The following is a 56,067-nucleotide window of genomic DNA, read 5'->3' as shown; positions in this document are numbered from 1 at the left end:
GACATGACGATGCGACCACGGGTGTCGTTCTCGTCGGTGTACTGCTTGACCGCACACTGGCGGCAGGCACCGACGCTACCGAGCGCCGGGTGCCAGCAGAAATAGGGGATGTCGAGGCCGAGCGACAGACACGCCTGTAACAGGTTGTCTGCGCCGTTGACTTCGAGCTCTTTGCCGTCTACGTGGATAGTGGCCATGGTTCAAAGTTCTTCGTTGGCCCGCGTCTGCGGGCGTGGCTAATGGAAATCTGTGTGCCTGCAGCCCGCGACAGGTGTCCCCGGGCGAGCTGAGCAGGCAAGCGGGCGGCACGGACCGCCCGCGTTGTTATTCGTTATGCGCCGACGACGATCGGCTTCGCCAGGTCCGGGCGCAGGCCGGCAGCGGCAGCAGCCGGTGCCTGGCTGGCGATGCCAGCCTCGAACTCAGGGCGGAAGTACTTGATCGCGCTACCCAGCGGCTCAACGGCGCCCGGTGCGTGTGCACAGAAGGTCTTGCCTGGGCCGAGGAAACCGACCAGACCCAGCAGGGTCTCGATGTCGCCCTGCTGGCCCTGGCCTTGTTCGAGGGCGCGCAGGAGCTTGACGCTCCACGGCAGGCCGTCGCGGCACGGGGTGCAGAAGCCACAGGATTCACGGGCAAAGAACTCTTCCATGTTGCGCAGCAGCGAGACCATGTTGACGCTGTCGTCCACGGCCATGGCCAGGCCGGTACCCATACGGGTGCCGACCTTGGCGATGCCACCGGCGTACATTTGCGCATCCAGGTGCTCGGGCAGCAGGAAACCGGTACCGGCGCCGCCTGGCTGCCAGCACTTGAGCTTGAAGCCATCGCGCATGCCGCCGGCGTAGTCTTCGAACAGCTCGCGGGCGCTGACGCCGAACGGCAGTTCCCACAGGCCCGGGTTCTTGACCTTGCCGGAGAAGCCCATCAGCTTGGTGCCGTGGTCTTCACTGCCTTCGCGGGCCAGCGACTTGTACCAGTCGATGCCGTTGCCGACGATGGCCGGCACGTTGCACAGGGTCTCGACGTTGTTCACGCAGGTCGGCTTGCCCCACACGCCAACGGCGGCAGGGAAGGGCGGCTTGGAGCGCGGGTTGGCGCGGCGGCCTTCGAGGGAGTTGATCAGTGCGGTTTCTTCACCGCAGATGTAGCGCCCGGCACCGGTGTGGACGAACAGCTCGAAGTCGAAGCCGCTGCCGAGGATGTTCTTGCCCAAAAGGCCTGCAGCCTTGGCTTCCTCGACCGCACGGTTGAGGTTGCGCGCTGCGGTGGTGTATTCGCCACGCAGGAAGATGTAGCCGCGGTAGGCTTTCAGCGCGCGGGCGCTGATCAGCATGCCTTCGATCAGCAGATGGGGCTGTTGCTCCATCAGCATGCGGTCTTTCCAGGTGTTGGGCTCCATTTCGTCCGCGTTGCACAGCAGGTAGCGGATGTTCATGGATTCGTCTTTGGGCATCAGGCCCCATTTGACGCCGGTCGGGAAACCCGCACCGCCACGGCCCTTGAGGCCGGAATCTTTCACGGTCTGGACGATATCGTCCTGGGACATCTGCGCCAGGGCCTTGCGGGCGGCGGCGTAGCCGTCCTTGGCCTGGTACTCGTCGAGCCAGACCGGCTCGCCGTCGTCACGCAGGCGCCAGGTCAGCGGATGGGTTTCAGCCGAGCGCGCAATGCGGTTGGCCGGGCCGAAGGAAGTGATGGTCATACGTAACCCTCCAGCAGCTTGGAGACGCCAGCAGGCTGCACGTCGCCAAAGGTGTCGTCGTCGATCATCAGCGCCGGGGCCTTGTCGCAGTTACCCAGGCAGCACACAGGCAGCAGGGTGAAGCGCCCGTCTGCGGTGGTCTGGCCCAGGCCGATGCCCAGTTCGGTCTGGATCTGGCTGACCACCGACTCGTGGCCGCCGATGTAGCAGACCATGCTGTCGCAGACGCGGATGATGTGCCGGCCAACCGGCTGACGGAAGATCTGACTATAGAAGGTGGCCACGCCTTCGACGTCGCTGGCAGGAATGCCGAGCACTTCGCCGATGGCGTAGATGGCGCCGTCCGGCACCCAGCCGCGTTCCTTCTGGACGATCTTCAGGGCTTCGATGGACGCCGCGCGCGGGTCCTCGTAGTGATGCATCTCGTGCTCGATGGCCGAGCGCTCGGTTTCGCTCAGGGCGAAACGGTCGGTTTGGATAAGCGTGCTGTTCATGCTTAGCGGTCCACGTCAGCCATAACGAAGTCGATACTGCCCAGGTACGCAATGAGGTCCGCGACCATGCTGCCGCGGATCACCGAAGGGATCTGCTGCAGGTGCGGGTAGCTCGGGGTACGGATCCGGGTGCGGTAGCTCATGGTGCCGCCGTCGCTCGTCAGGTAGTAACTGTTGATGCCCTTGGTCGCCTCGATCATCTGGAAGGATTCGTTGGCCGGCATGACCGGGCCCCACGAAACCTGCAGGAAGTGAGTGATCAGGGTTTCGATGTGCTGCAGGGTGCGCTCTTTCGGCGGCGGCGTGGTCAGCGGGTGATCCGCCTTATACGGGCCTTCCGGCATGTTGCGCAGGCACTGGTCGATGATGCGGATACTCTGGCGCATCTCCTCGACACGGACCATGCAGCGATCGTAGGCATCGCCGTTGTGGGCCAGCGGCACTTCGAACTCGAAGTTCTCGTAGCCGGAGTAAGGGCGGGCTTTGCGCAGGTCGAAGTCAAGACCGGTGGAACGCAGGCCAGCACCGGTGACGCCCCATTCCAGGGCCTCTTTGGTGTTGTACTGGGCAACGCCGATGGTCCGGCCCTTGAGGATGCTGTTCTGCAGGGCGGCCTTGGTGTACTCGTCGAGGCGCTTTGGCAGCCAGTCGACGAAGTCCTTCACCAGTATTTCCCAGCCGCGCGGCAGGTCGTGGGCAACACCACCGATGCGGTACCAGGCCGGGTGCAGACGGAAGCCGGTGATGGCTTCGATCACGGTGTAGGCGCGCTGACGGTCGGTGAAGGTGAAGAACACCGGGGTCATGGCGCCGACGTCCTGGATGTAGGTCCCCAGGAACAGCAGGTGGCTGGTGATGCGGAAGAACTCGGCGAGCATGATGCGGATCACGTCGACCTTCTGCGGCACCTGGATGCCGGCCAGCTTCTCCACCGCCAGTACGTACGGCAGGTTGTTCATCACCCCGCCGAGGTAGTCGATACGGTCGGTGTAGGGGATGAAGCTGTGCCAGGACTGACGCTCGGCCATTTTCTCGGCGCCACGGTGGTGGTAGCCGATGTCCGGGACGCAGTCGACAATCTCTTCGCCGTCCAGCTGCAGGACGATACGGAAGGCACCGTGGGCCGAAGGGTGGTTCGGGCCCAGGTTGAGGAACATGTAGTCCTCGTTGGTGCCCTGGCGTTTCATGCCCCAGGCCTCAGGGTTGAAGCGTGCGGCTTCTTCCTCGAGTTGCTGCTTGGCCAGGGTCAGGCTGTACGGATCGAATTCGGTGGCGCGGGCAGGGTAGTCCTTGCGCAGCGGGTGACCTTCCCAGGTCGGCGGCATCATGATCCGGGTCAGGTGCGGGTGGCCGGCAAAGTCGATGCCGAACATGTCCCAGACTTCACGCTCGTACCAGTTGGCGTTGGGCCAGATACCGGTGACGGTGGGCAGGTTCAGGTCGCCTTCGCTGAGGGCCACCTTGATCATCACGTCGCTGTTCCGCTCCACCGAGAGCAGGTGGTAGAACACGCTGAAGTCTGCGCCCGGCAGGCCGCGGCGCTGGGTGCGCAGGCGCTCGTCGACGCCATGCAGGTCGTAGAGCATGCTGTACGGCTTGGCGACATGGCGCAGGAAACCCAGCACGTCCTTGAGTTTTTCGCGGGTAACCCAAAGCACCGGCATGCCGGTGCGGGTTTCCTGGGCGACGAACGCTTCGGGGCCGAATTTGTTGTTCAGTTCGACGACCACATCCTGGTCGTCAGCCTTGTAAGGCGGGATATAAATAGCGGTGTCCGCTGTCATGGTCTCGGTCGCTTTCGGTCAACGTAGAGAATGAAGCCAGGCTGCCTGTCGCACATGCGCAGGCAACAGGTCGCTGGATCAGACTTCGTCGGGGCTGCGCAGGTTGGTGACCTGGATGCGCTGTTCACGGCGTTGCTCTTTCTGCGACGGCATCTCGGCACGGTAAATGCCTTGATCACCGACAACCCAGGAAAGAGGGCGACGCTCCTGGCCAATCGACTCCTGCAACAGCATCAGGCCTTGCAGGAAGGCTTCAGGGCGTGGCGGGCAGCCAGGCACGTAGACATCCACGGGGAGGAACTTGTCGACCCCCTGAACGACCGAGTAAATGTCGTACATGCCACCGGAGTTGGCGCACGAACCCATGGAGATGACCCACTTGGGCTCGAGCATCTGCTCGTACAGGCGCTGGATGATCGGCGCCATCTTGATGAAGCAGGTGCCGGCGATGACCATGAAGTCGGCCTGACGCGGCGATGCCCGGATGACTTCGGCGCCGAAGCGGGCGATGTCGTGGGGCGCCGTGAAGGCCGTGGTCATTTCCACGTAGCAGCAGGAGAGGCCGAAGTTGTACGGCCACAGGGAGTTCTTACGCCCCCAGTTGACCGCGCCACTGAGCACATCTTCAAGTTTGCCCATGAAGATGTTCTTGTGGACCTGGTCCTCTAGCAGCGAATCGGAGACGGTTTCCCGTTCTCCGATTGGATATTGCTCGTTGGGAGCATCCGGGTCGATTCTGGTGAGATTGTATTGCATTGCCAAAGCCTCATTGTTTCAGCTTCGCTTGCCGCTTGCGACGACCTTCGGGAGCCCAGTCAAGTGCTCCGACGCGCCATAGGTAGACAAGACCTGCCAACAGAATTGCTATGAAAACGAGTGCTTCGACGAATCCGGTCCAGCCGCTTTCGCGGACGGACACAGACCATGCAAAGAGAAAGAGGGCTTCGATATCGAAGATCACGAACAGCATCGCGACCAGATAGAATTTGGCTGACAGACGCAAGCGGGCGCCGCCAGTGGGCAGCATGCCGGACTCGAAGGGCTCGTTCTTGCTGCGGCCCCAGGCCTTGCTGCCGAGCAGGGCGGACAGGCCGAGCATGAAGGCACACAGGCCTACGACACCCAAAAGGAAAATGGCAAAGCCCCAGTTGTGGGCGATGAGTCCTGTCGAATCGGGCATGCTGAAAATCCTTATACAGAGACCAGTCTCTGCGGCTTGAAAAGAAGTAGAGCAGTGACGATATGTCGCAGCGGAATCTATCGCGCTGATTTTATGGGTAAACCCGGTGCAAGTAAAATTTCTGCAGCAAATTTATTCGTAAGATTAAGAACAAAAATCTTTCGTAACAGGCTGCAGGCCACGTAGACCGGGCATTGCCCCGGGTTCTGTTAATTATGTTTCTTGCAACGCGTAATGAATCAGCAACTTCGTAATGATAATTAATATCATTTGAGGTTGTGCGATTAGTCCTACTGTTCGAGTCAACTACAAAGTTGTGCAACATAGCCGTCACCTGCAAGTTTCCACCCCCTGTGTTTTAACCTGTTTTTTCTTGCCTCGCCGCGCTCTGGATCAAGGCTTTTGTCGATTGCCTGGTGTAGGCCGAGGCGGCGATGGCCCACTGGCCCAGCCAGTAGGCGAGGATGATCAGGTACTGGGCGGCGCCAAACGGGCTGACGAAGCGGTCGATACCGATCAGGCTGTCGGAAAACACGAAAGCAACCGCGCCCAGTGCCGCGAGGCCGCCGCAGGCCAGGGCGCGCCAGAGCATGGCGCTGATGGCCAGGGCATACACGGTGACCGGAATCAGCAATTCACCCAGGCCGGAACTGATCAGCAGGCCCAGCAGCGCCGCACCGACAATCGCCGAGCCCAGCAGTGCAGCGGGCGCCAGTTGGCGGTCCTCGCCCAGGTAGCCGCGCAGGTAGGCCAGGTGCGCGCAGAGAAAGGCCGCCAGGCCAAACACGAACAGATCGCCAGGCACGGCCAGGAGTATGTCGCCGAGCAGTGAGAAACCTAGGCCAATGATGATCCAGCGCCGGTAGGCGGTGGGCTCGGCGCTACTCAGCCAGCAGATCAGCGCCAGCACCGGGATCGGTTTGACCGCCAGGCCCAGCAGCGCGTTGCCGCTGGCCAGTGCATATAGATAGAAGGCTGCACCCAGCAGGGCCAGGCAGAGCAGGGTGACAGGGCGGGGCATGGCCGATCCTTGGTGTTGTTGTGCACCTAGCATAGCCAATGGCAATTAATAAGGAAGCCCTGTGCATTTGCAGGGGGCCTATCGCTGGCAAGCCAGCTCACACAGGTGCTGCATGCACTGTGCCCGGTGGGAGCTGGCTTGCCAGCGATGGCGGCACCACCACATCCTGATAAAAAAACAAAACCCGGGGCCCCATCACAGGCCCCGGGTTTTGCGTGTTACCCGAATCTCAGCAACCGATCCGTGATCAGTGGAACTGCTCTTCTTCGGTCGAGCCGGTCAGGGCGGTCACCGAAGACTTGCCACCCTGGATAACAGTGGTCATGTCGTCGAAGTAGCCGGTACCGACTTCCTGCTGGTGGGCGACGAAGGTGTAGCCTTTCGACGCGTCAGCGAATTCTTGCTCTTGCAGCTTCACGTAGGCGGTCATGTCGTTGCGGGCGTAGTCGTGCGCCAGGTTGAACATGCCGTGCCACATGTTGTGGATACCCGCCAGGGTGATGAACTGGTGCTTGTAGCCCATGGCCGACAGTTCGCGCTGGAACTTGGCGATGGTTGCGTCGTCCAGGTTCTTCTTCCAGTTGAAGGAAGGCGAGCAGTTGTAGGACAGGATCTGGTCCGGGTATTCCTTCTTGATCGCTTCGGCAAAGCGGCGAGCTTCGTCCAGGTCCGGCTTGGCGGTTTCACACCAGATCAGGTCGGCGTATGGCGCGTAAGCCAGGCCGCGGGCGATGGCTTGATCCAGGCCTGCACGAACCTTGTAGAAGCCTTCCTGGGTGCGCTCGCCAATCACGAATGGCTGGTCGTACGGGTCGCAGTCGCTGGTCAAAAGGTCAGCGGCGTTGGCGTCGGTACGGGCCAGGATAATGGTCGGTACGCCGGCAACGTCAGCCGCCAGACGGGCAGCGGTCAGCTTCTGTACGGCTTCCTGGGTCGGAACCAGTACCTTGCCGCCCATGTGGCCGCATTTTTTCACCGAGGCCAGCTGGTCTTCGAAGTGAACGCCGGCGGCGCCTGCTTCGATCATGTTCTTCATCAGCTCGTAGGCGTTGAGGACGCCGCCGAAACCGGCTTCAGCGTCAGCCACGATCGGTGCGAAGTAGTCGACGTAGCCTTCGTCGCCCGGGTTCTTGCCGGCTTTCCACTGGATCTGGTCGGCGCGACGGAACGAGTTGTTGATGCGCTTGACCACGGTTGGGACCGAGTCCACCGGGTACAGCGACTGGTCTGGGTACATGGACTCGGCCGAGTTGTTGTCGGCAGCCACTTGCCAGCCCGACAGGTAGATGGCCTGGATACCGGCTTTGACCTGTTGTACGGCCTGGCCGCCGGTCAGGGCGCCCATGCAGTTGACGAAATCTTTCTCTGGACGGAAGGACGGGTGTGCGCCCTGGGTGACCAGCTTCCACAGCTTCTCGGCACCCAGATGGGCCAGGGTGTGCTCAGGCTGGATCGAGCCACGCAGACGAACGACATCAGCGGCGGTGTAGGTACGGGTCACGCCTTTCCAGCGCGGGTTCTCGGCCCAGTCTTTTTCGAGGGCTGCAATTTGCTGTTCGCGTGTCAGTGCCATGGAAATAAACCTCGTCGCATCGGTCTTGGGTAAAAATTCTCGCTCTCTACTGCGCAGATCAGAAGCCAGGCAAAGGTCAGTATGGGCGAAATATGCGACGGTCGAACGATGGGGCTCGAAGAGGGGAAGTGAGCAGGTGGGCGAGGTTTTCGCTGCAGGGTGGCTCGTGGTTGCCGAACTGCAATGAACAGTGCTGCCGGGTACCTTTTGATGCGCTTCCGTCCCTCGGGACAACTTCGTTCCAGTCGCAATCTCGTCAAACTGCCTTGTGGGCGGTACAGACACGAGCCGGCTCAGGTGGGTAAGTTAGAGCGCGGCTCGAAAGCCCTTGCCAGGGCCTCTGATCAGCGGGAGCGGGGCCATCATGCCTCGACGTTTCGGGGTCGTCAAATGTTTTGTAGTGGTTTTTTATCACCACTACATCTTTGGTCTAATACGACTCATCAGTCAGTTTCGAGGCCTTTGGTCGAGGCCTTGATTTGTCTGGGTTCAGTCCAAAGCGTCGACTTTTACCCGCAATGTCATGTTTTCACCGCGCTGGGTGCTGTAACTGAGGGCCGAAGCGCTGCGTTCGGACTGACTCTGCTGGTTGACCCCTGCCAAGGTGATCCACTCACCGAGCTTGCCGGTGACTTTTGTGTCGGTACTTTGCACCTTCACTACATCAGGACGTTCCTGGCTCATCCGGTCATTGTTGGTACTGATGTTTAGGTGCACGGTGTCGCCAGTGACGCTGGCGGTGACGTAAAAGCCCTGGGTGACGTTGCGGTATTCGGTGTCACTTTGCACCCGGCCATAGCCATCGGTACTGGTGCTGGTGATCGGGATGCTCTGGCCGACCTGGATCAGCGCCGGGCTGCCTTCGCTGGCTTGCACCTGTTGCAGGCCGCCTTCGCGGTTGGCAGTGCCGTAGCGAATGACCCGGGCATTGCCGCGGTTGTCCTGGAAGTTGCTGTCGTTGTTGTCGACGCTGATCAGCAGTTTACGCGGCGCGGTGTCCAGTTGCTGCAGCAGGGTGCGCAGGTCGTCGATGCGTTCGGGCTCGGCGTTGACGATCAGTTTGTTTTCAAAGGCGCTGACGCTGCCGTCCTTGCCGATGAAGGCTTGCGCGGTGGGGAGGATTTCAGCGCTGGTGCGGTGGCTCAGCGGCAGGACTTCGGTGGCGGCCAGCGTACTCAGGCTGAACGACAGAAGCAGGGAGGCGAGAAGGGGGCGTAGCGGCATGTCCATGATCTCCGCGGGTGGAGTGGACATGATGGCAAATTTGTAGCAGTTATGGGAGCGAGGTTGTCAGGCTGAGGACTGCTTCGCAGCCCATCGCCGGCAAGGCCGGCTCCCACAAGGATCAGGTTGGCATCGAACCTGTGGGAGCCGGCCTTGCCGGCGATGGGCTGCAAGGCAGCCCCAATCGCAATCAGGCCAGTTCGCGCGACTCGCGAACCATGTCCACGTGCGGAATGCCCGCCTCGAGGAACTCCTCGCTGACCACCTTGAAACCAAGGCGCTCGTAGAATGGCGTGGCGTGCACCTGGGCGCTGAGCATCTGCTGCTTGAGGTCACGGTTCTGCGCTTCGACGATGACCGCCTGCATCAGCGCGTCGCCGACCTTCAGCCCGCGCCAGTCCTTGAGCACCGAGACCCGGCCGATATGGCCGTCGGGCAGCAGGCGCGCGGTGCCGATGGCATAGTCACCTTCCATGGCCAGGAAGTGCACGGCAGTGTTGTCGTCGGCATCCCATTCCAGCTCCGGCGGCACGTTCTGTTCGGCGATGAACACGGCTTCACGAATACGGCGGATATCGGCGTTGTCTTTTTGCCAGTCGGCGAGCCGGACGCGGATCTTATTCATTGGCAAACCCCAGGCTTCCTTGTTTGACCAGTTCGCAGATCAAGGTAATGCCTTGATCGTTTTCAAGCCACTGCTCAAGGTTTTCAATATGCAACGCATCGGCGGCGCAGATCAGCTTCAGCAGTTCGCGCAGGTCGCCCGGCAGCAGGCGGCTCTGGCCGCTGGCGAACAGCAGCAGGTTGTCGTCGACTTCCGACCAGGCCAGGCGCGCACTCGGGTTGCGGATCAGGATCGCGCCCTGGGCCAGGCTCTCGATCAGCTCGACTTCATCCAGCGTCTCGCCGCTGACCAGCTCCGGGTAACGCGGTTCGGTCATGAACTGGCCGAACCAGGTCAGCAGCAGGCGCTCGTCACCCATGTGCTCGGTGAGCAGCTTTTTCAGGCGGTCGAGGGCGTCGTGCTGAATCTGGTGCGGGTCGCTGACCGGCTCGGCGTCGGCGTCGGTGTAACGCTCTTCGTCGGGCAGGAACTGGCTGAGGAAGTCGGTGAAATGGGTTAGCACTTCAGCGGCGCCCGGCGCACGGAAGCCCACCGAGTAGGTCAGGCAGTCATCTTCGGCAATGCCGTAGTGGGCCAGGCGCGGCGGCAGGTAAAGCATGTCGCCGGGCTCCAGGGTCCACTCGTCGCTTTGCTCGAATTCGGCCAGGATGCGCAGGTCGGCGTGCTCCAGCAGCGGGCTGTCGCTGTCGCACATCTGGCCGATCTTCCAGTTGCGCTTGCCCTGGCCTTGCAGCAGGAACACGTCGTAGTTGTCGAAGTGCGGGCCAACGCTGCCGCCAGGCGCTGCAAAGCTGATCATTACATCGTCGATACGCCAGCTTGGCAGGAAGCGGAAGTGCTCCAGCAGCTCGCCGACTTCCGGCACGAACTGGTCGACCGCCTGCACCAGCAGGGTCCAGTCGCGCTCGGGCAGGGTACTGAAGGCATCTTCTTCGAACGGGCCGCGGCGCAGTTCCCATGGGCGTTCGCCGTGCTCGATGACCAGGCGCGATTCGACTTCTTCTTCCAGGGCCAGGCCGGCCAGTTCGTCAGCGTCGATCGGGCTTTCGAAGTCCGGGAAGGCCTGGCGTACCAGCAGGGGTTTCTTCTGCCAGTAGTCGCGCATGAATTCGCGGGCAGTGAGGCCGCCCAGAAGCTGCAGAGGAGTATCAGGATTCATGTGTAACCTATTGAAAAAAAGTAATTTTCTTTCGGTAATAAAAACGCCCGGCTGAGCCGGGCGTTTACGCGCAGGGCGCAGATCAGATGCGTTTGGCTTGAGCCGCAGCGTTACCGATGTAGGAGGCTGGAGTCAGCTTCTTCAGCTCGGTGCGTGCTTCTGCCGGCATGTCCAGGCCATCGATGAAGGTCAGCAGCGCTTCAGGGCTGATGCCTTTGCCACGGGTCAGCTCCTTGAGCTTCTCGTAGGGGTTCTCGATGTTGTAGCGGCGCATGACGGTCTGGATCGGCTCGGCGAGGACTTCCCAGCAGGCGTCCAGGTCTTCGGCGATACGGGCTTCGTTGATCTCGAGCTTGCTGATGCCCTTGAGGCTGGCCTCGTAGGCGATCACGCTGTGGGCGAAACCGACGCCCAGGTTGCGCAGCACGGTGGAGTCGGTCAGGTCACGCTGCCAGCGCGAGATCGGCAGCTTGCTGGCCAGGTGCTGGAACAGCGCGTTGGCGATACCCAGGTTGCCTTCGGAGTTTTCGAAGTCGATCGGGTTGACCTTGTGCGGCATGGTCGAGGAGCCGATTTCGCCAGCGATGGTGCGCTGCTTGAAGTAGCCCAGGGAGATGTAGCCCCAGACGTCGCGGTCGAAGTCGATCAGGATGGTGTTGAAGCGAGCGATCGCGTCGAACAGCTCGGCGATGTAGTCGTGCGGCTCGATCTGGGTGGTGTAGGGGTTGAATACCAGGCCCAGCTCGTCTTCGATGAAGGCGCGGGCATTGGCTTCCCAGTCGATCTGCGGGTAGGCCGACAGGTGGGCGTTGTAGTTGCCCACGGCGCCGTTGATCTTGCCCAGCAGCGGTACGGCGGCAACCTGGGCGATCTGGCGCTCCAGGCGGTAGACGACGTTGGCCAGCTCTTTGCCCAGGGTGGTTGGCGAAGCCGGTTGGCCGTGGGTGCGCGACAGCATCGGCACGTCGGCGAAGCGGTGGGCCAGCTCACGGATGGCCTGGGTGATCTGGCGCATCAGCGGCAGCAGCACGCTATCGCGGCCTTCGCGCAGCATCAGGGCGTGGGACAGGTTGTTGATGTCCTCGCTGGTGCAGGCGAAGTGGATGAATTCACTGACCTTGGCCAGCTCCGGCAGCTTGGCGGCCTGCTCCTTGAGCAGGTACTCGATGGCCTTGACGTCGTGGTTGGTGGTGCGCTCGATCTCTTTGACGCGCTCGGCGTGCTCGAGGGCGAACTCATCGGCCAGGCCGTTGAGCAGGGCGTTGGCTTCGGCGGAAAAGGCCGGAACCTCGGCGATCTGCGGGTGGGCGGCCAGGCGCTGGAGCCAGCGAACCTCGACCAGGGCGCGGAAACGGATCAGGCCGTATTCGCTGAAAATAGGGCGCAGGGCCTGGGTTTTGCCGGCGTAGCGGCCGTCAACAGGGGAAACCGCAGTGAGCGAGGAAAGCTGCATGGGGTGTTCTCGGACAGTCAGGCTTTGAAAAGGGCGCATATCATACATGAAAAACGCGCCCGGGTCGGGTGGCTGACAAATGGTCTGCCGGTAAATCTGTAGATTTTTGCTGGCCTCATCGCTGGCAAGCCAGCTCCCACAGGTGCAGTGCATGCCGTCCCTGTGGGAGCTGGCTTGCCGGCGATTGGCGTTCAGCCACGCAACATCGGATACAGCTCTTTGAGCAGTTTGCGCCGGCTGATCACCAGCTGCCAGCGATGTCCGCCCAGCTGTCGCCACAGGCGCGCGGCGCGAATGCCGGCGAGCAGCAGGGCGCGAATCTTCGAGGCATTGCTCGGCTGTTGCAGGTGGCGCATGTCGCCGTGTACCTGGATGCGCTGGCGCAGGGTGCTCAGGGTGTCCTGGTACAGGGCGCCGCTGGAAGCAATGACGTTTTCATGCACCAGGCCGAAATGCTCGGCCTGGGACTGGATTTGCGGCAGGCGGTTGCCGATCACATCGAGCATGTCGCCGCGCTTGGCCAGCTGACGCTCCAGGCCGAGCATCGACAGTGCATAGCGCAGCGGCTCGCGCTGCAGGCTGCCCGGGTCGCGTTCCAGGGCGCTGGCCAGGGCGCGGTAGCCGTCACGCAGGTTGAGGTCGTCGCCGCCGAACACCTCCAGGGTGTCCTTGGGGTCGCGCACCAGCAGGCTGCCGAGCATGCAGCCAAGGTTGGCCTCGCTGGCCTGGCCGGTGCGGGCGATACGGTCAACCAGCACCGCGGCCTGGAACACGCCACCCAAGGCAATCAACTGCTCTTGCATGGCATTCATGCGCGCGCGCTCCACGGCTCGGCGGTTTCGATCACGCCGCCGCCGAGGCAGATTTCGCCGTCATAGAACACCACCGACTGGCCTGGCGTCACCGCCCGCTGTGGCTCGTCGAACACCGCGCGGTAGCCACTTGCGGTCTGTTCCAGGGTGCAGCCCTGATCGCTTTGGCGGTAGCGCACCTTGGCGGTCAGGCGTCGAGGGCTGGACAGGTCGATGGGGTTGACCCAGAAGATCTCCGACGCCAGCAGGGCGCGCGAGAACAGCCACGGGTGTTCGTTACCCTGGCCGACCACCAGCACGTTGCGGGTGAGGTCTTTTTCCAGTACGTACCACGGCTCGTCACCGGCGTCTTTCAGGCCGCCGATGCCCAGGCCCTGGCGCTGGCCGATGGTGTGGTACATCAGGCCGTGGTGACGGCCGATGACTTCGCCGTCGGTGGTCTGGATCTCGCCCGGTTGTGCCGGCAGGTACTGCTTGAGGAAGTCGCTGAAGCGGCGCTCGCCGATAAAGCAGATACCGGTGGAGTCTTTCTTCTTCGCCGTGGCCAGGCCGTGTTTCTCGGCGATGGCGCGTACTTCGGGTTTTTCCAGTTCGCCGACCGGGAATAGCGTGCGGGCGATTTCCTTGCCGCCGACCGCGTGCAGGAAGTAGCTCTGGTCCTTGTTCGGGTCCAGGCCCTTGAGCAGTTCGGTGCGGCCATCAGTGTCGCGGCGGCGCACATAGTGGCCGGTGGCGATCAGGTCGGCGCCGAGCATCAGGGCGTAGTCGAGGAAGGCCTTGAACTTGATTTCGCGGTTGCAGAGGATGTCCGGGTTCGGCGTGCGTCCGGCCTTGTATTCGGCCAGGAAGTGCTCGAAGACGTTGTCCCAGTACTCGGCGGCGAAGTTGGCGGTGTGCAGCTTGATGCCGATGCGGTCGCACACGGCCTGGGCATCGGCCAGGTCTTCGCGGGCGGTACAGTATTCGGTGCCGTCGTCCTCTTCCCAGTTCTTCATGAACAGGCCTTCCACCTGGTAGCCCTGCTCCATCAGCAGGAGGGCGGAGACGGAAGAGTCCACGCCGCCGGACATGCCGACGATAACGCGCGTCTTTTCGGGTTCGTAAAGTGCTGGACTGGTCATAGGTACCGGCTGTGTATCTGGAAAAAGACAACGATTCTATCAGGCTGCGGCCTTCAAGGCATCGTTGCTGTCAGTCGCGGATCAACGCCAGGCTGTGCAGCGGGCCGGCCAGGTAGTCGTCGATGCAGCGCGGTACCAGCTCGCTGCGCCAGCGCTCGGGGTCGGCCAGCAGCTCCTCGCGGCTCAGCCACACGGCACGGACGATGTCGCTGTCCAGGGTGCGCTCGGGATGGTGCTTGAGCGGGCGCGCGGCGAAGCAGATGCGCTGGTAGGTCACGCCATTGCTGGGGGCGGTATAGAGGTAGATGCCGACCAGGCCGGTCAACTCGACCTCCCAGGCGGTTTCTTCGAGGGTTTCGCGCAGTGCGGCGTCGAGCAGGCTTTCGTTGGCCTCGAGGTGGCCGGCGGGCTGGTTGAATACGTGCTTGCCGGCCTTGAACTCCTCGACCATGAGGAAGCGGCCCTGGTCTTCGATGAGGGTGGCGACGGTGATGTGGGGTTGCCAGGTCATGTTCTGGATCCTTGGGTGATTTCTCGGGCCCTATCGCTGGCAAGCCAGCTCCCACAGGATCACCGCTGACCGTGTGGGAGCTGGCTTGCCAGCGATAGGGCACTGCCGTAGTCCGGAAAAGCGAAAGCCCCGGTGCGTGGCCGGGGCTTTCGATGTTACGTCAAGCGAACCTTACAGTGCGGCAATCGCGCTGTTGAAGGTCTGGCTCGGGCGCATCACTTTGCTGGTCAGCTCGGCATCCGGGTAGTAGTAGCCACCGATGTCAGCCGGCTTGCCCTGAACGGCGTTGAGCTCGGCGACGATGGTCGCTTCGTGCTCGGCCAGGGCTTTTGCCAGTGGCGCGAAACGCGCTTGCAGGGCGGCGTCGTCGCTCTGGGCGGCCAGGGCCTGGGCCCAGTACAGGGTCAGGTAGAAGTGGCTGCCACGGTTGTCGATACCGCCGACCTTGCGCGCAGGGGACTTGTTGGTGTCCAGGAACTGGCCGGTGGCCTGGTCCAGGGTCGCCGCCAGTACCTTGGCTTTCGGGTTGGTGTAGGCAGTGCCCAGGTGCTCCAGGGAAGCGGCCAGGGCCAGGAACTCGCCCAGGGAATCCCAGCGCAGGAAGTTCTCTTCAACCAGCTGCTGTACGTGCTTCGGTGCCGAACCGCCGGCGCCGGTTTCGAACAGGCCGCCGTTGTTCATCAGCGGCACGATCGACAGCATCTTGGCGCTGGTGCCCAGCTCCATGATCGGGAACAGGTCGGTCAGGTAGTCGCGCAGTACGTTGCCGGTAACCGAGATGGTGTCCTGGCCGGCGCGGATGCGCTGCAGGGAAACCTTCATGGCTTCGACAGGCGACAGGACACGGATGTCCAGGCCAGCGGTGTCGTGGTCTTTCAGGTACTGCTGGACCTTCTCGATCAGCACGCCGTCGTGGGCACGCTGCGGGTCGAGCCAGAACAGCGCCGGGGTGTTGCTGGCGCGGGCGCGGTTGACGGCCAGTTTGACCCAGTCCTGGATCGGTGCGTCTTTGGTCTGGCACATGCGGAAGATGTCGCCGGCTTCGACTTCCTGGGACAGCAGCAGGTTGCCCTTGCCGTCAACCACACGGATCACGCCGTCGGCCTTGGCCTGGAAGGTCTTGTCGTGGGAACCGTACTCTTCGGCTTTCTGCGCCATCAGGCCAACGTTCGGCACGCTGCCCATGGTGGTCGGATCGAAGGCGCCGTGTTGCTTGCAGTCTTCGATGACGGCCTGGTAGATGGTGGCGTAGCAACGATCCGGAATGACGGCCTTGGTGTCTTGCAGCTGGCCTTCGGTGTTCCACATCTTGCCCGAGTCACGGATCATCGCCGGCATCGAAGCGTCGACGATGACGTCGCTCGGCACGTGCAGGTTGGTGATGCCCTTGTCGGAGTTGACCATGGCCAGGGCCGGGCGGACGTCGTAGACGGCTTTGATGTCCGCTTCGATCTGCGCCTGCTGCTCGGCCGGCAGCGCCTTGATACGGGCGTACAGGTCGCCGATACCGTTGTTCAGGTTGAAACCGATCTGCTCCAGTACTGCGGCGTGCTTGTTCAGCGCGTCCTGGTAGTACTCGGCAACGATCTGGCCGAACATGATCGGGTCGGAGACCTTCATCATGGTGGCTTTCAGGTGCACCGACAGCAGCACGCCCTTGGCTTTGGCATCTTCGATCTCGGCGGCGATGAACTTGCGCAGCGCCTTGGTGCTCAAGACTGCGCAGTCGACGATTTCACCGGCCTTGACCGCGGTTTTTTCTTTCAGAACGGTGGTGTTGCCGTTCTTGTCCAGCAGTTCGATGCGCAGGCTGTCATCGGCGTCGATCAGCGCGGCTTTCTCGCTGCCGTAGAAGTCGCCCTGGCTCATGTGTGCCACGTGGGACTTGGAGTCGGCAGCCCAGGCGCCCATCTTGTGCGGGTGCTTGCGTGCGTAGTTCTTGACCGACAGCGGGGCGCGACGGTCGGAGTTGCCTTCACGCAGGACCGGGTTCACGGCGCTGCCCTTGATGCGGTCGTAGCGAGCCTTGGCTTCTTTCTCGGTATCGGTAGCGGCGGCTTCAGGGTAATCAGGAATGTTGAAGCCCTTGGCTTGCAGTTCCTTGATCGCGGCCTTCAGTTGCGGAACCGAGGCGCTGATGTTCGGCAGCTTGATGATGTTGGCTTCTGGTGTGGTTGCCAGTTGGCCCAGTTCTGCCAGATGGTCGGCCACTTGCTTGTCGGCGCCGAGCTGTTCAGGGAAGGCAGAAAGGATACGGCCGGCCAGAGAGATGTCCCGGGTTTCTACGGCGATGTCGGCGCAAGCGGTGAAGGCTTCGATGACGGGGAGCAGTGAATAGGTGGCGAGGGCGGGGGCTTCGTCGGTGAAGGTGTAGATGATCTTGGATCGGGTGGGCATATTCGGGTTAACTCTCTGTTTTGCTGAGCGTGCGCAGAATCTCGAGGTGCGCAGGGTAGGCGCTTCGCTCAGACACATCCATGAGCAGAAGGTCGAAGATTCTGGGCGGTGATGGTGGATTGCATCAGTCGAGTGTCAAACGGCTGAACTGCGGTAACAGCCCAGTCTTGTCGGGGCCGCAGGTCTCGTTTCAGACGGTTCGCCCCCAGTGACCCTTTGGTCACCGGGCGAGTATACCAAAGCCTTGGTCGTATTGATCAAGATCAACCCGTCGCAGGGGCTTTTTTAGACCAAAGATGTAGGCGTTGCTGCCCTATCGCAGGGCATTTGCGCACGTGGTTCCCGTTGCCGTTCAACTGGGGTACGCTCAGGGGATCCAGATGACGAACCACACCAAAAAAAACGGAGTGCAGCATGGGATACCAGAAAATCAAGGTTCCGGCAGTCGGCGACAAAATCACCGTCAATGGGGACCATTCTCTCAATGTTCCTGATAATCCGATCATCCCGTTCATCGAAGGCGACGGCATTGGCGTAGACGTCAGTCCCGTCATGATCAAAGTGGTTGATGCTGCTGTAGAGAAAGCCTATGGGGGCAAGCGCAAGATTTCCTGGATGGAAGTCTACGCCGGTGAAAAAGCCACCCAGGTATACGACCAGGACACCTGGTTGCCCCAGGAAACCCTCGATGCGGTGAAGGACTACGTCGTCTCCATCAAGGGTCCGCTGACCACCCCGGTCGGTGGTGGTATCCGCTCCCTCAACGTTGCCCTGCGCCAGCAGTTGGACCTGTATGTCTGCCTGCGCCCGGTGGTGTGGTTCCAGGGCGTGCCAAGCCCGGTGAAAAAGCCGGGTGACGTCGACATGGTGATCTTCCGCGAAAACTCCGAAGACATTTATGCCGGCATCGAATGGAAGGCCGGTTCGCCGGAAGCGACCAAGGTCATCAAGTTCCTGAAAGAAGAAATGGGCGTCACCAAGATCCGTTTCGACCAGGACTGCGGCATCGGCATCAAGCCGGTCTCCAAGGAAGGCACCCAGCGCCTGGTGCGCAAGGCCCTGCAGTATGTGGTGGACAACGACCGCAAGTCGCTGACCATCGTGCACAAGGGCAATATCATGAAGTTCACCGAAGGTGCCTTCAAGGACTGGGGCTACGAAGTGGCCAAGAACGAATTCGGCGCCGAGCTGCTCGATGGCGGCCCATGGATGAAGTTCAAGAACCCGAAAACCGGCCGTGAAGTCATCGTCAAGGACGCCATCGCCGACGCCATGCTCCAGCAGATCCTGCTGCGCCCGGCCGAATACGACGTGATCGCCACCCTCAACCTCAACGGTGACTACCTGTCCGACGCCCTGGCGGCGGAAGTCGGCGGCATCGGTATTGCCCCGGGCGCCAACCTGTCCGACACCGTGGCGATGTTCGAGGCCACCCACGGTACCGCGCCGAAGTACGCCGGCAAGGACCAGGTCAACCCGGGTTCGGTAATTCTCTCGGCCGAAATGATGCTGCGTCACCTGGGCTGGACCGAGGCGGCCGACCTGATCATCAAGGGCACCAACGGCGCCATCGCCGCCAAGACCGTGACCTACGACTTCGAGCGCCTGATGGACGGCGCGACCCTGGTCAGCAGCTCCGGTTTCGGCGATGCCTTGATCAAGCACATGTAAGCGGCACAAGAAAACCGGCCAGTCCTTGCGGGCTGGCCGGTTTTCTTTTGTCTGATCGCCGGCTCAGGCTTCAGTCGGTAGCGGACTGGGGGTGGGGGAGGCTGTGGTTGGTGCGGTCGCATTCTCGATTTTGACCGCATGCAAGCCTTTGGGGCCCTGGATGATCTCGAAGCTGACGGATTGTCCGGCTTTCAGGGTTTTATAACCTTCCATCTGGATAGCCGAGTAGTGTGCGAACAGATCCTCTGTTTTCCCGTCTTCATTGATGAAGCCATAGCCCTTGGCGTTGTTGAACCACTTGACTTTACCGCTTGCCATCCTCATATCCCTCTGCAAAGGACTCCATCACTGGAGTATCATCCACTCCATCCGCATATGAACCTGCGAAAATTCTGGTTGACTGCGCGGATCTTTATCGACCACGGTGGGTTCTTATTGGTTGTAACACCGTTTTGCCGATAGTCAAGGTGAGGTGACGGCTGTCCCGCGTCGCCTGTGCGGTCAACCCATAAACCAACCTGTCGAAATGATGAAATTCTTTCCATGCATGCACATAGCCAGATTCGACTAACATTCAATCAGGATCGCCCGCAATCGCATGAGGACGATGGTTCTGGCCTGGCGGTACAGGAGGCCAAACCGGCCCTGCAGGCGCCACCCATGTACAAGGTGGTTTTGTTTAACGATGACTACACACCGATGGATTTCGTCGTCGAAGTGCTCGAGGTGTTTTTTAACCTGAATCGCGAGCTGGCGACCAAGGTCATGCTGGCCGTCCACACAGAAGGACGGGCAGTGTGCGGATTGTTTACCCGTGACATCGCCGAGACCAAGGCCATGCAGGTCAACCAATACGCAAGGGAAAGCCAGCATCCGCTACTCTGTGAAATCGAGAAGGACGGTTAATCGCCGGCCACTTGGGTATGAGGTGAAGCTATGTTAAACCGCGAGCTCGAAGTCACCCTCAATCTGGCCTTCAAGGAGGCACGCTCGAAACGTCATGAGTTCATGACCGTCGAGCACCTGCTGCTGGCACTATTGGATAATGAGGCCGCCGCGACCGTTCTGCGCGCCTGCGGCGCAAACCTCGACAAACTCAAACACGACCTGCAGGAGTTCATCGACTCCACCACGCCGTTGATCCCCGTGCACGACGAGGACCGCGAAACCCAGCCAACCCTGGGCTTCCAGCGTGTACTGCAGCGCGCAGTCTTCCATGTCCAGAGCTCGGGCAAGCGTGAAGTCACCGGTGCCAACGTGCTGGTTGCGATTTTCAGCGAACAGGAAAGCCAGGCCGTGTTCCTGCTTAAACAGCAGAGCGTGGCCCGCATCGACGTGGTCAACTACATCGCCCACGGCATCTCCAAGGTGCCTGGCCATGGTGAACACTCCGAGGGCGAGCAGGACATGCAGGACGAGGAAGGCGGTGAAACGTCATCCTCGGGCAATCCTCTGGATGCCTATGCCAGCAACCTCAACGAACAGGCCCGTCAGGGGCGCATCGATCCGCTGGTCGGTCGCGAGCTCGAAGTCGAGCGCGTGGCGCAGATCCTCGCCCGTCGGCGCAAGAACAACCCGCTGCTGGTCGGTGAGGCCGGTGTCGGTAAAACCGCCATCGCCGAAGGCCTGGCTAAGCGTATCGTCGACGGCCAGGTGCCGGACCTGCTGGCCCACAGCGTGGTCTACTCCCTGGACCTGGGCGCCTTGCTGGCCGGTACCAAGTACCGCGGTGACTTCGAGAAGCGCTTCAAGGCGCTGCTCAACGAGCTGCGCAAACGTCCGCAAGCGATCCTGTTCATCGACGAGATCCACACCATCATCGGTGCCGGTGCGGCTTCCGGTGGGGTAATGGACGCCTCCAACCTGCTCAAGCCGCTGCTGTCTTCGGGTGATATCCGTTGCATCGGTTCGACCACCTTTCAGGAATTTCGCGGCATCTTCGAAAAAGACCGGGCTCTGGCGCGGCGCTTCCAGAAGGTCGATGTCAGCGAGCCATCGGTGGAAGACACCGTGGGCATCCTGCGCGGGCTCAAGGGGCGGTTCGAGAGCCACCACAACATCGAGTACAGCGATGAGGCCCTGCGCGCCGCTGCCGAGCTTGCAGCGCGCTACATCAATGACCGGCACATGCCCGACAAGGCCATCGATGTGATCGACGAGGCGGGTGCCTACCAGCGCCTGCAGCCGGTGGAAAAGCGGGTCAAGCGTATCGACGTGCCGCAAGTCGAGGACATCGTCGCCAAAATCGCGCGGATTCCGCCAAAACACGTGACCAGTTCCGACAAGGAGCTGCTGCGTAACCTGGAGCGCGACCTCAAGCTCACGGTGTTCGGTCAGGATGCGGCGATCGATTCGCTGGCGACCGCCATCAAGCTGTCCCGTGCCGGCCTCAAGGCGCCGGACAAGCCTGTGGGTTCGTTCCTGTTTGCCGGCCCTACCGGGGTGGGTAAAACCGAAGCGGCGCGGCAGCTGGCCAAGGCCCTGGGTGTCGAGCTGGTACGCTTCGACATGTCCGAGTACATGGAGCGGCATACCGTTTCGCGTCTGATCGGTGCGCCTCCGGGCTACGTCGGTTTCGACCAGGGCGGCCTGCTCACCGAAGCCATTACCAAGCAGCCGCACTGCGTGTTGCTGCTCGACGAGATCGAGAAGGCCCACCCGGAAGTCTTCAACCTGCTGCTGCAGGTGATGGACCACGGTACCCTGACCGACAACAACGGGCGCAAGGCGGACTTCCGTAACGTCATCGTCATCATGACCACCAACGCCGGTGCTGAAACCGCTGCGCGGGCCTCGATCGGCTTCACCCAACAAGATCATTCCTCCGATGCAATGGAAGTGATCAAGAAGAGCTTCACGCCGGAGTTCCGCAACCGCCTGGACACCATCATCCAGTTTGGCCGCCTCAGCCACGAGACGATCAAGAGTGTGGTGGACAAGTTCCTCATCGAGCTGCAGGCGCAACTGGAAGACAAGCGCGTGTTGCTGGAGGTAAGCGATGCGGCGCGCAGTTGGCTGGCGGCCGGTGGCTACGATGCGCAGATGGGCGCGCGGCCAATGGCGCGGCTGATCCAGGACAAGATCAAGCGGCCGTTGGCCGAGGAGATCCTGTTCGGCGAGCTGGCCGAGCATGGCGGTGTGGTGCACATCGACATCCGCGATGGCGAACTGGTGTTCGACTTCGAGACCACGGCTGAGATGGCGTAAGGCAGGCTGGGGCTGCTATGCAGCCCATCGCTGGCAAGCCAGCTCTCACACAATCCCTGTGGGAGCTGCGGTGCGGCGACCCGACTTGCCAGCGATGCTTTTCCAGAGCCAACAAAAACGCCCGGCATTTAGCCGGGCGTTTTCGTTGGTGTCGCTTAGCGGGCGCGGTAGGTGATGCGCCCCTTGCTCAGGTCGTAGGGCGTCAGTTCGACGCGGACCTTGTCACCGGTCAGAATACGAATGTAGTTCTTGCGCATCTTTCCGGAGATGTGCGCGGTAACGACGTGCCCATTTTCCAACTCCACACGGAACATGGTGTTGGGCAGGGTGTCGACGACAGTGCCTTCCATTTCGAAGCTGTCTTCTTTCGACATGCAGTAAAGCCCTCGGTGTCCAGTTAATGGCCCGGTGCACAGCTGCGCCAGGCAAAAAAAGTGGCGTGCATTGTGCCCGAAAAATGGGCCTCAAGCCAATGATTTCAGTTCAACGTCACCCAACGCTGATTGATCAACAGCTCGATGGGGCGGTACTGGGTCTTGTAGTTCATCTTTTTGCAGTTTTTGATCCAGTAGCCGAGGTAGACCGCGTCCAGGCCCAGGCGCAGGGCTTCGGTGATCTGCCAGAGGATGGCGAAGCGGCCCAGGCTGCGCCGTTCTTCGTCCGGCTCGTAGAAGGTGTATACCGCCGAGAGGCCGTTGGGCAGCAGGTCGGTGACCGCCACGGCGAGCAGGCGGTCTTCCAGGCGGAACTCGTAAAAGCGCGAAAATGGCAGGTCGCGGACCAGGAAGGTGGAAAACTGGTCACGGCTGGGGGGGTACATGTCGCCATCGGCATGGCGCTGCTCGATGTAGCGCCGGTAAAGCTCGAAATATTCCTCTTTGAATGCCGGGCGGCCAGCGTTGACGGTGAGGTCGGCATTACGCTTGAGGATGCGCTTTTGCTGGCGGTTGGGCAGAAAGCGTGCAGCCGGGATCCGCGCCGGCACGCAGGCGTTGCAGTTCTGGCAATGCGGGCGATACAGATGGTCGCCGCTGCGCCGGAAGCCCATTTCCGACAGGTCTGCGTAAACGTTGACATCCATCGGCTGGCTCGGGTCGAGAAACAGCGTGGTGGCTTGTTCGTCTGGCAGGTAGCTGCAGGAATGGGGTTGAGTGGCATAAAACTTCAACCGCGCCAGCTCTGTCATGATCAACCCCTCGGGAGGTGCTTTTGTTTTAAGTGTAAGCCAGCTGGAAAAACTCGCCTAGCAAACCCAGCTGGCGCTGCTGGGCTGGTCGAGATAACGCTGAAGGTAGTCGGCAAAAGTGGCCCGGGCGATGGCGCGGGCACCGAGGCTGTGCAGGTGGTCGGTAGGCATCTGGCAGTCAATCAGGACAAATCCTGCCTGTCGCAGGTGCTCGACCAGGGCCACGAAGCCGACCTTGGAGGCATTGTCGGCGCGGCTGAACATCGACTCGCCGAAAAACAGCCGGCCCATGGCCAGGCCGTACAGCCCGCCCACCAGTTCACCGTCGCGGCGCACCTCGACCGAATGGGCAAAACCCTGCTGGTGCAGTTTCAGGTAGGCCGCCTGCATGCTGTCGGTGATCCAGGTGCCGTCGGCGTAGTCGCGGGGGGCGGCGCAGGCGTTGATGACAGCGGCAAAGTCCTGGTCGAAGCTGACCTGGTAGTGACCCTGGCGGATGAGCTTGCGCAGCGAGCGCGACACGTGCAATTCGTCGGGAAACAGCACGGTACGCGGGTCGGGCGACCACCAGAGGATCGGCTGGCCGTCCTGGTACCAGGGGAAGCAGCCGTGGCGATAGGCCTGCACCAGGCGTTCGGCGCTCAGGTCGCCGCCGGCGGCGAGCAGGCCGTTGGGGTCGCGCAGGGCTTTGTCCAGCGGCGGAAAGGTGAGGGTGTCGCGGCTCAACCAGGTCAGCATCGTGGTCCAGTGATGGAAGAGGGGAGGGCACCCAGCATGGCCTGAAAAAGCCTCGCGGGACAAGCCCGCTCCTACAGGCGTGGTGCCTGCAGGCAACTTGCATGACCCTTTGTTGTCACACTTGCACAAAAACACCGCATAAGCCTTTGTCACAAAAGAAAATGCGTGCTCAAATTGCTGTATAGGAAATTGGCCCCCGTTTACGCTTCATTCTGGCGTGCCGCCATGGCGGTAGGCGGGCAGTAATGTTAAAAGTAGTGGTTTGTTGACTGTTCAGTTGGGTCAATCACTGTTGGACGCGCAATGAGCGCAGGAATAGACGCGTTTTGAAGAAATCCACCGCAACACCCAGTCCCTTGCCCGTGCCGCTCTGGCGCCAGCAGCTGCACTATCGGCTCAAGGAAGGTGCGCTGATCGCCGTGGGCGCGCTGTGCCTGTACCTGTGGATGGCCTTGCTGACCTACGACCAGGCCGATCCGGGCTTCAGCCATACCAGCAACGTCGAGCAGGTACAGAACGCCGCCGGCCGTGCCGGTGCCTATTTCGCCGACATCCTGTTCATGGTCCTGGGCTATTTCGCCTACATCTTCCCGTTGCTGCTGGCGATCAAGACCTGGCAGATCTTCCGCGAACGCCACCAGCCGTGGCAGTGGAGCGGCTGGTTGTTCTCCTGGCGCCTGATCGGCCTGGTGTTCCTGGTGCTTTCGGGTGCGGCGCTGGCGCATATCCATTTCCATTCCGCCGCCAGCCTGCCGGCATCGGCCGGTGGCGCGCTGGGCGAAAGCCTCGGCGACCTGGCCAAGAACGCCCTGAACGTGCAGGGCAGCACCCTGATGTTCATTGCCCTGTTCCTGTTCGGCCTGACCGTGTTCACCGACCTGTCGTGGTTCAAGGTCATGGACGTCACCGGCAAGATCACCCTCGACCTGTTCGAACTGTTCCAGGGCGCCGCCAACCGCTGGTGGGAGGCGCGCAACGAGCGCAAGCGCCTGGTGGCGCAGTTGCGTGAGGTCGACGACCAGGTTCACGACGTGGTCGCCCCGGTAGCGCCGGACCGCCGCGAGCAGGCCAAGGCCAAGGAGCGCATCATCGAGCGCGACCAGGCCCTGAGCAAGCATGTAGCCGAGCGCGTGCAGCAGCCGGCACCGGTGATCATGCCGGCCCCGGCCAAGGCGCCGGAACCGAGCAAGCGCGTGCAGAAGGAAAAACAGGCGCCGCTGTTCGTCGACAGCGCCATCGAAGGCACCTTGCCGCCGATCTCGATCCTCGACCCGGCCGAGAAAAAACAGGTCAACTACTCGCCAGAATCCCTGGCCGGCGTTGGCCATCTGCTGGAAATCAAGCTCAAGGAATTCGGCGTCGAAGTCTCGGTGGACTCGATCCACCCGGGCCCGGTGATTACCCGTTACGAAATCCAGCCGGCCGCTGGCGTCAAGGTCAGCCGCATCGCCAACCTGGCCAAGGACCTGGCCCGCTCCCTGGCGGTGACCAGCGTGCGGGTGGTTGAAGTGATCCCCGGCAAGACCACCGTCGGTATCGAGATCCCCAACGAAGACCGGCAGATCGTGCGCTTCTCCGAGGTGCTGTCGTCGCCACAATACGACGAAGCCAAATCGCCGGTGACCATGGCCCTGGGCCACGACATCGGCGGCAAGCCGGTGATCACCGATCTTGCGAAGATGCCGCACCTGCTGGTGGCCGGTACCACCGGTTCCGGTAAGTCGGTGGGCGTCAACGCCATGATCCTGTCGATCCTGTTCAAGTCGGGCCCGGAAGACGCCAAGCTGATCATGATCGACCCGAAAATGCTCGAACTGTCGATCTACGAAGGCATTCCGCACCTGCTCTGCCCGGTGGTCACCGACATGAAGGACGCCGCCAACGCCCTGCGCTGGAGCGTGGCCGAGATGGAGCGGCGCTACAAGCTGATGGCGGCCATGGGCGTGCGCAACCTGGCGGGCTTCAACCGCAAGGTCAAGGACGCCGAAGAAGCCGGCGAGCCGATCTACGACCCGATGTTCAAGCGCGAAAGCATGGACGACGTGCCGCCGCTGCTGAAAACCCTGCCGACCATTGTCGTGGTGGTCGACGAGTTCGCCGACATGATGATGATCGTCGGCAAGAAGGTCGAAGAGCTGATCGCCCGTATCGCCCAGAAGGCCCGTGCTGCCGGTATTCACCTGATTCTCGCGACCCAGCGGCCCTCGGTGGACGTGATCACCGGCCTGATCAAGGCCAACATCCCGACCCGCATGGCCTTCCAGGTCTCGAGCAAGATCGACTCGCGGACCATTATCGACCAGGGCGGCGCCGAACAGTTGCTCGGCCACGGTGACATGCTCTACATGCCACCAGGCACCAGCCTGCCGATTCGTGTGCATGGCGCCTTCGTTTCCGATGACGAGGTCCATCGCGTGGTCGAGGCCTGGAAACTGCGGGGCGCCCCGGACTACAACGAGGACATCCTCAGCGGCGTCGAAGAGGCCGGCAGCGGCTTTGACGGCGGCGGTGGTGGCGGAGACGGCGACGATGCCGAAACCGATGCGCTGTACGATGAAGCCGTGCAGTTCGTGCTGGAAAGCCGCCGTGCGTCCATTTCCGCCGTACAGCGCAAGCTGAAGATCGGCTACAACCGCGCTGCGCGGATGATCGAGGCAATGGAGATGGCCGGTGTGGTCACCGCCATGAACACCAACGGTTCGCGCGAAGTAATTGCCCCCGGGCCGTCCCGCGACTGATGATCCAACCTGCTGGCGGCCAGTGACGGCGGCCAGCCCCTTCATACTGCAACGAGGATTTCCATGCGCCTGATTCGCATGCTGTTGGTTTCCGCTATGGCCCTGTCCAGCGCTTCGGCAATTGCCGCCGATGCCGATGCGGCACGCCTGACCCAGTTGCTGGACAAATCCAGGACCATCAGCGCCAATTTCTCTCAACTGACCCTCGATGGCACCGGCACTCAGCTGCAGGAAACCACCGGGCAGATGGCCGTGCAGCGCCCGGGCCTGTTCTACTGGCACACCGATGCGCCACAGGAGCAGGTGGTGGTGTCGGACGGCAAGAACGTCACCCTGTGGGACCCGGACCTGGAACAGGCTACCATCAAGAAACTTGACCAGCGTTTGACCGAAACCCCGGCACTGTTGCTGTCCGGTGACGTCTCGAAGATCAGCCAGAGCTTCGACATCACCTCTAAAGAGCAGGGCGAGGTCATGGATTTCGTGCTCAAGCCGAAAACCAAGGACACCCTGTTCGACTCGCTGCGCCTGTCGTTCCGTCGCGGCCTGGTCAACGACATGCAACTGATCGACAGCGTCGGCCAACGCACCAACATCCTGTTCACCGCGGTCAAGGCCAACGAGGCGATCCCGGCGAGCAAGTTCAAGTTCGACATCCCCAAAGGTGCGGATGTCATCTCCGAGTAAGAGGTAGTAGCGCCGTCCATGGACCTGTTTCGTAGCGACCCCGTAGCCCAGCCCCTGGCCGCGCGCCTGCGCCCGGCCAACCTGGACGAGTACGTTGGCCAGGAGCACCTGCTGGCCCGCGGCAAGCCGCTGCGCGAGGCACTGGAAGCGGGCGCACTGCACTCGATGATCTTCTGGGGCCCGCCCGGGGTCGGCAAGACCACCCTGGCGCGGTTGCTGGCGCAGTTCTGCGACGCCCACTTCGAGACCGTTTCGGCGGTGTTGGCCGGGGTCAAGGAAATCCGCCACGCGGTGGACATCGCCAAGCAGCAGGCCGGGCAGTATGGGCGGCGCACGATTCTGTTCGTTGATGAAGTGCACCGCTTCAACAAGTCCCAGCAGGATGCCTTTTTGCCGTATGTGGAAGACGGCACGCTGATCTTCATCGGCGCCACCACCGAGAACCCTTCGTTCGAACTGAACAACGCGCTGCTGTCGCGGGCACGGGTCTATGTGCTGAAAAGCCTCGACGAAGCCGCGCTACGCAAGCTGGTCAACCGCGCCCTGACGGAAGAGCGTGGCCTGGGCAAGCGCCAGTTGCGCGTTGGCGACGAAGCCTTCCAGATGCTCATGGCTGCCGCCGATGGCGATGGCCGGCGCATGCTCAACTTCCTCGAAAACGCCTCGGACCTGGCAGAGGATGGCGGTGAAATCGCTGTCGAATTGCTGCAGAGCCTGCTCGGTGACAGCCGCCGGCGTTTCGACAAGGGTGGCGAGGCCTTCTACGACCAGATCTCGGCGCTGCACAAGTCGGTGCGCGGCTCCAACCCCGATGGCGCCTTGTACTGGTTCGCGCGCATGCTCGATGGCGGCTGCGACCCGCTGTACATCGCCCGCCGCGTGGTACGCATGGCCAGCGAAGACATCGGCAACGCCGACCCCCGCGCCTTGAGCCTGTGCCTGGCGGCCTGGGATGTGCAAGAGCGCCTGGGCAGCCCGGAAGGCGAGCTGGCTGTGGCCCAGGCCATTACCTACCTGGCCTGTGCACCGAAGAGCAACGCGGTGTACATGGGCTTCAAAACTGCGCTGCGCGAAGCTGGCGAGCACGGTTCGCTGGAAGTGCCGCTGCACCTGCGCAACGCCCCGACCAAGCTGATGAAGCAGCTGGGCTATGGCGATGAATACCGCTACGCCCATGACGAACCGGATGCCTACGCCGCCGGCGAAGACTACTTCCCTGACCACCTCGCGCCGCGCCAGTACTACCAACCGGTGCCGCGCGGCCTGGAATTGAAGATCGGCGAGAAGCTCAAGCACCTGGCCGAACTCGACCGCAACAGCCCGCGGCAGCGCAGAAAACCATGATTGCCGTGATCGCCGCAGTCAGCGCCGGGGGCATTGTCGGCACCCTGATGCGCTTTGCCACTGCCAATTGGGTCAACGCGCACTGGCCACGCCACTTCTATCTCGGTACGCTGGCGGTCAATCTGATTGGCTGCCTGCTGATCGGCTTGCTCTACGGGCTGTTTCTGCATCGCCCGCTGGTGCCGGTCGAGCTGCGTGCGGGCCTGATCGTCGGCTTTCTCGGCGGTCTTACAACCTTTTCATCCTTTTCACTGGATACCGTGCGCCTGCTCGAAAGCGGGCAGGCGCCGCTGGCCTTCGGGTATGCCGGGGCCAGCGTATTTGGCGGGCTGCTCGCAACCTGGGCTGGCCTGTCCCTGACCAAATTCTGAACCAACGAGAGAACGATATGCTCGATTCCAAACTGTTACGCGGCCAACTTCAGGAAGTGGCGGACCGCCTGGCCTCCCGTGGCTTCAGCCTGGATGTCGCGCGCATCGAGGCCCTGGAAGAACGCCGCAAGGTGGTACAGACCCGTACCGAACAACTGCAGGCCGAGCGTAACGCCCGTTCCAAATCCATCGGCCAGGCCAAGGCCAAGGGCGAAGACATCGCCCCGCTGATGGCTGACGTCGAGCGCATGGCCGGCGAACTGGCCAGCGGCAAGGTCGAGCTGGACGGCATCCAGGCTGAACTGGATGGGATCCTGCTGGGCATTCCCAACCTGCCGGACGAAAGCGTGCCGGTCGGCGCCGATGAAGACCACAACGTCGAAGTCCGCCGTTGGGGCACCCCGCGCGCCTTCGATTTCGAGATCAAGGACCACGTTGCCCTCGGTGAGCTGAGCGGCGGCCTCGACTTCGAAACCGCAGCCAAGCTGTCGGGCGCCCGTTTCGCCCTGCTGCGCGGCCCGATCGCCCGTCTGCACCGCGCCCTGGCGCAGTTCATGATCAACCTGCACACCAGCGAGCACGGCTACGAAGAAGCCTACACCCCGTACCTGGTCCAGGCCCCGGCGCTGCAAGGCACCGGCCAGTTGCCCAAGTTCGAGGAAGACCTGTTCAAGATCAGCCGCGACGGCGAGGCCGACTTCTACCTGATCCCGACCGCCGAGGTGTCGCTGACCAACATCGTTGCCGGCGAGATCCTCGACGCCAAGCAACTGCCGATCAAGTTCGTCGCCCATACCCCGTGCTTCCGTAGCGAAGCCGGTGCGTCGGGCCGCGACACCCGCGGCATGATCCGTCAGCACCAGTTCGACAAGGTCGAGATGGTGCAGATCGTCGAGCCGGACAAATCCATGGAAGCCCTGGAAGGCCTGACCGCCAACGCCGAGCGCGTGCTGCAAGCCCTGGAACTGCCGTACCGGGTGCTGGCGCTGTGCACCGGCGACATGGGCTTCAGCGCGGTGAAAACCTACGACCTGGAAGTCTGGGTGCCGAGCCAGGACAAGTACCGCGAAATCTCCTCGTGCTCCAACTGTGGCGACTTCCAGGCCCGCCGCATGCAGGCGCGCTGGCGCAACCCGGAAACCGGCAAGCCGGAACTGGTGCACACCCTCAACGGTTCGGGCCTGGCGGTCGGCCGTACCCTGGTGGCGGTGCTGGAGAACTACCAGCAGGCCGACGGTTCGATCCGCGTGCCGGAAGTACTCAAGCCGTACATGGGTGGCCTGGAGGTCATCGGTTAAATGGAATTCCTGCCGCTGTTCCACAAACTGCGCGGCAGCCGTGTGCTGATCGTCGGCGGAGGTGAAATTGCCCTGCGCAAATCGCGTCTGCTGGCCGATGCCGGGGCTGTGCTGCGGGTAGTGGCGCCCGAGATCGAAGTGCAACTGGCCGAGCTTGCCCGGCACAGCGGTGGTGAAATTCTCAGCCGTGGTTACCAGCCGGGCGACCTCGACGGTTGCCAGCTGATCATTGCCGCCACCGACGACCAGGCGCTCAACGCCCAGGTCTCGGCGGATGCCCAGCAGCGCTGCGTACCGGTCAATGTGGTCGATGCGCCGGCGCTGTGTTCGGTGATTTTCCCGGCCATCGTCGACCGCTCGCCATTGGTGGTTGCGGTGTCCAGCGGCGGCGATGCGCCGGTGCTGGCGCGGTTGATTCGGGCCAAGCTGGAAACCTGGATCCCTGCTGCCTATGGCGAACTGGCCGGCCTTGGCGCGCGCTTTCGGCACAAGGTCAAGGCGCTGTACCCGGACGTCAATCAGCGTCGCGGCTTCTGGGAAGATGTCTTCCAGGGCCCGATCGCCGAGCGGCAACTGGCCGGGCAGGGCGCTGAAGCCGAGCGTCTGCTGCAAGCCAAGATCGACGGTGCCACCTACCAGGCGCCGGGCGAGGTGTATCTGGTCGGCGCCGGCCCCGGTGACCCGGACCTGCTGACCTTCCGCGCCTTGCGCCTGATGCAGCAGGCCGATGTGGTGCTCTACGATCGCCTGGTCGCCCCGGCGATCATCGAACTGTGCCGCCGTGATGCCGAGCGCATCTACGTCGGCAAGCGCCGCGCCGATCACGCCGTGCCGCAAGCGCAGATCAACCAGCAACTGGTCGACCTGGCGCGTCAGGGCAAGCGTGTGTTGCGTCTGAAAGGTGGCGATCCGTTCATCTTCGGCCGTGGCGGCGAAGAGATCGAAGAGCTGGCGGCCCAGGGCATTCCGTTCCAGGTGGTGCCGGGGATTACCGCGGCCAGTGGCTGCTCGGCCTATGCCGGCATTCCGCTGACCCACCGCGACTATGCCCAGTCGGTGCGTTTCGTCACCGGCCACCTCAAGGACGGTACCAGCGACCTGCCGTGGGATGATCTGGTGGCGCCGGCGCAGACCTTGGTGTTCTACATGGGCCTGGTTGGCTTGCCGACCATCTGTGCCGAGCTGATTCGTCACGGGCGGGCGGCGGATACGCCGGCGGCACTGGTACAGCAGGGCACCACGCCGAATCAGCGGGTGTTCACTGGCACCTTGGCCGACTTGCCCAAGCTGGTGGCCGAGCATGAAGTGCATGCGCCGACCCTGGTGATCGTCGGCGAAGTAGTACAGCTGCGGGAGAAGCTGGCCTGGTTCGAAGGCGCCCAGCCTTGAAATCATCGCTGGCAAGCCAGCTCCCACAGGTACTGTATGCACTGCACCTGTGGGAGCTGGCTTGCCAGCGATGAGGCCGGTTTGCCTGGCTTCACACTCCAGTCTTGTTCCAGATTCCCCGCCCCACCAGTCGCTCCCGGTCATGCCCCAGCTCAAAATCCTGCAACGGCCCCTTGGGCACAATCCCGTTCGGATTGATGGTCTTGTGGCTCATGTAGTAGTGCTTCTGGATATGCTCGAAATTCACCGTCTCGGCGATCCCCGGCCACTGATACAGCTCCCGTAGCCAGTTCGACAGGTTCGGGTAATCGGCAATGCGCCGCATGTTGCACTTGAAGTGCCCGTGGTACACCGCATCGAAGCGAATCAGCGTGGTAAACAGCCGCCAGTCGGCCTCGGTCAGGTATTCCCCGGCCAGGTAGCGCTGGGTGCCGAGCAGCCGTTCCAGATGATCCAGTTCGGCAAACACCTCATCAAAAGCCTGCTCATAGGCCGCCTGCGAAGTGGCAAAGCCTGCCCGGTACACGCCATTGTTGACCGCCGGATAGATCCGCTCGTTAAGCGCCTCAATCTGCCCGCGCAGCGCTTCGGGATACAGGTCCAGGCGATTGCCGGTCAGCTCGTCGAAAGCCGAGTTGAAGATGCGAATGATCTCCGCTGACTCATTGTTGACGATGCGTTGCTCGTGTTTATCCCACAGCACCGGCACCGTGACCCGGCCGCTGTAGTGCGGATCGTCACGGGTGTAGCGCTGGTGCAGGAAGTCCAGGTGCTCGAGCTTGTCGCCGGTCGAGCCGTTGCTCTGGTCGAAGGTCCAGCCATGCTCGCCCATCAGCCAGCTGACCACCGACACATCGATCAGGTTCTCAAGGCCCTTGAGCTTACGCAAGATCAGGGTGCGGTGGGCCCAGGGGCAGGCGAGCGATACATACAGGTGGTAACGGCCGGCTTGCGCGGCGGGCAGGGCGTTGCGCCGTTGCGCGCTTTCGCGCTGGAAAGCGCCGTCTGCGCTGCTTTCATACCACTGGTCATGCCAGCGTCCGTCGATCAACAGGCCCATGCTGAGCTCCTTGGCGATTCGTTCTGAGTTAGAACCCAGTGTACGGAGCTGGGTTCGAACGAATAGCGCAAAGTCCGGGCCTGTTTGATCGGCTTATTCGATCAGTGGCGCTGATCCCAGTAGCGTTGCGCCTGGGTGAAGGCTTCATCTCGGGATTGACCCAGGCCGCGCAGGGCCAGGGCCATGGTCGCCACCACGGCCAGTTCGCCATAGCTGTTCTGCTCATCACCGCGCCACACGGCCAGCAGTTGCCCGGGCTCAAGGCTCGCCGGTTTGACGTGGCGCTGGGCTACCAGGGCGGGCCATTCTTCATCCCAGTCGAGGCCATTGGCGGTGCCATACAGGTGGCTGCTGGTGTCCGGGTTGATCTCGATCTCGCCACCATCGCCCTTTACCACGATCGCCGTGTCGCCCAGCAGGCGGCTGGCCTCGCGGTGCACGGCCTGGTAGCCGGGGTGGAAGATGCTCTGCAGGCCGCAGCGCGCATTCAGCGGGTTGAGCACCCGTGCCAGGGAATGAATCGGCGAGCGCAGGCCCAGGGTGTTGCGCAGGTCGATCATTCGTTGCAGGCGTGGCGCCCAGTCTTGCAGCGGGATGAACGCCAGCTTGTGGGTGTCCAGCGCTTCAGACACCGCATGCCAGTCCCGGCACAATGGAATGCTCAGCAGTTCCAGCGATTGCTCGGTATACAGCCGCCCGGCCGTGTGGGCGCCGCCACCGTGCAGCAGGATGCGCACGCCGTTGGCCGCCAGGCACTTGGCGGCCAGCAGGTACCAGGGCAAATGGCGCTTCTTGCCGGCGTAGCTTGGCCAGTCCAGATCAACCTGGATCGGCGGCGCCTGCAGCCGCTGACGCAGCGCTTCGGTGAAGCCGGCCAGCTCTTCGGGGCTTTCTTCCTTGTGCCGCAGCAGCATCAGGAAGGCGCCGAGCTGGGTTTCCTCGACCTTGCCGTCGAGCAGCATGCCCATGGCCTCGCGGGCTTCCTCGCGGCTCAGGCCACGGGCACCGCGCTTGCCCTTGCCAAGGATGCGCACGAACTGGGCAAACGGATGTTCGGCCGGGGTTTCGGTGATCAGCGGGGTGAGCTCGGTCATATGCAATTGGTCGGCTTTGGCAGGCCCGCAAGTTTTGCGGCGAGTTTGGCGGGAGTGCCCTTGAACAGGCGGTTCAGGTGCAGGCTGTTGCCTTTTTCCGCGCCCAGCTTGAGCGCGGTGTACTTGATCAGCGGGCGGGTGGCCGGCGACAACTCGAACTCCTGGTAGAAGTCGCGCAGCAGGGTCAGCACTTCCCAGTGTTCCGCGGTCAGCTCCAGGTCTTCATGGGCGGCGAGGGCGCTGGCGACCTCCTCGGACCAATCACCAAGCTCGACCAGGTAGCCGTCTTTATCCAGGGCGATGCTGCGCTCGCCGACAGTCAGGGTGCTCATAGCCAGCTGTTGACCTTGTCATAGTGCAGCGACAGCTCGACGAAGGCCGGGTAGTCGATAGCCTTGCCCAGGTCGCTGATGGTAATGGCGCGGGCCTGCAGGTCTTCGTCCAGGGCGAACAGACGCCCGTCCAGCTGGCTGGCCTGCAGCGTGCGCAGCGGCTCGCTACCGGGCTGCAGGGCATACACCGCATCGCCGCACAGCAGCAGGCCGTCGGCGCTGCCAAGCAGGCGCAGGCAACTGCTCAGGCGGTTGTCGCCAAATGGCGAGTGGCAAATCACGTGCAAGGTGCTCATCAGAGGGTCACCACCTGGTCGAAACGGTCGATCAACGCGGCCAGCGCAGCGTCATCCAGCACCTGTACCGGCAGGCTCAGGGTGTCGGCAGCAAGGCCGCGCTCCTGCAGGCTGCTGCCGGCGGCGAACAGTTCCTCGATACCGAACATCGGCAATGCCTGCAGGTTGGCCGCGAGGTTCTTCTGCTGCAGCTGGGCCGGCTGCTGGCCGGGGGCGAGCTGGAACACGCCGTCATCGAGAAACAGCATGCCCAGCGGCAGGTCGAAGGCACCGCCGGCCAGGGCGATATCCAGCGCCTCGCGGGCGGATGGCCCGGCCCACGGCGCCTGGCGGCTGATAATCAGCAAGGACTTGGCCATCTCAATCGCCTCCAAAGCACATCAGTCGATCGGCGACTTGCGCCGCCTCATGCAACTGGCCCAGCCCGGACAGCTCCCAGGGCGCTGGCAGGTTGACCGCCGGGCGCTGGTAGCGCTGGGCTTCCTCGGCATTGAGCACGCCGCGGCGCAGAGCGGCGGCAATGCACACCACGGCATCGAGCTGCTGCGCGCTGACGAACGCGCGCCACTCGGTGGGCAGGTCCAGCTCATCCTGAGGCGTCACGACATTGCCCGAGGCGCTGTGCACGCCGTCCTGATAGAAAAACAGCCGGACAATCTCATGCCCGCCAGCGAGCGCCGCCTGGGCAAAACGCAGGGCGCGGCGCGAGGAGGGCGCATGGGCCGGAGAAAAAACCGCAATGGCGAACTTCATGGAAGTCTCTTTCAGCAAATCTGCGGGAATGATAAAGCAAAAATCCCGCAGCAACATGCCGCGGGCTCTTCAGGGCTTACCTCGCCCCCTGTGGGAGCTGGCTTGCCAGCGATGGCTTCAACACTGTCTCAAGCCTTGTCTTTATGCTCCGGCAAGAACCAGTTCAGTACCAGGGCACAAATCCCCCCGGTGGCCACCCCCGACTCCAGCACATTACGCAGTGCCGACGGCATATGCGCGAGGAACTCCGGCACCTGCGCCACCCCCAGGCCCAGCGCCAGCGACACGGCAATGATCAGCAGCGCGCGACGATCCAGGCTGATGCTGGCAAGGATATTGATCCCCGAAGCCGCCACCGCGCCGAACATCACCATCGCCGCGCCACCGAGCACCGGCTCCGGCACCGCTTGGATCACCCCGGCCACGCTCGGGAACAGGCCGAGGATCACCAGCATCGCCGCAATCCACACACCGATATGGCGGCTAGCGATACCGGTCAGCTGAATCACGCCATTATTCTGGGCAAAGATCGAGCTCGGGAAGGTATTGAACACCCCGGCCAGCAGCGAGTTGGTGCCGTTGACCAGCACGCCGCCCTTGATCCGCTGCATCCACAGCGGGCCTTCCACCGGCTGGCGCGAGACCTTGCTGGTAGCGGTCACATCACCAATGGCTTCCAACGAGGTCACCAGGTAGATCACCAGCATCGGAATGAACAGCGCCCAAGAGAAACCCAGGCCGAAATGCAGCGGTACGGGCACCTGGAACAGCGCAGCTTCGTGCATGCCGGTGAAGTTCAGGCGGCCCAGGTAACCGGCCAGGGCGTAACCCACGGCCAGGGCGATGACGATGGCGCAGCTACGCATCCACACCACCGGAATACGGTTGAGGATCACGATGATCGCCAGCACCACGCCCGACAGCAGGAGGTTCTCGCCATTGGCGAAGGTGCCGTTGCTCATCGCCGCAAAGCCGCCGCCCATACTGATCAGGCCGACCTTGATCAGGGTCAGGCCGATCATCAGCACGACGATACCGGTCACCAGCGGGGTAATCAGGCGTTTGACGAACGGCAGAATGCGCGAAATGCCCATCTCCACGAACGAACCGGCAATCACCACACCAAAAATCGCCGCCATCACGCCCTCGACCGGCGTGCCTTGCTTGACCATCAACGCGCCACCGGCGATCAACGGCCCGACAAAGTTGAAGCTGGTGCCCTGCACAATCAAAAGCCCGGCGCCAAAAGGCCCGAAGCGACGGCACTGCACGAAAGTGGCGATCCCGGAGATCACCAGCGACATCGACACGATCAGGTTGGTATCACGGGCCGAAACCCCCAGCGCCTGGCAAATCAGCAGGCCAGGGGTGACGATCGGCACAATGATCGCCAGCAGGTGCTGCAACGCCGCCAGCATCGCGATCAACGGACGCGGCCGGTCTTCAAGGCCGAGGACCAGTTCATTGGCCTGCGCGGGTGCGCCGGGTCCTTGCTCGATTGAACTCATGGGAGTGCTGCCCCGGAAGAAAAAAGGAGCGCATTCTACGGGCCCGCACCCGTTTACGGTAGTGCCTTGAGGCTGGCACCTATCCCTGTGGGAGCTGGCTTTGCCAGCGATGCAAGGCAAAGCCTTGCCAAACCCCACCCACAAAAAAGCCCGCCGAAGCGGGCTTTCTCTCAACGCATCACACCAGCAACCAATCAGTCATCGCGACCCATCAGGCCGAACAGCTGCAGCAGGCTGACGAACAGGTTGTAGATCGACACATACAGGCTGATGGTTGCCATGATGTAGTTACGCTCGCCACCGTGAATGATCGCGCTGGTCTGGAACAGGATGCACACCGACGAGAACAGCACGAAACCGGCGCTGATCGCCAGCTGCAGGCCGCTGATCTGGAAGAACAGGCTGGCCAGCACCGCACCCATCAACACGAAGAAACCGGCGGTGATGAAACCACCGAGGAAGCTCATGTCCTTGCGGGTAATCAGCACATAGGCCGACAGGCCACCGAAAACCAGGGCCGTCATCGCGAACGCCGAGCTGACCACCTCGGCGCCACCGGCCATACCCAGGTAACGGTTGAGGATAGGGCCGAGCAAGAAGCCCATGAAGCCGGTGAGGGCGAAGGTGGACACCAGGCCCCAGACCGAATCACGCAGCTTGTTGGTGAGGAAGAACAGGCCGTAGAAGCCGATCAGCACCACGAAAATGTTCGGGTAGCCGACGCGCATCTGCTGCGCCACGTAGGCCATGATGCCACTGAAGGCGAGGGTGATAGCCAGCAACCCGTATGTGTTACGCAGGACGCGGCTGACCTCCTGCTGCTCGACCTGCTGGCCGTGATTGACGGCGTAATCCTGTTCGCGCATGGCGACACTCCTGTGGGTTTGAAACGTTCAGATGCAAAGATCATAACAGAGCCGCGCAAAGCGGCCACATAGAGAGTTTGACAGCTTGTTTCATTTCGGTATTATGGCGCCCGCAATACGAGGAAGCGTGGCCGAGTGGTTTAAGGCAACGGTCTTGAAAACCGTCGATGGGCAACTATCCTAGAGTTCGAATCTCTACGCTTCCGCCATCTTCAAAGCCCTGATTATTCAGGGCTTTTTGCGTTTTTGGGGCCCCTTCTTTTCCCCAGTTCCACGCCTGATCGTTTCCGCGTTTTTCCTTCCGTTTCCGCAATTTATCCTCGTCCTCGCGCGATTAGGGCTTATCAACCGCCGAGCAGAGGGCCTGCAAGGCCGCGGGCGTTGCATTTCCCGTAACGTCTTGTTGTGCGCGCGCGAGATCATCGATTATGCGTTTCTGCCTCACTATGTCAGGTCGCAGTCGCTGCCGTTTGCTGGGCTCCTAGGCATTGCGAGTGCGATAGCGCTGCGCTATCGTCGATGCTGGATGTGGGCGGCCTTCTTCATGCTCCAGAAAAATGCAGAGCTTACGGGTCGCACTAATTGAAAATGCATGCCGAAGCTGGTTAGCCAAGTAAGGCAAATATGCTTAGAGAAGAGTACGCTTGTGGCAAAAGTACCCGAAAAACAAATTACTAAATTTTCTGAGTATGTAAAACATTTAGAGACTCTTCAGGGGGATTTTCCTGGCGCACCTCTTTGGTATAGAGGAAGTAATAACAAGGACCATAATTTAGTTCCTGGGCTCTATAGACATCAAAAAAGTACATCCAGCGATGAGATCGGTAAGTTGGAGCGGGAACTTATCGCTCGTTTTCGTCAGCGCAGCATGCCATTCTCTGATAAAGTTCCTCAGGATGACTGGGGTGTACTTTTCTACATGCAGCATCACAGGATCCCCACCAGGCTTTTGGATTGGTCCGAAAACCCCTTTATCGCATTCTATTTTGCGGTTGCTAATGCCGCTTATACGAAAGATGTAGGCGGTGTAATTACTTATACGAAAGATGCAGTGGTGTGGGTGTTGAATCCTACCACATGGAACAAACATGCGCTTGATCATGTGTCTTATGATGGTGGTATATTGCTGACAATTGATGATGAGATGAAAGGTTATCATCCAGAATCTACAGTTGGAAAGATGAATAATCACCCGGTTGCTATGTATGGCATCCATAACAGTCCGCGTATAGTTGCGCAGCGTGGGGTTTTTACGGTTTCAGGCCAAATGGTTAGCGGCCTGGATGAGTTGTACGATCAGCATAGGTATCCACGAAAATCCCTTCAGAAGCTGGTGATTCCAAAAGAAAATATTTCTGCTTTGAGAGAGTCGCTTTTTCTCTATGGGATAACAGAATCGGTGGTTTATCCAGATCTCGATGGTCTAGCGCTCGAAATCAAGAGATTCTACAAGTTTGAGGTGTAATGATGGTTGCTAAAGAATATTTTTCCATACGTACAATGGATGCTAAGCCTCTTACTTGGTGGAAGTCTCGTCGCAGTAAAATTGATATGAATCCTTCTTATCAGCGCCGTGGTAGGCTTTGGTCGCAGACCGATAAAGGCTATTTGATTGATTCTATTTTAAATGGATTTGATATCCCCAAAATATATATGGCGGACTTTACGGTTGGGGAGAGTTCTAAGTTAAACTCTAGTAGATTGCCATATGCTATTATTGATGGTAAGCAGCGCTTTGAGGCGATTTTTGACTTTTTTGATGGGAGCATCGTATTAAATGACGATTTTGTTTATAAGGCGGACCCAAGTTTAAAGCTCGGCGGGCTTGGTTATAAAGATCTTGTGGCCAATCACTATGATGTGGCGGAGATTTTTGAAACATTCAACCTTACTATCATGGAAGTTCACGCTTCAACGGAAGACCCCATTAATGAGCTGTTTGTAAGATTGAATAGGAATAAGCCTTTGGCGGGGGCGGAAATTCGGAATGCTATGTCAGGTCCTGTTCCGCAAATTATTAGAAGCATCAGTTCGCATAGTTTCTTTACAGACTGTATTGCATTTTCCGTGAAGCGCGGAGCTGATCTTAATACCGCGGCGAAGTTGTTGCAGTTTGAATACTCGGAAAGACCGATGGACACGAAGAAGCGTGTTCTTGATGAGTTTGTACAACAGGTTGAAGTCGCTCAAAAGAAGCAGATGCTAGAGTTGGCTACTCGAAGGGTAACTGATAATCTTGATGCAATGGCTGAGATTTTTCTGCCAAGAGATAAGCTCTTGTCAAGTGGCGGTATTATACCTGTGTACTACTGGCTGTGCAGAGAGCAGGATAGCTCCAGGCATCATCTCATACGAGAATTTTTGGTTGAATTCGAATCAAGAAGGAAGTCTAACAGGGCGTCCGCTAGCCAGAGTATGAAGGGAGGGGAGATCACTTCGAGTGGTCAAGGTAATACGCTGGTGGCTTTCGATATCCTAAATCGTAGTACTAACGACTTGGGCAGTCATGTGGGGCGCTTTAAAATTCTTAATGATGCTTTTGAAGAATGGGTCTTGCTCAATTCATAATGGGCGATGCTTGGGAAGGTTGAGTGATTGCGGGGTGTTCGGCTTAATCTAGAAGTAAGCTGCCGACAACCCCGCCTTGCTTTGAGGCTATTAAATAAGCGCCTATCGAGTAGGTTCAACGATCTCGCCAATGCGACGATAAACTGTCTCAGTGATTCTCTTATCTGTGTGTCCGAGTAGGCGGCTAGCTTGGGTTAAGTCGTCAATTTCGCTGGCTGCTTTAGGCCGGATGTCTCTAAACTGAAAGAGTTTAATCTGTTCGGCTAATACTTTGTCTTCGAGTGAGCTGTTGAAAGCTGCCTTTCTAGCATCATCAAATCGGAGGCGTAGCATAGAGGCAGACACATTCCTGCCATCTTCGGTTGTAATTAGGTAAGGGTTTCGAACTCCACGTTCAGTGCGCTGTTCCAATAAGCGCTCGACAAGAAGTCCCAATTGATTGGGTCGATTATTTGTATTGAGCTGAATTCGTAGCTTTTTCGATGTCTTTCCCTGCGCGACTTGCAAGAAACCGGGTATGCAGTCCGCGGCTCGCATAGACAGTACGTCTCCTGGGCGTTGACCGGTCAGATAGGCTAAGTCCATTGCATCCCGCAGCTCGGGGGCAGCGTATTGATAAACCGCATTCCAGATCTCTGGTCCGGCGTAGAAATCGCGTGGCCGTTCTTTATTTTTGCGAACCCCAGTTGCCGGATTTTCTTTTTCAGTGATACCCCATTCTCGAGCCATGTTATAGATGTGAGAAAGAAGGGCGATCTCGCGGTTCGCTCGCACCTTGCCCGATCGTTTGTCACGATACTGGGCAAGAATCTGAGGTGTGATCGCATCAATAGGTGCTTCGCTGAATGCAGCGCGAAGTTGCTTCAGCGACAGCAAGTTGTCCTTCTGGGTCCTTGGCATCTTGCCGGGAATCACATCACGCTCATAGCGATTGAAAACATCCCCAAGCAAGCGCACGATTTTGGGCACAGCTTTGCGATCAAGCTTGGCCCACTCCATTTTCGCCACGTCTAAGTCTGTTCCCAACGGGATCTCGATTCGTTTGCCGTTCTCGTCGCGACCGTCATAGTAGTAGCCTACCCATTGGCCCCCGCTTTTAAGGTTGCGTACCCGCCGCAGCATTCGCGGCGGCAGGTCACGGTTGGCAGTTTTCTTCGGCCGCATTTATACCACCCGCGACAGGTCGAAAGTCCAGGTTTCAGCGACAGCGCTTGATGCTGTCGGCTTTACCCCAGCCAATTTGAGACGAGCATAGATCCGACCTACAACGGGGCGTCTGGCGCCAGTTAACACGTATTGCCACCCATTGCTGGCCAACCAGTGAATTTGCTTATGAGGCAATTGATAGCCTGTGATAGCTGCAACTTCTTCTTCAGTCAGGGTCTCAGTCTGAACGTTGTCACCTTGCCATTTGCTCATTGTCTGACCCCTCGAAGTAGTTCTCGGCAGCTTGCAGGGTCGGTTGCCGCCTGCAGTTGTAGAGTATTGGCGCTGATGCCCTGGTCATCCTGCTTCAGGATAAATCCTGCCGCTTGTCGGGCCTTTGAGCATTTGGCGTGGCCACCTTTGCGGGTCTGCACTTTCCCGCACACGTCGCAGATGATCGACATAGCTGGTCGGGTAAGTGGCTGGAGGCCTTTCGGTATGCGGACCTCTGGTTGATATCTTGGTGTGGTGATCACAGCGAAAACCTCTCCTGAGCTCGGCGTGCGGTGGGACTCAGTACCAGAGTCGGGGCATCGCTGAAGTGGTTTACAGTCGGTGTACCGGTGGTGTGATGACCAGTAGTCGTTTGGTGGTGTAAGGCAATCAGGGCGGCGGTGAGAGCGATAGCCAACACCAAGCTGATCAGTTGCCAGATGCGTGCAGGGTTAGTCATGGGGGCTCACCTGGGTGGCTTCGGTGGAAGTAGTGGTCATGCTACTTCCCCCGCGCTTGCTGGCTTGGCAGGGGTGATTCGCAGCTGGCTGTGGACGCGGGCAGCAAGTCCTTCGATGTAGAGTTGCTGGTCGGCAGCGTGTTGGGTCTGAGGGGCAACTTGCAGAGCCTTCCAGGTGCGCCCAGCCAGTTTCAGTGTGGCGGCGGTCTTGGTTAGCTGGTCATGGTCAGCCCTGGTCACAGGCATGTCGGTGTAGGACATGATCCGGTCTTCAAGCTCTTTGACCCTGCTCTGGAGAGCGGCTTTGATGGTGAGGTGCTTTCGTTGTTCGGCTTCAAGCTGGATGGCCAGCTCGTCTCGCTCGATACGTATCGACGCGACTTGCTGAGAGTTGATCGCGTCGCGAGTTTCAAGCCCTGCCGCTCTTCCGCTGTCGAAAGCGCGAGTCCGGGCTTTCGCGAAAAGGAAAGGCAGGAATGCCAGGGTGAACAGCCAGAGGGCTGCGAGGGCCAGGATGTAGTGTTGCTGTTGCATGTGCTGTGCTCCTAAGTAGCCTGCCACCGGGCAAGGTGAGAGTCGGTGGCGGGCTGGGTGCCCCTGTTGGCCGGGGCCGCCTGGTTCAAGCGGATCGCGTAGCTTGTTGAGCCTGGAGGTCGAGGTAGTCAGCTAGGTTGTGCAGGTAAACTACGTGCTGTGCTTTTGCGGAGTTGTGCAGCTTGACCGACGCCGAGCTGGCTGACGTGGCCAAGACCATCCGCAACGAATCTGATGCCAAGGCTGAAAAAACCTTTATCGGTTTCCGGATCGAAGGTCAGACCTACAGTAGTTACTGGGCGAATGTCAGCTTTGACCCCGATTATCAAAGTACCGTGATCGGTCTGAGCGCCTCCGATTATCAAACCCTCACTGCAATGGACCTCTCGGGTTACACCGAGCAGGTTGGTAGCTGGCTGCGCGACGGTGCGCTAGGTCATGTGATGGTTCTTTACAAAAAAGACGGCAACTACTTCATCGATTCCGTGTTCGCGAGTGGTGGACGAAATACCGAAAGCTACGCCGCCAAATCCACACCTGAAGGCGGTATCCGTCTTGAGACCCCTGATAACAAATTTGGCGAGTACTACATCCTCAAGCAGGACGGCACGCTGGAGGGGTGGGGGGAAAATGGGAAGTACATGGTGCTTCCGCCGTTTCGAGCTTGAGCAGCGTCTGAGGGTAACCAAGTAACGGCCTCACCGGGCAGCTGGAAAACTCTAGCGGTCGAACCAGAGTGATCCGAGGGTGACTTCGGACTTGCAGTTCAAAAGTGTGCGTAGGTTAGGGGGTGGCCACTCGGAGCTTCCCTCGCCGACGCGCACTGCTGGGAAGTTGGAAGGCAGACGAATAGCGCCTTATGAAGTAGTGAGGTTAGGGAATTTCTGAGTGCATCGGGTCGTGTCATTGACATCAGCGCCCGTCACATGGAAATGGAGTACCTATGATGGAAAACCTTACTCAGTTAGAGCGTCATTTCTTGGAACTACTACGCACTTTAAGTGACAAGCAGCGAAAAGATGTCTTAAGGATCTTGGAGGCGCTTCGGAAGTCTACGGAGTAAATGGAAAAGTAGGGTCCCGGTGTGATGCCGGGTTTTAAATTGGTCGGAAATGTAGATGGTATGAAGGCGCATAAGAAAGAAACACCAAAGCATAAGCACTTGGCAAGGACTTTTTTATTTTGGGTGGCTTTTTTAGGCCCGCTAGTGGTGGGCGGCGTATTAGGTGCTTTTGTTGGGAACGCTACTCCCGTCGGTGAATTGTGTTTCAAATCAGATTGTGTTCAGTTTTTTTTTGATACGTTTAAGTTTCCAGTGGCAATAATGAGTTTGTCTTTGCCGTTGGTCGCAATGGTTGCTGCAATCCATCGATCAATGGAAGCTGCTACTCAAATTGATGTTGCTTTAAAGCAATATGGGGAGGCTATAGCCAATAATCGATTTGGTAATTATTTGAAACACAGGGAGGGTTTTGAGAAGTTAATAGATGGCTACTGTTCTAAGCGGCATCATAATAATGGGTGCAAGACATATGTGAATGTGTCCGATTTTTATGCGGACATGTTTCCTGATGCTTCGTTTGATAATGTTGATTGGAATGGTCACTATAATAAGGATCGATTTGAGGATGTGGTCGAGGTGGCTGAGGTTCTGATGCATCAGCTCGAAGGACCGATCGAGGATTGCGATGCCATTCAGTTTGTATGCTCTCTAGGGGCGCTCCTTAGTTCTTTCAATATAAATTATTCGTTAGCCCGTGTTGTTGCTGTAAACGCCGACAAAGGTCCTCCGTTGAATTTTGTGATCCCGGCGCTGGACAGCGATAGTCAATCCGTTTTTCATGCGATTAGAGATGCTATTGGTATTTTTGTGTTGCTTAGAAGTTATCTTGGTATAAAGGGTGGGAGGGATTTTCCAATTAGTGACAAGTTTGCTCGTGTTAGGACTTTGCTTGAAAATGCGGGCGATAAATTCTCAGTACTACGTCCAGCATAATTTGTCATTGTTTTCCCATTGCCCTCTTCCACTCCCGGTCCACTGCACGTTTTGCACTGCCCTTGCTGGCGTAGAGGTGCGTAAGCCGCTGAGGGTTGGTCTGGTCTCCGGCGGTGACAGTCTTTTGCTTGCCCGTTTTCTCATCGCGGTAGGTGGCGGTAATGCCTGTGTAGTTTGTCTTTTTGTCGACCAGGTCTTCCAAGTCGTCCTGGTCCGGCAGCTTGGACTCCAGATCCATGCTGGTGGTGAAGCTGTCTGAGGTGAAGCTGTGCCGCAGGTTGCCGCCCAGCCAGATGATGGCGCTGATCTCGGCCTTTACCCCCACCAGGCTGTAGGTCTGGTCGGGTGTGAGTTCTGGCCGGCCTTTGGCCAGGGTGTAGCTCAACGTGGCGGTACCGCGTTGCAGGCGGTTCCACTCGGCTCGGGCCGCCTGCACCGCGCTGGCCTGGTCGGTGTAGCTGTGCCGCAGTTCCTTGAGGTTGTCGCCGGCGCCGGCGATGGCCTCTTTCTTTTCGGCGCTGTTGACCTGCTGACGTCGCGTTGCTGCTCCTGCAGCACCTTCAGCTGGTCGCGGGACTCCTTGAGTGCCCGCCCAAGGCCAACGCTGCCTTGAGTAATGGCACGAATGGGCCGGGTGGCGCGGTCGATGGCCTGGAGAACCACTTCCATCTTCAGGCTATTTGCCATGGGTCTGCTCCCAGCGCGTTATGGCCCGCTCGCGCCAATCCATCAGCTCAGAAAGGGGCAGCAGATCCATGTCGGCCGGGCCCCAGTGAAAGACGATGGCCAGGTCGGCCATCACGTCATCTACGCAATGAGGGCAGCTTCCCTGTCCGACTTCTTCAGCAAAAAACTGCCGACTGCCACACCGCACTGCAGGAGGTCGGCCGGGTCCATGCGGCCGATCTCAATATCAGTCAGGGTCGGGGTGGTGATGCGTGGCAACACCTTACGCAGCGAAAGTACGTCCATGCTGGCCAGGTCCACCAGGCTGACCCCGCGCAGCTCGCCGCTGGTGGGCTTGCGCAGGGTAATGGATGTGATCGAGGTCTCGCCGCGAATGATCGGCGTGTCGAGGGTGATGGTTTCCTCGTTGAAGTTCTTGGCTGGTGCGCTCTGTTCTGGGGTTTTCATGCGGTTGCTCCTTGGTACTGAGGTAGCCGCCGGCAGTTGTCCGGCGGTGAGGGATTAAATGCCCAGGGCCTTGCGGTGTTCTTCCAGGCGATCTTTGCCGTCGACGATGTAGATAAAGTTGAGCAAGTCGATCTCGACAATGACCTCACCGTCGACGGTGAGCTTGTAGTAGGTGAGGGCCGTGGTGATCTTGTGCTCGGTGTCTTCGCCGGGTTCGGCATCGCCGAAGTCGACTTCTTCGTGGCGGCCGCGCGTGACGATTTCCACCGCGCTGACTTCGCCGGTGTCGTCACGCTGCACCGAGGCCGAGAAGCGCAGTTGCACGCCGTCCACACGCACGGCGGCGAACTGGCGCAGGGCGATCAGGTCCCAGGCGCATATGCACCATGATGGCAGCGGCAGATCAACGACAGTTGACGACTGAGCATCATGAAGACACTCGTCGGGCGCGCACGGTGACAGCAAGTGGTAGATAAATGACGACGCTACGGGTTAGGCGGACGGGTGCGTGCAATGAATGCGCAATAGATGACGACGATGAGTTGAATCGCCCCGGATTCTCTAGACACCTTGCAAGCGTATTGGCTAACAAAGCTTTCTCTGTTTATCACGGTAGCGGTTCAGCATCAGGCCAGCGATAAATGCATGAGCTTTGCATCGCCAACATTTCCTTGTGTTCCTGTAGGAACGGAACGAATGGCCGCACAGTGTCGGTGATGTCTTGGCAGAATTTTCCTTTATCAGCGAGGTGATCGAAGCGGCATGAATTAACCATGATGCCCTTGGGGATTTTGTGGCATCGAGCTGTGGCGTTCTCTGACCTCTCCCTAGAGGTCGGGTGCTTCACGGGTGCTGATATGGATCATCTTTACGAAGACACATTTGCTGAGGGAAGGGGAGGTCACCATCGAGAAGATTGCTGTGGAGCTTGGGTTCAGTGATAGTGCCGACCTACGCCGTGCTTTTAGACGGTGGTCGGGGCATTCGCCGAGTGTGTCGAGGAGCTAGTGGCGCATCCATGGATCGAACAGCACGTATCCGGCTGTTATTTTAGGAAGTAAGCATGACGCTGATAATTACTGTCGCATCACCGCTGTTTGTAATCCAGGCAGGGGATCGTCTTTTGACGACCCAGTCTGATGGTAAAACAAAGCAATTCGATGACAAATCTAACAAAAGCCTTATCTATGAGGCTGATGATGGAGTTCTCGCAATTAGTTACTGTGGCGCTGCGTTTATGCGGGGCAAGCCGACTGATGAGTGGATCGCAGAGCAACTCGATACACGTATAAAAATCCCAATGGACGGATCTGATCCTTGGGCTATGCAATTGGGCACCCTGAGTGAGCAAAAGCAGCACCGCTGTGATGCCGTGATAAAGCGGATAAGGGAAAGGTTGACTAATATTTCCCAAGGGGAGTTGATAAGCTCCGGGGTGACGATTGTCATTGCGGGGTGGAAGCGTAAACACAATAAGTGGAAGCGCGTGCTTGTAGAGCTTAGTCGAACGCGTGCATCAACTAGACTTTCTAAGCCCGAAGGGTTTAAAGAACAGCCTGGATTGAAGGGTGTCTGCGGTATTGATATGGTTGGGTCTGGCTTTCGGCGTGAAACGGAAGCTTATTTTATGGCCGAGTGGAAGGCAATTCACCAAAGGGAAGGTCTCCCTGATGTCAGTGCTTATGAACAATATGTCTCTGATGTAAGGGAGGCAATGGTGGCCACCATTAAGTTTGCTTCTACTATTGAGGGAACAGTTGGGGGTAACGTACATACAACAACCATCTATAAGCCTGACTACCAGCCTCACATGTACTGCGAAACTCAGTTTTTCAGCGAAATGCCCCATCCAGCACTGATCGAAACCCCGACAAGAATTGTGTCTGTGGCTGATGCTGGTGTCACAGGATGGGTATTGTTCCCCGATATAGTCATGGCCCCAGCATATCTGGTTGGTACAGAGTACACACAGGGGCGGTTTACAATATTGCGTTCGAACGGTGCACCTTCGCAGGGTGGAGTTCATCATTTTCAGCAGACCGTTCCCAGGCGTAGAGGGTGAATGCCCTCGCGACTGCTCTTCTGTAAGGGTTTGGAGCGGGTCTACAAGGAGGGCTTCCTCTGCAGTAAGGCGGAGGTTTTGTTGCTTGACCTTATCCAACCGAACGACAGCACGGGTGGCCAATTTGCAGCACTCAGCCAGTGGCGAGTGAAAACGGAGACGGGGTAGGGGACTATGCGGTTGGCCGGCGTGCCGGATGATCCTTTATGGGTATGCACCGGGAGATGAGGAACCAAAGCTTCACGACGCGGGTTGATGCGCTTTGGACTGTGCACTGTAAATGACTAGGCACAGGAAAACAGTTAGTGCCGGCGCTGTCTTGTTTTGTTACATAGATAGTGGCGTTGAGCCACTGCAAATCCGTTTCGCTTGACTAGGCTGAAGGTATCCCACATAACCGTGAAGGTACCGCCATGCCAAGACCCGAAATTCAAGCTTACAGCCAGGCACGCGAGATTCCCTACCTAGTGCATTTCACCCGGCTCGAAAACCTGCCATCAATTCTTCAGCATGGCCTCCGCCCTGTCAGCAAGCATGGGGCGTTCTGTAATCAGCCAGTGATCAATGATGAGCTACGCTTGGATGGGCACCTCGATGGCACCTCGCTGTCCATCGCATTTCCAAACTACCACATGTTTTACAAATATCGTCAGCAGCCAAACACTGAATGGGTGGTACTTGGCATTGATCAATCCGTGCTTTGGACTAAGAATTGCGGGTTTTGTCAGCGTAACGCTGCGACAAACGGGATGGCCCAGCAAACCGTTGCGAATCTGCAGACTTTGACCGCGTTCCAGGGCATGTTCGACGAGATTGATGGCCTAGGGACACGTCAGGAGCAAAGGCTGAAAAAGTTTGACCCTACAGATCCCCAAGCGGAGGTGTTAGTCTTCGATGATATTGAGCCGAACCTGATCACAGGGGTAGCTTTTCAAACCCAGAATGCGCGAAACATCCACGCAGCTCGCTGTGGAGATCGTAAACTGTTGATCCAGGGCTCTGGCAGCGGTTTTTTTGCCGCGCGCTCTTTCGTAAGGTAGTAATGATGGCATTCCGACCAGTTTTCATCCCTACGCCAGGGGCTGAAACCCTCGCGCGGACTAACTCCGTAGACTTCAAGTGGTTCCCTGGCATGTCCGTGGCTCAGAAGCAGCGGTCAATTGACTCGTTGCACGCTGCTGCTAAGGAAGCTGTGCCAACTATCGGTGAGATACTGGAGGTTTCTAGTAAGTCCAGGGAAAAGTTAGGTGTAGCACTGAGTGCTTTCAACTTAAGCTTTACCACTCTAAAGCAAAACTTCACTATGAGTGTAGAGTGCGCCTTTCAGGGGAGTAAGGTCTTCGAAAGGGGTGGCCCCTTTAAAGATTTGTTTTCGAAGACGTCTCGAGAGGCAAAACTCGATGAAAGAATAAAAAGCTCTGGTAGGTTGGTGAAGTTTAGGTTTTACGGCGCGGATTGGGAGTTGGAGCCGCGCACGGCTTTTTATGATTGGTTGTATATCAATGCATTAAAAAAGCAGTCGCCAGATGTCATTGATGAAATTCTCTCATACTCAGCGTTTACTGATATTGAATTTAATCCAGAGAAGTCTATAAACTGCCAGGCGTACTCTATAGCCTTGTTTGTTTCTTTGCATAAGCAAAGTCTGCTGGACAAGGCTCTGGCCTCAAAGGAGTCATTTCTTTCAATAGTGAGTGGCGCTGTGGTATCAAGTGCGAGCCAAAGCGAAGACGTTCAAGGTGATTTTTTATTGTAGATGTGTAGTGTGTTTTTTCAGTGGAGCTGGTGGCCCAGCTCCATCACCAAGATCAGTATGCTTGCAGCTCGTGTCTTTTGGTGAGCCCCGAGCGCTCTAGATATCTGCGGAGTAGGGGGGAAAGCCGGGCAGTATTGTATTTCTGTAGCCAAGCCTCAACATTTTCTACATTTGTTGGCAGATCCTTTCGTAGCTTGAGCGCAATACTTCTATTGATGCCAAGTGACATTAGTTCCAGAACTCTTGGGTCGTAACTGCCGAGTTCAATCATCGATGGCAGACTCAGTGCATATGCATGCTGCTCATGTTCTGACTCTGGTAAGCATGCTTTGGTTATGTCTGACCAAAGAGAAAAATATTTCACGAGCTTGAATGTGATGTTGCTACTAATGTTCTTGGTTACGTGGCTAGCGGCCCTGTCTACGCTTCGAGTTTTAGGGCTACCATCAGAGCTGTCATCTTTTTCAGGTTCGTCAGTGTTTGCATTGAGCCTTACCAGGTACTTATCAATGAAGTACCGGTGCGGTTTCCCGGACATCCATTGGAAGGCATCATAGATCAATGGACGGATTCCGATGTAGTCCCCCCATTTCGAGTTGACTTCAGCCTCTATGTGGAAGATTGAGTCGAGCCTACGGGCGATGTCATCGAATTGCTCATAGAAACTTAGGTCTTCGAAGTCAATTTCTTCCGTGGGTGTAGTTGAGCGTCGCGAGTTGGGGAAGCTTGTAGGGATCCATGCATATGGATCTGCTTGAATTTGTAGGTAAAGCTGATTTTGAAGCAGAGGATCTACATATGGGTTTTGGCGAAGAAGCTCCAAAGGAATAGATAGCTGATCTTTGATTCCAGAGAGTTGTTCCTCAAGTAGAGTTCGGTGCTGCGGATTTATTCTCGAAGTATCTAGTAGGCGATCAAAGTGCTTTTGGTCGGAAACGAATAAGTGCCTGAGATAGCAAATTGTAGTGTAAAGCTTGCTGCCCTCCAAGTCCTCGACTATCTCGCCGCGAGTCGCTGTGGCTAGACGGATTAAAGTATCCGTATGCTCCTGCAGGATAGAAGTAGTATTGGGCTTGATTTTGGTTTTTTCCTCGTTAGTAAGCTTTTCCTCTCCCCATTCTTCGTCTTTGACTTCCAAACAATAAACTTCGCCGTAGAGATTCGTGCTGATGCGCCCGGCGCGGCCAATCAGGTTTTTGAACTCAAACGGCGTCAGTGGAGTTGTATCATTTTTTGGGTTGATGACAATGAGCTTGTCAGCAGGAAGGTTGACGCCTTGTAGGAGTGTAGAGGTGCAAACAAGATTGGTAATTACTTCTTGTGAATAAAGCTCTTCGATCTCAATTCTGGCGATGTCAGGAAGCCCTGCGTGGTGAAACGCCACGCCGTTTCTCAGGGTTCTGATTAGAGAGTAATCGGGGTGGATTTCTTCTGCCAGAAAGTCGATGAGTTCGCCGATTGCCTCGGTTTGCTCAATACTAGCCTTACTAGAGGGGGGGAGCTCAAGTGCCCAGCTTTCTGCTGTGGACTTTCGTGGTGCGAAGATGATGCAGCTCTCGTCCTGTTTTAGGTTTTGCAGGAAAGTTGAAATTGCTTCACCCTTCTTGCCCTTCGCCTTCGAATATAGTTTCTTATTCAAGACTGTTGTGCCGGATATGATGTTGCCAGTCTGGCTGAAAATACGATACTCGGCTTTTGAAGTTCTAGGAAGGAACGTGATTGCAGCTCTAACCTGGAATACTGGAGTAGCTACTGTTGTCTCATCGATGAGATCCAGCCCTGAGAGCTCTTTCAATGGGGTGACGATGTCTTCAATGAACGGGCCGGCAAAGATAAATTGGCTATTAGGGAATCGAGCCACAAGGCCATAAAGACAGTTTTCAAAGACCATACCTCGACCTTCAGCCTCAAGGTTGTGGACTTCGTCAATAAAAATAATTGAAGGTGGCCTGGTCGTTTTGTCTTGCAGCAGCTTGTTACATCTCTCTGGAGTCAGGACGTAAATTATGGATTTATCATTCTCTTCCTGCGGTCGGTATGTGGTGTATACGTGAGCGTTGTCTTTGAGGTCTGATTTGAAGTCCATGCTGACCTGGTTGATCAGCGCTTTGGTCGGAACTACAAATATTGCTGTTTCAGGTTTTGTTCTCAGTTTTTCAACAATGTATCGCCGGATGATAAATGACTTGCCGGCAGATGTAGGCGCGGAAATGGCAACGTTAGAGCCACTTCGAATCCCTGACCACAGCCTTGCCTGGTAATCTGTGAATACAAACTCTCCAGCGCCTTCCAATTTGTGAGTCAGTCGTCCCCTAGTCGCGCCAAGCTCAAGGTCAAGTAGTGCGCCAAAGCTATTCAGATACTGACCATTTTCAAAGATGTTGGGTATGTGTCTACTTGAAAGCAGATTTCCAGATCTGGATTGGATAATGTAGCAGGCGCGCTGATATGCGGAATTGCTGGGGGAGTAAAGATGTAGTAACGCACCAAACGAGTTGGCAAGGTTTTTTAGGGGTTCAGATTTGCTAAGAGAAATTATAGACGCAAGCCATGTGGCGTGTTGAAGCTTCTGAGGTGAGATTGTAACTTCTTCTTGCGTTCCGGCCTGCTTACTGAGGAATAGGTGCTTCAGCAAGTTATCGTAAATCTCTACGAATTCCTCATCCCTAGACGCCTCTAGGGGGAGGGTTTCAGAATCCCTGTTCATTTGCTGGCCTTCCTAGCTGCTTTCTTAGGCTTTGGATCCTTAGGTGGTTCTTTGAATTCAATGCCGTGAATTTGTTTGAAAAGAGTCTTTTTGAAAACTTCAACACTGCTCATTGGTATGAGGAAAAATTCGAGAAATAGCTTTCGTAATTCTGATTTGTTGTCTAGCCTAGATCTTATGCTCTTGACTGCTTCTGCGGCATGCTCTTTGATCCATTCAGCAACAAGCTCTTCTGCGTGATCTTTGTTGCTCGCTTCCTCCTCAATACTGTCAATTTTCTTGTCGTCGTAAATGAGGAGTATTGGGAATATCTTGTTGCAGGCTTGATATTCTTCTGTCCCAGGGCGGAATGCTTTAAGTAGAGCTTTTGCCTGGTCAAGGGTAAAGTTTTTTGAAATATTAGATCGGGCGATGAAAAGCTCATGGTCTAGGGAGCTTGGTAGATAGTTTTGGTTGAATCTGTCGATTGAGTCTAGTGAGCTGCCAATCGCTCCGCCCAGCTCCTGATATATTTTAGATTCGCCGATTAATATAGATATGTTGTTGTGCCGTTCTCCAAAAAATATACCATCGCCACCTTTTACTTGGTCTTTCACGTTGGTGAGCAAGCTCAGCTTGTGGCATACCATCGGAGTTTCGAAAATGGCTTCGACTAGCAGGTAGAGTATTAGCTCGCCGTACTTTCCATCGAACACTGGATCGGTATTTGCGAAAAAACTAGATGCCATAGGGAACGGGTTTTCGTCCCTAGCTCTGTATTCATCCAGTTCGTTTTTATCGAATACATAATGCTCGATTCTATTTCCGACATATTTTGCTAAAGCTAGGCTTTCTTGACGGTTCCCCGAAAATTTCAGGGACAATGCGTGTGCCCGGACTTTGAGATCCAGAACCTCAGGGATCCGATGAAAAAAGTTCTCAACCCAATCAGTTTTGACGGTGAGGCAGTCACTCCAGGTGATACCCTCGAACAGCTTTTGCATCTGAATCCCTTCTGGATGGCTGCGTAGTGCCAGAATGATACTACAGCCGCTTCGCTTGGTGCCGCTTCTACGACAGGCGTACTAGATACGGTGAGCTGAGAGCCCTTCCTGTGCCAAGCCAAAGCTAGGCACCTCAAGCGGAGCTCCTTCCTCGGCTTGTATAGCTTGCAGAAAGGGTATGGCCCCGTGCTACCTTCCTCGGTATTGAGGCCCTGGCTCGCGGCAGCCTAAAGCTGAATGTTGATTGAGTAACAAGGGGCTGATTGCCGCCGCCGGGGCGCTGAGTGCAGTGCAGCAGGCGGCTTGCCGCTTGGTTGATAGGAAATCGTAAAAGGTTGGTACCAAGTGGGATCTCTACATGAATCAGGTAATGAAGCGGCTTCTCAGGGCAAGCAGAAGCGCGTGCCATCGAATCAGCAACTGACCCCCAAGGATGGGACATGGCAAAAAAAGGTGCATACCTTTGCCCGGTGGCTGCTAGAAAAAATTAAGGCTCATGACTCCAACTCATGGACGGCAGGTAAGGCGTCAGGCTACGAGGTTGGACACGAGGAAGGTAAGAAGCTGGGCCGTAAGGAAGGTCGCGATGAAGGCCATCAGGTGGGACGTGAGTTAGGGTACGGCCAAGGTCTCATTAAAGGTCGTGAGGATGGATTCGCTGACGGCCATGAAGCCGGAAAGCAAAAAGGTTATGAAAACGGTTATAAAGCGGGGCAGCTCGTACTGGACTTGAAGCCGGGCGTTCGACCTACGGATGTTGCGCCAGGGGTGGACACCAACCTGTTTGAGCACTTCGACTTCCCCATTTCGGAGGAGCTTGAGCAACGCATCCGCGCTGACATCAAAGAAAAGCTGCCGGCACACCAACAGCCCACTGACCCTCAGTGGGAAATGATCCTGTCCAAAACCCCATCCACCTGCGTCGTTGCCGGCGCTGGCAGCGGCAAGTCCACCACAATGGTCTTGCGGCTTCTCGTGCTGAAGCACTATCTGAAAGTACCTGAGTCGAAAATCACCGTCGTAACGTTTACGCGTGACTCCCGGTTCGACTTCATCTCTAAGGTGGTCAAGGTGTTTGCCAAGTGGGATATTCCAATGGACGAAGAGAAGGGAAAATCCTTCGTTCGGACATTCCACTCTCGCATTCTTGATTTCTTCAGGTGGTCGCCGCAGCTTCAGGGCGCCAAGGCATTTGAGTTCCTAAGCGAAGACGCAACCGACAAAGACGAAGAGCCGGAGAACGTGCTGGACATCCGACTCAACGTGCGGCAGCTGGATTTGATGGATCGGTGCTATCAAAATCTCTTCGAGACTGACACGCGGTTCCGAGAGCTGATCCTGGCCTTATTCGAGCATGGTATCGGTATAGGGGATCCCCTAAACCCTGAGGATCCAGAGAACGCTAAACGCATCTTTGCCATCAAGGCTTGTTCGGATCGGGATGTTGAGGCCTGCGAGGCCGTGGAGGCGCTGTGGCGGAAGGCCGGTCACTGGCCTTTGCCAGAAATCACCGAAAAACTCCACCCGCTCACCCTCTGCGGTAAGACATTCCATGCCCATGGATATGCTAAAGACTTAAATGCTTACGTAGTGCTCGGGCTTGACGCGAATGAGCCAGACACCATCAAAATTAAAGATGGTAAAAAGCAGGTCAAGCTTTCCCAGGCACTGCACATGCGGAGAATTTTCTTCCAGCTCTTCTTCTCGAAGAGAGTTCTCTATTTTACCAGCTACGCCGACGCGTTACATTCTCTTGAGACCTTGCGAGGAAAAGTCTCAGGGGTACCGAAGTTTAGCTATCAGGTCGGAGGGGATATCAAGCCCGCGCCGATCATGGCAGCGTTTCACAGTTGTGCCTCTTTCTTGGAAAACCTTGGGCTGGATGTGCCTGCGGCCACCAAGGGTATGAACTTCAAGGAAGGTGCTATAGAAGCCAAATTTTTTGAGGCGCTTGGTATTTTCTGGCCGGCATTTGAGGAATTTCTCTCTAAACAGAGTGCGCCAATTTTCACCTTTAACAAAATGTTCGCGATGTTTAGCGAACATGCCGAAGAAAACTTCAAGAATATTCCGAGTAATATATTGGACGCCCAGATGGTTACTCTGGTGGACGAATTCCAGGACTGTGGAGCGAACACTATAAGTTGGTTGCGTGGCGTTCTAGGAGAGCTTCGGCATCGTGGCCTAAAATTCCATTCTCCGGAAGGCTTGGTCTTCCCATCTCTCATGGCAGTCGGAGATGATTGGCAGAGTATTTACGGATGGAGAGGAAGCTCACCCAAGTTCTTCCAGCATTTCAAGCAATATTTCCCATCGCCTAGAACGCTCGATATCAAGCTGCAGCAGAATTTCAGATCTCAGCAGATGGTAATTGATGCTGCTGAAAGCATCGTGACTCACACTCGCGGTATCCCTGGTAAGCACGGTGAAGCGGCGCATCCTGACGTGAAGGATTTGCATTATCCAGTCCAGCTCTGGGACAAGGATGATGAGCAACTGGTCAACTTGGTTGAGCAGCATTACGAGCAGGGCCACGAGATCATGGTGCTTTCTCGGTCAAGAAGCACGCTGAAGGAAGCGGATGAACTGGTTCGCGATCTGAAGTATAGAGCCAGGATGGAGGAGCGTGCCGACGATATTCGGCTCATGACCTATCATGGCTCCAAGGGCCTCGAGGCCGATGCCGTGTTCATGCTGGGCGACTGTGAGCAGTTGACGTCCTCCGACTGGCGTAACCAAGCGTATGCCTTGGCCAAGCTCGAAATGAATGGAGAAGCCAGGGCCTACGATTACGCGCAAGGAGAGGAAGTTATGAGACTTGCGTATGTGGCTATCACCAGGGCAAAGCTGC

At 58.4% G+C, this 56,067-nt stretch carries 53 protein-coding genes, 1 tRNA gene and 3 pseudogenes (2 of these 57 cut by a window edge); 19 read left to right on the top strand and 38 right to left on the bottom strand.

Annotated elements, in window-relative coordinates:
• The 16 genes from nuoG to CCOS864_RS18325 form a co-directional block, all read right to left on the bottom strand.
• On the bottom strand, positions 1-197 hold the 5' portion of the coding sequence (gene nuoG / locus CCOS864_RS18400; RefSeq protein WP_115087771.1) for an NADH-quinone oxidoreductase subunit NuoG. It extends 2,518 nt beyond the left edge of the window; 197 of the gene's 2,715 nt are visible here — the first part of the coding sequence; its start codon is at positions 195-197; its stop codon lies beyond the left edge, outside the window.
• Between the two features lie 134 nt (positions 198-331).
• Entirely contained in the window at positions 332-1,705 is a 1,374-nt protein-coding gene (gene nuoF / locus CCOS864_RS18395) for an NADH-quinone oxidoreductase subunit NuoF (RefSeq protein WP_115087770.1), read from the bottom strand.
• Complete coding sequence (nuoE, locus tag CCOS864_RS18390) at positions 1,702-2,199, bottom strand: NADH-quinone oxidoreductase subunit NuoE (RefSeq protein WP_115087769.1); 498 nt, start codon at positions 2,197-2,199, stop codon at positions 1,702-1,704. Before nuoE ends, nuoF begins: the two co-directional genes overlap by 4 nt.
• 2 nt (positions 2,200-2,201) lie before the next feature.
• On the bottom strand, positions 2,202-3,983 hold the full coding sequence (gene nuoC / locus CCOS864_RS18385) for an NADH-quinone oxidoreductase subunit C/D (protein WP_115087768.1): 1,782 nt from the start codon (positions 3,981-3,983) through the stop codon (positions 2,202-2,204).
• A 78-nt stretch (positions 3,984-4,061) separates the two neighbouring features.
• Entirely contained in the window at positions 4,062-4,739 is a 678-nt protein-coding gene (locus CCOS864_RS18380; protein ID WP_010220398.1) for an NADH-quinone oxidoreductase subunit B, read from the bottom strand.
• Between the two features lie 10 nt (positions 4,740-4,749).
• Complete coding sequence (locus CCOS864_RS18375) at positions 4,750-5,163, bottom strand: NADH-quinone oxidoreductase subunit A (protein WP_010220397.1); 414 nt, start codon at positions 5,161-5,163, stop codon at positions 4,750-4,752.
• A gap of 358 nt (positions 5,164-5,521) precedes the next feature.
• Entirely contained in the window at positions 5,522-6,184 is a 663-nt protein-coding gene (locus CCOS864_RS18370; protein ID WP_115087767.1) for a lysoplasmalogenase, read from the bottom strand.
• Positions 6,185-6,431: 247 nt separating this feature from the next.
• Entirely contained in the window at positions 6,432-7,757 is a 1,326-nt protein-coding gene (gene aceA / locus CCOS864_RS18365; RefSeq protein ID WP_115087766.1) for an isocitrate lyase, read from the bottom strand.
• A gap of 489 nt (positions 7,758-8,246) precedes the next feature.
• Entirely contained in the window at positions 8,247-8,981 is a 735-nt protein-coding gene (locus CCOS864_RS18360) for a secretin N-terminal domain-containing protein (protein ID WP_240047875.1), read from the bottom strand.
• Between the two features lie 190 nt (positions 8,982-9,171).
• Positions 9,172-9,606 (bottom strand): GNAT family N-acetyltransferase, encoded by a 435-nt coding sequence (locus CCOS864_RS18355; protein ID WP_115087764.1) that lies wholly within the window; start codon positions 9,604-9,606, stop codon positions 9,172-9,174.
• Positions 9,599-10,765: a ribosomal protein uL16 3-hydroxylase gene (locus tag CCOS864_RS18350; protein ID WP_115087763.1), complete on the bottom strand. Its 1,167-nt coding sequence runs from the start codon at positions 10,763-10,765 to the stop codon at positions 9,599-9,601. The genes CCOS864_RS18355 and CCOS864_RS18350 overlap by 8 nt, the downstream gene beginning before the upstream one ends.
• 82 nt (positions 10,766-10,847) lie before the next feature.
• Entirely contained in the window at positions 10,848-12,218 is a 1,371-nt protein-coding gene (gene purB / locus CCOS864_RS18345) for an adenylosuccinate lyase (RefSeq protein ID WP_115087762.1), read from the bottom strand.
• A 191-nt stretch (positions 12,219-12,409) separates the two neighbouring features.
• Positions 12,410-13,030 carry a high frequency lysogenization protein HflD gene (gene hflD, locus CCOS864_RS18340; protein ID WP_045201395.1) on the bottom strand — a complete coding sequence of 207 codons (621 nt, stop codon included), beginning with the start codon at positions 13,028-13,030 and terminating at the stop codon, positions 12,410-12,412.
• Entirely contained in the window at positions 13,027-14,151 is a 1,125-nt protein-coding gene (gene mnmA, locus CCOS864_RS18335; protein WP_010226758.1) for a tRNA 2-thiouridine(34) synthase MnmA, read from the bottom strand. Before mnmA ends, hflD begins: the two co-directional genes overlap by 4 nt.
• A gap of 70 nt (positions 14,152-14,221) precedes the next feature.
• On the bottom strand, positions 14,222-14,662 hold the full coding sequence (locus CCOS864_RS18330) for an NUDIX hydrolase (RefSeq protein WP_115087761.1): 441 nt from the start codon (positions 14,660-14,662) through the stop codon (positions 14,222-14,224).
• Between the two features lie 171 nt (positions 14,663-14,833).
• Entirely contained in the window at positions 14,834-17,059 is a 2,226-nt protein-coding gene (locus CCOS864_RS18325; protein ID WP_115087760.1) for an NADP-dependent isocitrate dehydrogenase, read from the bottom strand.
• Positions 17,060-17,473: 414 nt separating this feature from the next.
• On the opposite strand from CCOS864_RS18325, the gene icd reads away from it, so the two are divergent.
• Positions 17,474-18,730 (top strand): NADP-dependent isocitrate dehydrogenase, encoded by a 1,257-nt coding sequence (gene icd / locus CCOS864_RS18320; RefSeq protein ID WP_115087759.1) that lies wholly within the window; start codon positions 17,474-17,476, stop codon positions 18,728-18,730.
• Between the two features lie 63 nt (positions 18,731-18,793).
• Here the strand turns inward: icd and cspD are convergent, their stop codons facing one another.
• The gene (gene cspD, locus CCOS864_RS18315) at positions 18,794-19,048 is read right to left on the bottom strand and encodes a cold shock domain-containing protein CspD (protein WP_115087758.1); all 255 of its coding nucleotides are present in this window, start codon (positions 19,046-19,048) and stop codon (positions 18,794-18,796) included.
• Between the two features lie 225 nt (positions 19,049-19,273).
• Here cspD and clpS point away from each other — a divergent pair, with 225 nt between their 5' ends.
• Positions 19,274-19,636, top strand: coding sequence for an ATP-dependent Clp protease adapter ClpS (clpS, locus tag CCOS864_RS18310; RefSeq protein ID WP_009400967.1), 363 nt, complete (start codon positions 19,274-19,276; stop codon positions 19,634-19,636).
• A gap of 30 nt (positions 19,637-19,666) precedes the next feature.
• On the top strand, positions 19,667-21,937 hold the full coding sequence (clpA, locus tag CCOS864_RS18305; RefSeq protein ID WP_115087757.1) for an ATP-dependent Clp protease ATP-binding subunit ClpA: 2,271 nt from the start codon (positions 19,667-19,669) through the stop codon (positions 21,935-21,937).
• 155 nt (positions 21,938-22,092) lie between these two features.
• Here the strand turns inward: clpA and infA are convergent, their stop codons facing one another.
• The 3 genes from infA to aat all read right to left on the bottom strand — a co-directional run bounded on the left by infA (position 22,093) and on the right by aat (position 23,861).
• A complete protein-coding gene (gene infA / locus CCOS864_RS18300) occupies positions 22,093-22,311 on the bottom strand; it encodes a translation initiation factor IF-1 (RefSeq protein ID WP_002553999.1) in 219 nt (72 codons plus the stop codon).
• 104 nt (positions 22,312-22,415) lie between these two features.
• Positions 22,416-23,123, bottom strand: a complete 708-nt coding sequence (locus tag CCOS864_RS18295) for an arginyltransferase (protein WP_115087849.1) — start codon at positions 23,121-23,123, stop codon at positions 22,416-22,418.
• A 57-nt stretch (positions 23,124-23,180) separates the two neighbouring features.
• A complete protein-coding gene (gene aat / locus CCOS864_RS18290) occupies positions 23,181-23,861 on the bottom strand; it encodes a leucyl/phenylalanyl-tRNA--protein transferase (RefSeq protein WP_115087756.1) in 681 nt (226 codons plus the stop codon).
• Between the two features lie 269 nt (positions 23,862-24,130).
• Between aat and ftsK the strand changes: the two genes are divergently transcribed.
• From ftsK to cysG, 6 genes are all read left to right on the top strand, one after another.
• Complete coding sequence (gene ftsK / locus CCOS864_RS18285) at positions 24,131-26,599, top strand: DNA translocase FtsK (RefSeq protein ID WP_415842511.1); 2,469 nt, start codon at positions 24,131-24,133, stop codon at positions 26,597-26,599.
• 63 nt (positions 26,600-26,662) lie between these two features.
• A complete protein-coding gene (gene lolA, locus CCOS864_RS18280) occupies positions 26,663-27,286 on the top strand; it encodes an outer membrane lipoprotein periplasmic chaperone LolA (RefSeq protein WP_115087754.1) in 624 nt (207 codons plus the stop codon).
• A gap of 18 nt (positions 27,287-27,304) precedes the next feature.
• On the top strand, positions 27,305-28,630 hold the full coding sequence (locus CCOS864_RS18275) for a replication-associated recombination protein A (RefSeq protein ID WP_115087753.1): 1,326 nt from the start codon (positions 27,305-27,307) through the stop codon (positions 28,628-28,630).
• Positions 28,627-29,001, top strand: a complete 375-nt coding sequence (crcB, locus tag CCOS864_RS18270; RefSeq protein WP_115087752.1) for a fluoride efflux transporter CrcB — start codon at positions 28,627-28,629, stop codon at positions 28,999-29,001. The genes CCOS864_RS18275 and crcB overlap by 4 nt, the downstream gene beginning before the upstream one ends.
• Positions 29,002-29,018: 17 nt before the next feature.
• Complete coding sequence (serS, locus tag CCOS864_RS18265; RefSeq protein WP_115087751.1) at positions 29,019-30,299, top strand: serine--tRNA ligase; 1,281 nt, start codon at positions 29,019-29,021, stop codon at positions 30,297-30,299.
• Positions 30,300-31,688, top strand: coding sequence for a siroheme synthase CysG (gene cysG, locus CCOS864_RS18260; RefSeq protein WP_115087750.1), 1,389 nt, complete (start codon positions 30,300-30,302; stop codon positions 31,686-31,688). It begins immediately after the preceding gene.
• Positions 31,689-31,779: 91 nt separating this feature from the next.
• Here the strand turns inward: cysG and CCOS864_RS18255 are convergent, their stop codons facing one another.
• From CCOS864_RS18255 to CCOS864_RS18220, 8 genes are all read right to left on the bottom strand, one after another.
• Positions 31,780-32,748, bottom strand: a complete 969-nt coding sequence (locus tag CCOS864_RS18255; RefSeq protein ID WP_115087749.1) for a glutathione S-transferase family protein — start codon at positions 32,746-32,748, stop codon at positions 31,780-31,782.
• Positions 32,749-32,849: 101 nt separating this feature from the next.
• Positions 32,850-33,842, bottom strand: coding sequence for a glycosyl transferase family protein (locus CCOS864_RS18250; protein WP_115087748.1), 993 nt, complete (start codon positions 33,840-33,842; stop codon positions 32,850-32,852).
• Positions 33,839-34,174, bottom strand: a complete 336-nt coding sequence (locus CCOS864_RS18245; RefSeq protein ID WP_115087747.1) for a TusE/DsrC/DsvC family sulfur relay protein — start codon at positions 34,172-34,174, stop codon at positions 33,839-33,841. The genes CCOS864_RS18250 and CCOS864_RS18245 overlap by 4 nt, the downstream gene beginning before the upstream one ends.
• On the bottom strand, positions 34,171-34,470 hold the full coding sequence (gene tusB / locus CCOS864_RS18240; RefSeq protein ID WP_115087746.1) for a sulfurtransferase complex subunit TusB: 300 nt from the start codon (positions 34,468-34,470) through the stop codon (positions 34,171-34,173). Before tusB ends, CCOS864_RS18245 begins: the two co-directional genes overlap by 4 nt.
• The gene (tusC, locus tag CCOS864_RS18235; RefSeq protein ID WP_115087745.1) at positions 34,470-34,829 is read right to left on the bottom strand and encodes a sulfurtransferase complex subunit TusC; all 360 of its coding nucleotides are present in this window, start codon (positions 34,827-34,829) and stop codon (positions 34,470-34,472) included. Before tusC ends, tusB begins: the two co-directional genes overlap by 1 nt.
• A gap of 1 nt (position 34,830) precedes the next feature.
• Complete coding sequence (tusD, locus tag CCOS864_RS18230; RefSeq protein ID WP_115087744.1) at positions 34,831-35,223, bottom strand: sulfurtransferase complex subunit TusD; 393 nt, start codon at positions 35,221-35,223, stop codon at positions 34,831-34,833.
• A gap of 128 nt (positions 35,224-35,351) precedes the next feature.
• Positions 35,352-36,731 carry a nucleobase:cation symporter-2 family protein gene (locus tag CCOS864_RS18225; protein WP_115087743.1) on the bottom strand — a complete coding sequence of 460 codons (1,380 nt, stop codon included), beginning with the start codon at positions 36,729-36,731 and terminating at the stop codon, positions 35,352-35,354.
• 194 nt (positions 36,732-36,925) lie between these two features.
• Entirely contained in the window at positions 36,926-37,597 is a 672-nt protein-coding gene (locus CCOS864_RS18220; protein ID WP_036994557.1) for a Bax inhibitor-1/YccA family protein, read from the bottom strand.
• A gap of 121 nt (positions 37,598-37,718) precedes the next feature.
• Between CCOS864_RS18220 and CCOS864_RS18215 the strand changes: the two genes are divergently transcribed.
• From CCOS864_RS18215 to CCOS864_RS18205, 3 genes are all read left to right on the top strand, one after another.
• Positions 37,719-37,806 (top strand) — tRNA-Ser (locus CCOS864_RS18215).
• A gap of 383 nt (positions 37,807-38,189) precedes the next feature.
• Positions 38,190-39,062, top strand: a complete 873-nt coding sequence (locus tag CCOS864_RS18210) for an FRG domain-containing protein (RefSeq protein WP_115087742.1) — start codon at positions 38,190-38,192, stop codon at positions 39,060-39,062.
• Between the two features lie 2 nt (positions 39,063-39,064).
• Positions 39,065-40,165 carry a DUF262 domain-containing protein gene (locus CCOS864_RS18205; protein ID WP_167458911.1) on the top strand — a complete coding sequence of 367 codons (1,101 nt, stop codon included), beginning with the start codon at positions 39,065-39,067 and terminating at the stop codon, positions 40,163-40,165.
• 102 nt (positions 40,166-40,267) lie between these two features.
• Here the strand turns inward: CCOS864_RS18205 and CCOS864_RS18200 are convergent, their stop codons facing one another.
• The 4 genes and pseudogenes from CCOS864_RS18200 to CCOS864_RS18180 all read right to left on the bottom strand — a co-directional run.
• Positions 40,268-41,329, bottom strand: a complete 1,062-nt coding sequence (locus tag CCOS864_RS18200; RefSeq protein ID WP_115087740.1) for a tyrosine-type recombinase/integrase — start codon at positions 41,327-41,329, stop codon at positions 40,268-40,270.
• Entirely contained in the window at positions 41,330-41,584 is a 255-nt protein-coding gene (locus tag CCOS864_RS18195) for a DUF4224 domain-containing protein (RefSeq protein WP_115087739.1), read from the bottom strand.
• A 496-nt stretch (positions 41,585-42,080) separates the two neighbouring features.
• On the bottom strand, positions 42,081-42,578 hold the full coding sequence (locus CCOS864_RS18185; protein WP_115087737.1) for a hypothetical protein: 498 nt from the start codon (positions 42,576-42,578) through the stop codon (positions 42,081-42,083).
• Positions 42,579-42,663: 85 nt separating this feature from the next.
• Positions 42,664-42,762 (bottom strand): annotated as a pseudogene (locus CCOS864_RS18180) (pyocin activator PrtN family protein); the annotation flags it as partial.
• On the opposite strand from CCOS864_RS18180, the gene CCOS864_RS18175 reads away from it, so the two are divergent.
• Positions 42,761-43,246 carry a hypothetical protein gene (locus CCOS864_RS18175; protein ID WP_208644390.1) on the top strand — a complete coding sequence of 162 codons (486 nt, stop codon included), beginning with the start codon at positions 42,761-42,763 and terminating at the stop codon, positions 43,244-43,246. The pseudogene CCOS864_RS18180 and the gene CCOS864_RS18175 sit on opposite strands and share 2 nt — an antisense overlap.
• 455 nt (positions 43,247-43,701) lie before the next feature.
• Positions 43,702-44,574 (top strand): hypothetical protein, encoded by an 873-nt coding sequence (locus CCOS864_RS28090; protein ID WP_148708558.1) that lies wholly within the window; start codon positions 43,702-43,704, stop codon positions 44,572-44,574.
• A gap of 4 nt (positions 44,575-44,578) precedes the next feature.
• Here the strand turns inward: CCOS864_RS28090 and CCOS864_RS18165 are convergent.
• The 4 genes and pseudogenes from CCOS864_RS18165 to CCOS864_RS18150 form a co-directional block, all read right to left on the bottom strand.
• Positions 44,579-45,103 (bottom strand): annotated as a pseudogene (locus tag CCOS864_RS18165) (phage late control D family protein); the annotation flags it as partial.
• Positions 45,104-45,250: 147 nt separating this feature from the next.
• Positions 45,251-45,373 (bottom strand): GpE family phage tail protein, encoded by a 123-nt coding sequence (locus CCOS864_RS18160; protein ID WP_115087735.1) that lies wholly within the window; start codon positions 45,371-45,373, stop codon positions 45,251-45,253.
• Between the two features lie 8 nt (positions 45,374-45,381).
• Positions 45,382-45,708 carry a phage tail assembly protein gene (locus CCOS864_RS18155; protein WP_115087734.1) on the bottom strand — a complete coding sequence of 109 codons (327 nt, stop codon included), beginning with the start codon at positions 45,706-45,708 and terminating at the stop codon, positions 45,382-45,384.
• Positions 45,709-45,762: 54 nt separating this feature from the next.
• Positions 45,763-46,080: pseudogene (locus CCOS864_RS18150) on the bottom strand (phage major tail tube protein); the annotation flags it as partial.
• Positions 46,081-46,557: 477 nt separating this feature from the next.
• Here CCOS864_RS18150 and CCOS864_RS28790 point away from each other — a divergent pair.
• From CCOS864_RS28790 to CCOS864_RS18125, 4 genes are all read left to right on the top strand, one after another.
• Positions 46,558-46,716, top strand: a complete 159-nt coding sequence (locus CCOS864_RS28790; protein WP_115087732.1) for a helix-turn-helix domain-containing protein — start codon at positions 46,558-46,560, stop codon at positions 46,714-46,716.
• A 55-nt stretch (positions 46,717-46,771) separates the two neighbouring features.
• A complete protein-coding gene (locus CCOS864_RS18140; protein WP_115087731.1) occupies positions 46,772-47,770 on the top strand; it encodes a hypothetical protein in 999 nt (332 codons plus the stop codon).
• A 413-nt stretch (positions 47,771-48,183) separates the two neighbouring features.
• Entirely contained in the window at positions 48,184-48,810 is a 627-nt protein-coding gene (locus CCOS864_RS18130; RefSeq protein ID WP_115087730.1) for a DarT ssDNA thymidine ADP-ribosyltransferase family protein, read from the top strand.
• A gap of 2 nt (positions 48,811-48,812) precedes the next feature.
• The gene (locus CCOS864_RS18125; protein ID WP_420849240.1) at positions 48,813-49,526 is read left to right on the top strand and encodes a DarT1-associated NADAR antitoxin family protein; all 714 of its coding nucleotides are present in this window, start codon (positions 48,813-48,815) and stop codon (positions 49,524-49,526) included.
• A gap of 52 nt (positions 49,527-49,578) precedes the next feature.
• Here CCOS864_RS18125 and CCOS864_RS18120 read toward each other — a convergent pair whose 3' ends face one another.
• A complete protein-coding gene (locus CCOS864_RS18120) occupies positions 49,579-52,233 on the bottom strand; it encodes a DEAD/DEAH box helicase (RefSeq protein WP_115087729.1) in 2,655 nt (884 codons plus the stop codon).
• Positions 52,230-53,216 carry a HamA C-terminal domain-containing protein gene (locus CCOS864_RS18115; RefSeq protein WP_115087728.1) on the bottom strand — a complete coding sequence of 329 codons (987 nt, stop codon included), beginning with the start codon at positions 53,214-53,216 and terminating at the stop codon, positions 52,230-52,232. The genes CCOS864_RS18120 and CCOS864_RS18115 overlap by 4 nt, the downstream gene beginning before the upstream one ends.
• Positions 53,217-53,561: 345 nt before the next feature.
• On the opposite strand from CCOS864_RS18115, the gene CCOS864_RS18110 reads away from it, so the two are divergent.
• Positions 53,562-56,067, top strand: the 5' portion of a protein-coding gene (locus tag CCOS864_RS18110) for a UvrD-helicase domain-containing protein (RefSeq protein ID WP_148708557.1). The gene runs 107 nt beyond the window's last position; the window shows 2,506 of its 2,613 coding nt (coding positions 1-2,506); its start codon is at positions 53,562-53,564; its stop codon lies beyond the right edge, outside the window.

This window comes from Pseudomonas wadenswilerensis, assembly GCF_900497695.1.
In the GTDB taxonomy this organism is placed as follows: Bacteria; Pseudomonadota; Gammaproteobacteria; order Pseudomonadales; family Pseudomonadaceae; genus Aquipseudomonas; species Aquipseudomonas wadenswilerensis.
This window is presented reverse-complemented; position numbering and strand designations above follow the sequence as displayed.

Excerpts from the sequence above, each read along its gene's own strand:
- CCOS864_RS18205 (WP_167458911.1), top strand. The coding sequence starts at position 39,065 with ATGGTTGCTAAAGAATATTTTTCCATACGTACAATGGATGCTAAGCCT.
- aceA (WP_115087766.1), bottom strand. The coding sequence starts at position 7,757 with ATGGCACTGACACGCGAACAGCAAATTGCAGCCCTCGAAAAAGACTGG.
- CCOS864_RS18380 (WP_010220398.1), bottom strand. The coding sequence starts at position 4,739 with ATGCAATACAATCTCACCAGAATCGACCCGGATGCTCCCAACGAGCAA.
- cysG (WP_115087750.1), top strand. The coding sequence starts at position 30,300 with ATGGAATTCCTGCCGCTGTTCCACAAACTGCGCGGCAGCCGTGTGCTG.
- clpS (WP_009400967.1), top strand. The coding sequence starts at position 19,274 with ATGCATGCACATAGCCAGATTCGACTAACATTCAATCAGGATCGCCCG.
- CCOS864_RS18225 (WP_115087743.1), bottom strand. The coding sequence starts at position 36,731 with ATGAGTTCAATCGAGCAAGGACCCGGCGCACCCGCGCAGGCCAATGAA.
- CCOS864_RS18375 (WP_010220397.1), bottom strand. The coding sequence starts at position 5,163 with ATGCCCGATTCGACAGGACTCATCGCCCACAACTGGGGCTTTGCCATT.
- CCOS864_RS18210 (WP_115087742.1), top strand. The coding sequence starts at position 38,190 with ATGCCGAAGCTGGTTAGCCAAGTAAGGCAAATATGCTTAGAGAAGAGT.
- CCOS864_RS18125 (WP_420849240.1), top strand. The coding sequence starts at position 48,813 with ATGATGGCATTCCGACCAGTTTTCATCCCTACGCCAGGGGCTGAAACC.
- icd (WP_115087759.1), top strand. The coding sequence starts at position 17,474 with ATGGGATACCAGAAAATCAAGGTTCCGGCAGTCGGCGACAAAATCACC.
- CCOS864_RS18350 (WP_115087763.1), bottom strand. The coding sequence starts at position 10,765 with ATGAATCCTGATACTCCTCTGCAGCTTCTGGGCGGCCTCACTGCCCGC.
- CCOS864_RS18115 (WP_115087728.1), bottom strand. The coding sequence starts at position 53,216 with ATGCAAAAGCTGTTCGAGGGTATCACCTGGAGTGACTGCCTCACCGTC.
- CCOS864_RS18120 (WP_115087729.1), bottom strand. The coding sequence starts at position 52,233 with ATGAACAGGGATTCTGAAACCCTCCCCCTAGAGGCGTCTAGGGATGAG.
- CCOS864_RS18250 (WP_115087748.1), bottom strand. The coding sequence starts at position 33,842 with ATGACCGAGCTCACCCCGCTGATCACCGAAACCCCGGCCGAACATCCG.
- CCOS864_RS18370 (WP_115087767.1), bottom strand. The coding sequence starts at position 6,184 with ATGCCCCGCCCTGTCACCCTGCTCTGCCTGGCCCTGCTGGGTGCAGCC.
- CCOS864_RS18360 (WP_240047875.1), bottom strand. The coding sequence starts at position 8,981 with ATGCCGCTACGCCCCCTTCTCGCCTCCCTGCTTCTGTCGTTCAGCCTG.
- CCOS864_RS18330 (WP_115087761.1), bottom strand. The coding sequence starts at position 14,662 with ATGACCTGGCAACCCCACATCACCGTCGCCACCCTCATCGAAGACCAG.
- CCOS864_RS28090 (WP_148708558.1), top strand. The coding sequence starts at position 43,702 with ATGAAGGCGCATAAGAAAGAAACACCAAAGCATAAGCACTTGGCAAGG.
- CCOS864_RS18185 (WP_115087737.1), bottom strand. The coding sequence starts at position 42,578 with ATGCAACAGCAACACTACATCCTGGCCCTCGCAGCCCTCTGGCTGTTC.
- CCOS864_RS18355 (WP_115087764.1), bottom strand. The coding sequence starts at position 9,606 with ATGAATAAGATCCGCGTCCGGCTCGCCGACTGGCAAAAAGACAACGCC.
- CCOS864_RS18245 (WP_115087747.1), bottom strand. The coding sequence starts at position 34,174 with ATGAGCACCCTGACTGTCGGCGAGCGCAGCATCGCCCTGGATAAAGAC.
- mnmA (WP_010226758.1), bottom strand. The coding sequence starts at position 14,151 with ATGACCAGTCCAGCACTTTACGAACCCGAAAAGACGCGCGTTATCGTC.
- CCOS864_RS18325 (WP_115087760.1), bottom strand. The coding sequence starts at position 17,059 with ATGCCCACCCGATCCAAGATCATCTACACCTTCACCGACGAAGCCCCC.
- aat (WP_115087756.1), bottom strand. The coding sequence starts at position 23,861 with ATGCTGACCTGGTTGAGCCGCGACACCCTCACCTTTCCGCCGCTGGAC.
- tusB (WP_115087746.1), bottom strand. The coding sequence starts at position 34,470 with ATGAGCACCTTGCACGTGATTTGCCACTCGCCATTTGGCGACAACCGC.
- tusC (WP_115087745.1), bottom strand. The coding sequence starts at position 34,829 with ATGGCCAAGTCCTTGCTGATTATCAGCCGCCAGGCGCCGTGGGCCGGG.
- CCOS864_RS18155 (WP_115087734.1), bottom strand. The coding sequence starts at position 45,708 with ATGAAAACCCCAGAACAGAGCGCACCAGCCAAGAACTTCAACGAGGAA.
- nuoC (WP_115087768.1), bottom strand. The coding sequence starts at position 3,983 with ATGACAGCGGACACCGCTATTTATATCCCGCCTTACAAGGCTGACGAC.
- CCOS864_RS18140 (WP_115087731.1), top strand. The coding sequence starts at position 46,772 with ATGACGCTGATAATTACTGTCGCATCACCGCTGTTTGTAATCCAGGCA.
- CCOS864_RS18195 (WP_115087739.1), bottom strand. The coding sequence starts at position 41,584 with ATGAGCAAATGGCAAGGTGACAACGTTCAGACTGAGACCCTGACTGAA.
- CCOS864_RS18160 (WP_115087735.1), bottom strand. The coding sequence starts at position 45,373 with ATGGCCGACCTGGCCATCGTCTTTCACTGGGGCCCGGCCGACATGGAT.
- CCOS864_RS18200 (WP_115087740.1), bottom strand. The coding sequence starts at position 41,329 with ATGCGGCCGAAGAAAACTGCCAACCGTGACCTGCCGCCGCGAATGCTG.
- hflD (WP_045201395.1), bottom strand. The coding sequence starts at position 13,030 with ATGAATGCCATGCAAGAGCAGTTGATTGCCTTGGGTGGCGTGTTCCAG.
- cspD (WP_115087758.1), bottom strand. The coding sequence starts at position 19,048 with ATGGCAAGCGGTAAAGTCAAGTGGTTCAACAACGCCAAGGGCTATGGC.
- clpA (WP_115087757.1), top strand. The coding sequence starts at position 19,667 with ATGTTAAACCGCGAGCTCGAAGTCACCCTCAATCTGGCCTTCAAGGAG.
- lolA (WP_115087754.1), top strand. The coding sequence starts at position 26,663 with ATGCGCCTGATTCGCATGCTGTTGGTTTCCGCTATGGCCCTGTCCAGC.
- CCOS864_RS18220 (WP_036994557.1), bottom strand. The coding sequence starts at position 37,597 with ATGCGCGAACAGGATTACGCCGTCAATCACGGCCAGCAGGTCGAGCAG.
- tusD (WP_115087744.1), bottom strand. The coding sequence starts at position 35,223 with ATGAAGTTCGCCATTGCGGTTTTTTCTCCGGCCCATGCGCCCTCCTCG.
- CCOS864_RS18255 (WP_115087749.1), bottom strand. The coding sequence starts at position 32,748 with ATGGGCCTGTTGATCGACGGACGCTGGCATGACCAGTGGTATGAAAGC.
- nuoF (WP_115087770.1), bottom strand. The coding sequence starts at position 1,705 with ATGACCATCACTTCCTTCGGCCCGGCCAACCGCATTGCGCGCTCGGCT.
- crcB (WP_115087752.1), top strand. The coding sequence starts at position 28,627 with ATGATTGCCGTGATCGCCGCAGTCAGCGCCGGGGGCATTGTCGGCACC.
- nuoE (WP_115087769.1), bottom strand. The coding sequence starts at position 2,199 with ATGAACAGCACGCTTATCCAAACCGACCGTTTCGCCCTGAGCGAAACC.
- infA (WP_002553999.1), bottom strand. The coding sequence starts at position 22,311 with ATGTCGAAAGAAGACAGCTTCGAAATGGAAGGCACTGTCGTCGACACC.
- CCOS864_RS18130 (WP_115087730.1), top strand. The coding sequence starts at position 48,184 with ATGCCAAGACCCGAAATTCAAGCTTACAGCCAGGCACGCGAGATTCCC.
- purB (WP_115087762.1), bottom strand. The coding sequence starts at position 12,218 with ATGCAGCTTTCCTCGCTCACTGCGGTTTCCCCTGTTGACGGCCGCTAC.
- serS (WP_115087751.1), top strand. The coding sequence starts at position 29,019 with ATGCTCGATTCCAAACTGTTACGCGGCCAACTTCAGGAAGTGGCGGAC.
- CCOS864_RS18295 (WP_115087849.1), bottom strand. The coding sequence starts at position 23,123 with ATGACAGAGCTGGCGCGGTTGAAGTTTTATGCCACTCAACCCCATTCC.
- CCOS864_RS18275 (WP_115087753.1), top strand. The coding sequence starts at position 27,305 with ATGGACCTGTTTCGTAGCGACCCCGTAGCCCAGCCCCTGGCCGCGCGC.